At 73.2% G+C, this 57,167-nt stretch carries 47 protein-coding genes (2 of these 47 cut by a window edge); 19 read left to right on the forward strand and 28 right to left on the reverse strand.

Annotated elements, in window-relative coordinates:
- The 4 genes in view from ACGFZN_RS25735 to ACGFZN_RS25750 are tightly spaced (each overlapping or abutting the next) and all read left to right on the forward strand, a layout consistent with a single transcriptional unit that may run on beyond the window.
- Positions 1 to 677: the 3' portion of a polysaccharide deacetylase family protein gene (locus tag ACGFZN_RS25735; RefSeq protein ID WP_393861023.1), read on the forward strand. It extends 16 nt beyond the left edge of the window; the window shows 677 of its 693 coding nt (coding positions 17-693); its start codon lies off the left edge, out of view; it ends in the stop codon at positions 675 to 677.
- Positions 674 to 1,837: a glycosyltransferase gene (locus tag ACGFZN_RS25740; protein WP_393860843.1), complete on the forward strand. Its 1,164-nt coding sequence runs from the start codon at positions 674 to 676 to the stop codon at positions 1,835 to 1,837. The genes ACGFZN_RS25735 and ACGFZN_RS25740 overlap by 4 nt, the downstream gene beginning before the upstream one ends.
- Positions 1,834 to 2,475, forward strand: a complete 642-nt coding sequence (locus tag ACGFZN_RS25745) for a lipopolysaccharide biosynthesis protein (RefSeq protein WP_393860844.1) — start codon at positions 1,834 to 1,836, stop codon at positions 2,473 to 2,475. The genes ACGFZN_RS25740 and ACGFZN_RS25745 overlap by 4 nt, the downstream gene beginning before the upstream one ends.
- Positions 2,472 to 3,584, forward strand: a complete 1,113-nt coding sequence (locus tag ACGFZN_RS25750) for a GNAT family N-acetyltransferase (RefSeq protein ID WP_393860845.1) — start codon at positions 2,472 to 2,474, stop codon at positions 3,582 to 3,584. Before ACGFZN_RS25745 ends, ACGFZN_RS25750 begins: the two co-directional genes overlap by 4 nt.
- An 8-nt stretch (positions 3,585 to 3,592) precedes the next feature.
- On the opposite strand, the gene ACGFZN_RS25755 is transcribed toward ACGFZN_RS25750, so the two are convergent.
- The 3 genes from ACGFZN_RS25755 to ACGFZN_RS25765 form a co-directional block, all read right to left on the reverse strand.
- Entirely contained in the window at positions 3,593 to 4,978 is a 1,386-nt protein-coding gene (locus ACGFZN_RS25755) for a glycoside hydrolase family 26 protein (RefSeq protein ID WP_393860846.1), read from the reverse strand.
- 221 nt (positions 4,979 to 5,199) lie between these two features.
- Positions 5,200 to 5,427, reverse strand: a complete 228-nt coding sequence (locus ACGFZN_RS25760) for a chaplin (protein WP_393860847.1) — start codon at positions 5,425 to 5,427, stop codon at positions 5,200 to 5,202.
- Positions 5,428 to 5,728: 301 nt separating this feature from the next.
- Entirely contained in the window at positions 5,729 to 6,139 is a 411-nt protein-coding gene (locus ACGFZN_RS25765; RefSeq protein WP_393860848.1) for a rodlin, read from the reverse strand.
- Positions 6,140 to 6,343: 204 nt separating this feature from the next.
- Between ACGFZN_RS25765 and ACGFZN_RS25770 the strand changes: the two genes are divergently transcribed.
- Together ACGFZN_RS25770 and ACGFZN_RS25775 are read left to right on the forward strand one after the other, a co-directional pair.
- The gene (locus ACGFZN_RS25770) at positions 6,344 to 6,751 is read left to right on the forward strand and encodes a rodlin (RefSeq protein ID WP_393860849.1); all 408 of its coding nucleotides are present in this window, start codon (positions 6,344 to 6,346) and stop codon (positions 6,749 to 6,751) included.
- Positions 6,752 to 6,959: 208 nt separating this feature from the next.
- The gene (locus tag ACGFZN_RS25775) at positions 6,960 to 7,358 is read left to right on the forward strand and encodes a rodlin (protein ID WP_393860850.1); all 399 of its coding nucleotides are present in this window, start codon (positions 6,960 to 6,962) and stop codon (positions 7,356 to 7,358) included.
- Between the two features lie 62 nt (positions 7,359 to 7,420).
- Here the strand turns inward: ACGFZN_RS25775 and ACGFZN_RS25780 are convergent, their stop codons facing one another.
- The 4 genes from ACGFZN_RS25780 to ACGFZN_RS25795 all read right to left on the reverse strand — a co-directional run bounded on the left by ACGFZN_RS25780 (position 7,421) and on the right by ACGFZN_RS25795 (position 15,321).
- Positions 7,421 to 9,340, reverse strand: coding sequence for an AMP-dependent synthetase/ligase (locus ACGFZN_RS25780; RefSeq protein ID WP_393860851.1), 1,920 nt, complete (start codon positions 9,338 to 9,340; stop codon positions 7,421 to 7,423).
- A 98-nt stretch (positions 9,341 to 9,438) separates the two neighbouring features.
- Complete coding sequence (locus ACGFZN_RS25785; RefSeq protein ID WP_393861024.1) at positions 9,439 to 10,917, reverse strand: von Willebrand factor type A domain-containing protein; 1,479 nt, start codon at positions 10,915 to 10,917, stop codon at positions 9,439 to 9,441.
- Between the two features lie 904 nt (positions 10,918 to 11,821).
- Entirely contained in the window at positions 11,822 to 12,676 is an 855-nt protein-coding gene (locus ACGFZN_RS25790) for an ABC transporter permease (RefSeq protein WP_330339872.1), read from the reverse strand.
- Complete coding sequence (locus tag ACGFZN_RS25795) at positions 12,673 to 15,321, reverse strand: CocE/NonD family hydrolase (protein ID WP_393860852.1); 2,649 nt, start codon at positions 15,319 to 15,321, stop codon at positions 12,673 to 12,675. The genes ACGFZN_RS25790 and ACGFZN_RS25795 overlap by 4 nt, the downstream gene beginning before the upstream one ends.
- Positions 15,322 to 15,436: 115 nt before the next feature.
- Between ACGFZN_RS25795 and ACGFZN_RS25800 the strand changes: the two genes are divergently transcribed.
- Complete coding sequence (locus ACGFZN_RS25800) at positions 15,437 to 15,844, forward strand: GNAT family N-acetyltransferase (protein WP_393860853.1); 408 nt, start codon at positions 15,437 to 15,439, stop codon at positions 15,842 to 15,844.
- Between the two features lie 4 nt (positions 15,845 to 15,848).
- On the opposite strand, the gene ACGFZN_RS25805 is transcribed toward ACGFZN_RS25800, so the two are convergent.
- From ACGFZN_RS25805 to iolC, 6 genes are all read right to left on the reverse strand, one after another.
- Entirely contained in the window at positions 15,849 to 17,258 is a 1,410-nt protein-coding gene (locus ACGFZN_RS25805; RefSeq protein ID WP_393860854.1) for an APC family permease, read from the reverse strand.
- 377 nt (positions 17,259 to 17,635) lie between these two features.
- Positions 17,636 to 19,138, reverse strand: coding sequence for a CoA-acylating methylmalonate-semialdehyde dehydrogenase (mmsA, locus tag ACGFZN_RS25810; RefSeq protein WP_393860855.1), 1,503 nt, complete (start codon positions 19,136 to 19,138; stop codon positions 17,636 to 17,638).
- A gap of 17 nt (positions 19,139 to 19,155) precedes the next feature.
- Positions 19,156 to 21,036 (reverse strand): 3D-(3,5/4)-trihydroxycyclohexane-1,2-dione acylhydrolase (decyclizing), encoded by a 1,881-nt coding sequence (gene iolD / locus ACGFZN_RS25815; protein ID WP_393860856.1) that lies wholly within the window; start codon positions 21,034 to 21,036, stop codon positions 19,156 to 19,158.
- Positions 21,033 to 21,863: a 5-deoxy-glucuronate isomerase gene (iolB, locus tag ACGFZN_RS25820; protein ID WP_393860857.1), complete on the reverse strand. Its 831-nt coding sequence runs from the start codon at positions 21,861 to 21,863 to the stop codon at positions 21,033 to 21,035. Before iolB ends, iolD begins: the two co-directional genes overlap by 4 nt.
- Before the next feature lie 7 nt (positions 21,864 to 21,870).
- Positions 21,871 to 22,755 (reverse strand): deoxyribose-phosphate aldolase, encoded by an 885-nt coding sequence (locus ACGFZN_RS25825; protein WP_393861025.1) that lies wholly within the window; start codon positions 22,753 to 22,755, stop codon positions 21,871 to 21,873.
- A gap of 149 nt (positions 22,756 to 22,904) precedes the next feature.
- A complete protein-coding gene (iolC, locus tag ACGFZN_RS25830) occupies positions 22,905 to 23,855 on the reverse strand; it encodes a 5-dehydro-2-deoxygluconokinase (protein WP_393860858.1) in 951 nt (316 codons plus the stop codon).
- 306 nt (positions 23,856 to 24,161) lie between these two features.
- Between iolC and ACGFZN_RS25835 the strand changes: the two genes are divergently transcribed.
- Both ACGFZN_RS25835 and ACGFZN_RS25840 read left to right on the forward strand, forming a co-directional pair.
- On the forward strand, positions 24,162 to 24,362 hold the full coding sequence (locus ACGFZN_RS25835) for a MerR family DNA-binding transcriptional regulator (protein WP_360144956.1): 201 nt from the start codon (positions 24,162 to 24,164) through the stop codon (positions 24,360 to 24,362).
- A 55-nt stretch (positions 24,363 to 24,417) separates the two neighbouring features.
- Positions 24,418 to 25,041, forward strand: a complete 624-nt coding sequence (locus ACGFZN_RS25840) for a GNAT family N-acetyltransferase (protein WP_393860859.1) — start codon at positions 24,418 to 24,420, stop codon at positions 25,039 to 25,041.
- Here ACGFZN_RS25840 and ACGFZN_RS25845 read toward each other — a convergent pair.
- Together ACGFZN_RS25845 and ACGFZN_RS25850 are read right to left on the reverse strand one after the other, a co-directional pair.
- Positions 25,007 to 26,065, reverse strand: a complete 1,059-nt coding sequence (locus ACGFZN_RS25845) for a zinc-dependent alcohol dehydrogenase family protein (RefSeq protein ID WP_393860860.1) — start codon at positions 26,063 to 26,065, stop codon at positions 25,007 to 25,009. The genes ACGFZN_RS25840 and ACGFZN_RS25845 overlap by 35 nt on opposite strands.
- Before the next feature lie 73 nt (positions 26,066 to 26,138).
- Complete coding sequence (locus ACGFZN_RS25850; RefSeq protein WP_393860861.1) at positions 26,139 to 28,334, reverse strand: MMPL family transporter; 2,196 nt, start codon at positions 28,332 to 28,334, stop codon at positions 26,139 to 26,141.
- Between the two features lie 160 nt (positions 28,335 to 28,494).
- Between ACGFZN_RS25850 and ACGFZN_RS25855 the strand changes: the two genes are divergently transcribed.
- From ACGFZN_RS25855 to ACGFZN_RS25870, 4 genes are all read left to right on the forward strand, one after another.
- Positions 28,495 to 29,160: a TetR/AcrR family transcriptional regulator gene (locus ACGFZN_RS25855; protein ID WP_393860862.1), complete on the forward strand. Its 666-nt coding sequence runs from the start codon at positions 28,495 to 28,497 to the stop codon at positions 29,158 to 29,160.
- 148 nt (positions 29,161 to 29,308) lie between these two features.
- Positions 29,309 to 30,235 (forward strand): PrsW family glutamic-type intramembrane protease, encoded by a 927-nt coding sequence (locus ACGFZN_RS25860; protein ID WP_393860863.1) that lies wholly within the window; start codon positions 29,309 to 29,311, stop codon positions 30,233 to 30,235.
- Positions 30,236 to 30,321: 86 nt separating this feature from the next.
- Complete coding sequence (locus ACGFZN_RS25865; RefSeq protein ID WP_361976982.1) at positions 30,322 to 30,561, forward strand: heavy-metal-associated domain-containing protein; 240 nt, start codon at positions 30,322 to 30,324, stop codon at positions 30,559 to 30,561.
- A gap of 106 nt (positions 30,562 to 30,667) precedes the next feature.
- Complete coding sequence (locus ACGFZN_RS25870) at positions 30,668 to 32,932, forward strand: heavy metal translocating P-type ATPase (protein ID WP_393860864.1); 2,265 nt, start codon at positions 30,668 to 30,670, stop codon at positions 32,930 to 32,932.
- A gap of 741 nt (positions 32,933 to 33,673) precedes the next feature.
- On the opposite strand, the gene ACGFZN_RS25875 is transcribed toward ACGFZN_RS25870, so the two are convergent.
- Positions 33,674 to 34,963, reverse strand: a complete 1,290-nt coding sequence (locus tag ACGFZN_RS25875; protein WP_393860865.1) for a citrate synthase — start codon at positions 34,961 to 34,963, stop codon at positions 33,674 to 33,676.
- Positions 34,964 to 35,202: 239 nt separating this feature from the next.
- The gene (locus ACGFZN_RS25880; protein WP_393860866.1) at positions 35,203 to 37,461 is read right to left on the reverse strand and encodes an ATP-dependent RecD-like DNA helicase; all 2,259 of its coding nucleotides are present in this window, start codon (positions 37,459 to 37,461) and stop codon (positions 35,203 to 35,205) included.
- A gap of 137 nt (positions 37,462 to 37,598) precedes the next feature.
- Between ACGFZN_RS25880 and ACGFZN_RS25885 the strand changes: the two genes are divergently transcribed.
- Positions 37,599 to 38,096, forward strand: coding sequence for a YbaK/EbsC family protein (locus ACGFZN_RS25885; protein ID WP_393860867.1), 498 nt, complete (start codon positions 37,599 to 37,601; stop codon positions 38,094 to 38,096).
- A 154-nt stretch (positions 38,097 to 38,250) separates the two neighbouring features.
- Positions 38,251 to 39,153, forward strand: coding sequence for a ribokinase (locus ACGFZN_RS25890; RefSeq protein WP_393860868.1), 903 nt, complete (start codon positions 38,251 to 38,253; stop codon positions 39,151 to 39,153).
- 256 nt (positions 39,154 to 39,409) lie between these two features.
- On the opposite strand, the gene ACGFZN_RS25895 is transcribed toward ACGFZN_RS25890, so the two are convergent.
- From ACGFZN_RS25895 to ACGFZN_RS25910, 4 genes are all read right to left on the reverse strand, one after another.
- The gene (locus ACGFZN_RS25895; RefSeq protein WP_393861026.1) at positions 39,410 to 39,760 is read right to left on the reverse strand and encodes a hypothetical protein; all 351 of its coding nucleotides are present in this window, start codon (positions 39,758 to 39,760) and stop codon (positions 39,410 to 39,412) included.
- 169 nt (positions 39,761 to 39,929) lie between these two features.
- Complete coding sequence (locus ACGFZN_RS25900) at positions 39,930 to 40,727, reverse strand: sugar phosphate isomerase/epimerase family protein (RefSeq protein WP_393861027.1); 798 nt, start codon at positions 40,725 to 40,727, stop codon at positions 39,930 to 39,932.
- 29 nt (positions 40,728 to 40,756) lie between these two features.
- Positions 40,757 to 41,908, reverse strand: coding sequence for a dihydrodipicolinate synthase family protein (locus tag ACGFZN_RS25905; RefSeq protein ID WP_393860869.1), 1,152 nt, complete (start codon positions 41,906 to 41,908; stop codon positions 40,757 to 40,759).
- On the reverse strand, positions 41,905 to 43,056 hold the full coding sequence (locus ACGFZN_RS25910) for a Gfo/Idh/MocA family protein (protein WP_393860870.1): 1,152 nt from the start codon (positions 43,054 to 43,056) through the stop codon (positions 41,905 to 41,907). The genes ACGFZN_RS25905 and ACGFZN_RS25910 overlap by 4 nt, the downstream gene beginning before the upstream one ends.
- A gap of 244 nt (positions 43,057 to 43,300) precedes the next feature.
- On the opposite strand from ACGFZN_RS25910, the gene ACGFZN_RS25915 reads away from it, so the two are divergent.
- Positions 43,301 to 44,347, forward strand: a complete 1,047-nt coding sequence (locus ACGFZN_RS25915; protein WP_393860871.1) for a LacI family DNA-binding transcriptional regulator — start codon at positions 43,301 to 43,303, stop codon at positions 44,345 to 44,347.
- Between the two features lie 86 nt (positions 44,348 to 44,433).
- Here the strand turns inward: ACGFZN_RS25915 and ACGFZN_RS25920 are convergent, their stop codons facing one another.
- Complete coding sequence (locus tag ACGFZN_RS25920; protein WP_393860872.1) at positions 44,434 to 45,651, reverse strand: FAD-dependent monooxygenase; 1,218 nt, start codon at positions 45,649 to 45,651, stop codon at positions 44,434 to 44,436.
- A 122-nt stretch (positions 45,652 to 45,773) separates the two neighbouring features.
- The gene (locus tag ACGFZN_RS25925; protein ID WP_393860873.1) at positions 45,774 to 46,064 is read right to left on the reverse strand and encodes a hypothetical protein; all 291 of its coding nucleotides are present in this window, start codon (positions 46,062 to 46,064) and stop codon (positions 45,774 to 45,776) included.
- 386 nt (positions 46,065 to 46,450) lie between these two features.
- Here ACGFZN_RS25925 and ACGFZN_RS25930 point away from each other — a divergent pair, with 386 nt between their 5' ends.
- The 3 genes from ACGFZN_RS25930 to ACGFZN_RS25940 are packed head-to-tail and all read left to right on the forward strand — an operon-like array spanning position 46,451 to position 49,548.
- Complete coding sequence (locus ACGFZN_RS25930) at positions 46,451 to 47,395, forward strand: GNAT family N-acetyltransferase (RefSeq protein ID WP_393860874.1); 945 nt, start codon at positions 46,451 to 46,453, stop codon at positions 47,393 to 47,395.
- Positions 47,396 to 47,449: 54 nt separating this feature from the next.
- On the forward strand, positions 47,450 to 48,250 hold the full coding sequence (locus ACGFZN_RS25935) for a sugar phosphate isomerase/epimerase family protein (protein ID WP_393860875.1): 801 nt from the start codon (positions 47,450 to 47,452) through the stop codon (positions 48,248 to 48,250).
- Positions 48,251 to 48,300: 50 nt separating this feature from the next.
- Positions 48,301 to 49,548, forward strand: coding sequence for an MFS transporter (locus ACGFZN_RS25940; RefSeq protein WP_393860876.1), 1,248 nt, complete (start codon positions 48,301 to 48,303; stop codon positions 49,546 to 49,548).
- Between the two features lie 178 nt (positions 49,549 to 49,726).
- Here ACGFZN_RS25940 and ACGFZN_RS25945 read toward each other — a convergent pair whose 3' ends face one another.
- From ACGFZN_RS25945 to ACGFZN_RS25965, 5 genes are all read right to left on the reverse strand, one after another.
- Positions 49,727 to 50,353, reverse strand: coding sequence for a hypothetical protein (locus ACGFZN_RS25945; RefSeq protein WP_393860877.1), 627 nt, complete (start codon positions 50,351 to 50,353; stop codon positions 49,727 to 49,729).
- Positions 50,354 to 50,466: 113 nt separating this feature from the next.
- Positions 50,467 to 52,308, reverse strand: coding sequence for a glycoside hydrolase family 3 protein (locus ACGFZN_RS25950; protein ID WP_393860878.1), 1,842 nt, complete (start codon positions 52,306 to 52,308; stop codon positions 50,467 to 50,469).
- Between the two features lie 343 nt (positions 52,309 to 52,651).
- Positions 52,652 to 53,047, reverse strand: a complete 396-nt coding sequence (locus tag ACGFZN_RS25955; protein ID WP_393860879.1) for a hypothetical protein — start codon at positions 53,045 to 53,047, stop codon at positions 52,652 to 52,654.
- Between the two features lie 102 nt (positions 53,048 to 53,149).
- Positions 53,150 to 56,869, reverse strand: a complete 3,720-nt coding sequence (locus tag ACGFZN_RS25960) for an ABC transporter ATP-binding protein (protein ID WP_393860880.1) — start codon at positions 56,867 to 56,869, stop codon at positions 53,150 to 53,152.
- A 91-nt stretch (positions 56,870 to 56,960) separates the two neighbouring features.
- Positions 56,961 to 57,167 carry the 3' end of an esterase-like activity of phytase family protein gene (locus tag ACGFZN_RS25965; protein WP_393860881.1) on the reverse strand. It continues 861 nt past the right edge of the window, so only the last 207 of its 1,068 coding nucleotides appear in the window; its start codon lies beyond the right edge, outside the window; it ends in the stop codon at positions 56,961 to 56,963.

Consider the following 57,167-nt stretch of genomic DNA (forward strand, 5'->3'; position numbering starts at 1 on the left):
CCGACTGCTCCGACGACCCGTACCGGGTCACGGTCGCCCCCGCCCGGCTGGAGCGGCAGCTGGGCTGGCTGCGCCGGCGGGGGCTGCGCGGGGTGTCGGTGGCCGAGCTGCTCGCCGCCCGGGCGCGGGGCGAGGGCCGCAACCTGGTGGGCCTCACCTTCGACGACGGATACGCCGACTTCCTGGACAACGCCCTTCCGCTGCTGTCGCGCTGGGGCTGCTCGGCCACCCTGTTCGTGCTGCCGGGCCGGCTCGGCGCCGACAACGCCTGGGACCCCGAGGGCCCGCGCAAGCCGCTGCTGACCGCCGAGGGCGTACGGCGCGCCGCCGGGGCGGGCGTCGAGATCGGCTCGCACGGCCTCACCCACACCGACCTCACCCGCGCCGACGACGCCGCGCTCAAGGAGGAGACCGCCGAGAGCCGGGCCCTGCTGGAGGAGCTGACCGGCGTCCCGGTCACCGGTTTCTGCTATCCGTACGGCAGGGTCGACGAGCGTGCCGTGGAGGCCGTGCGCGCGGCCGGGTACGGCTACGCCTGCGCCATCGACCCCGGGGAGCTGAACGGCCCGCACGTCCTGCCGCGCGTGCACGTCGGGCAGAACGACACCGCCGTACGGCTGTTCCTGAAGTACCGGCTGCACCGGCTGCGCCGCCGTCCCGTGGCGGGGCTGCGGTGAGGGCGCTGCACATCATCACGGGCCTCGGCGTGGGCGGGGCCGAGCAGCAACTGCGGTTGCTGCTGCGGCACTTGCCCGTCGACTGCGACGTGGTGACGCTGACCGGCCCCGGCCCGGTGGCCGACGGGATGCGGGCCGACGGGGTGCGGGTGACGCACCTCGGCATGCGCGGCAACCGCGACCTGGCCGCACTGCCCCGGCTGGCCCGGATCGTCCGCCGCGGCCGCTACGACCTCGTGCACACCCACCTGTACCGGGCCTGCCTGTACGGCCGTATCGCCGCCCGGCTGGCCGGGGTCCGCGCGGTCGTCGCCACCGAGCACTCCCTCGGCGACACCCGGATGGAGGGCCGGCCGCTCACCGCCGGGGTGCGCGGGCTGTACCTGCTGGGCGAGCGGCTGGGCCGGTCCACGGTCGCCGTCTCCCCGACGGTCGCCGCCCGGCTCGCCCGCTGGGGCGTGCCCGAGCCGCGGATCACGGTCGTGCCCAACGGCATCGACCTGGCCCGGTTCGCCTTCGACCCGGCGGCCCGGCGGCACACCCGCGACCGGCTCGGGCTGCCCGCCGGTGCGTTCGTCGTCGGCGCCGTCGGCCGCCTCGTCCCCGGCAAACGCTTCGACGTCCTGCTCGACGCCCTGCGCCGGCTGCCCGACTGCTACCGGCTGCTGCTGGTGGGCGGCGGACCCGAGGAGGGCGCGCTGCGCCGGGCCGCGCGGGAGGCGGGCATCGACGGGCGGGTGCTGTTCGCGGGCGAGCGGCCGTATCTCGGCGACGGCGCGTGCGGTCCGGATCTGCCCGCGCTGACCTCGGCGATGGACGTGCTGGCCGCGCCGTCCCCCGAGGAGGCGTTCGGGCTGGCGGTGGTGGAGGCGCTCGCCGCCGGGCTGCCGGTGCGCTACACCTCCTGCCCGGCCCTCGAGGACCTGCCGCCCGGGGCCGCCCCGGACGCCGTACGCGTCCCGTGCGACGCCGACGCCTACGCGGGCGCCCTCGCCCGGGTCCGCGCCGCCGGCCCCCGCCCGCGCACCCCCTGCGAGGCGGCCCGCCACTACTGCATCACCCGCAGCGCCGCCCGGCTCATGGACGTCTACGCGGCGGTGCTCACGGCCCCCCACACCCCCTTCGAAGTCCCCGTCCAGCAGGGAGCGAACCCCCCATGACCGACAACCACTGCACTGTCCGCCTCTTCCGCCTCCGCAGGCTCCCGGCCTGGTCGCTGGTGGCGGCCGGGGTCGTCGCGGGCGGTCTGCTCGGCGTCGAGTACGGCGTCGTCAAGCCGCCGACGTACACGGCCACCAGCTATGTCATCGCCGTGCCCACCGCCAAGTCCGACGCCGCCGCCGCGCAGGGCTTCGCGCAGGCCTACGGCCGGGCCGCCACCCAGCTCGCGGTGCTCGGCGACGCCCAGATGTGGGCCGGGGTGCCGGTGGACACCCTGCGCGAGAGCGTGCGCACCGCGACCTCGCCGGACTCCCCGATCCTGTCCGTCTCCGCGACCGCCACCCGCCCGGTGCAGGCCGCCGACATGGCCAACGCCGTGGCCGACGCGCTCACCCGGCACGCGGCCGACAGCGCGGACCAGACCCACGTCAAGCTGCTGCGGTTCGCCCGGGCGCTGAAGCCGTCCGCCCCGTCCTCGCCGTCCGTGGAGGTGACCGGCCTGGTCGGGGCGAGCGCGGGCGGGCTGGTCGGCGGGCTCGCGCTGCTGGCCCGGCCGCGGCGCCGCCCGGAGGAGGCCGCCCGGCCGGCCTCGGTCCCCGGCCCGGCCGTGGCCGCCGACGCGCACGGCCGGCTGTGACGGCCACCGAGACGGCGCGCCGCGCCCGTACCGCCGAACTCGTCACCGACGAGGCCGAGTTCGCCGCCCTGGCGCCGGCCTGGGAGCGGCTGTACGGGCGGTGCGCCGCCGCGACCCCGTTCCAGAGCCACGCCTGGCTGCACTCGTGGTGGCTGACGTACGGCCGGCCCGGCCGGCTCCGGGTGCTGCTGGTGCGCTCCGGTGGCGACCTGGTGGCCGCCGCGCCGCTGATGCTGGTCCACCGGCCGCTGCCGGCGCTGGTGCCGCTCGGCGGGGCGATCTCCGACTACGCGGACGTGCTGCTGGACGACGCCGACGCCGGGCCCGCGGCCGACGCGCTCACCGAGGCGCTGGCGGACGCGGCCCGCACGGCGCTGATCGACTTCCGTGAGGTGCGGCCGGGCGGCGCGGCGGAGCGGGTCTACGAGCGCTGGCGCGGCCCGCGCCGCGCGGTGGCCGGCTCGCTGTGCCTGGAGCTGCCCGCCGTGCCCCTGGACGACCTGGTGGCCCGGCTGCCGTCCGCCAAGGCCCAGCAGCGGGTGCGGGCGAAGCTGCGCAAGCTCGCATCGCTGGGCGTCACGCGGCGCACGGTGGGCGCGGAGGAGGCGGACGCGGCGCTCGGCCGGCTGCTGGAGCTGCACCGGTTGCAGTGGCAGGACCGGAAGGTGACGGCCGAGCATCTCCAGCCCCGGTTCCGCGAGCATCTGGTACGCGCGGTGGGCCCGATGATCCGCGCGGGCAGCGCGGCGGTCACCGAGTTCCTGATCGACGGCGAGGTGGTGGCCGTCGACCTGACCCTGCTCTCCCCCGCGCTGGCCGGCGGCTATCTGTACGGCGTCCACCCGTCCCTGCGGGAGCGCAAGGCGGACGTGGCGGTGATGCTGCTCGACGCCTGCGCGGAGCGGGCGCGCGGACGCGGCACGCTGAGCCTGCTGCGCGGCGACGAGCCGTACAAGCGCCACTGGCGTCCCGAACCGGTCGTGAACCGCCGTCTGCTGATGGCCCGCGGGAGCACCGCCCCGCTGCTGACGGCCGCACGGTTCGAGGCGGCCGCCCGGCTGCGGGGCAAGGAGGTGCTGCGCCGCTGGAGCGAACACCGGCGCGGCTAGCGGGTCCGCTACCACCCGTCGAAGCGCAGGCACAACCTGCCACCGAGCCAGTACTTGACCAGGTCGCCGAGGCTCGCCGGGGAGCACTGCGCGGGCGGCTTGGACGCGGCGGGCGCGGCCGGCTTCGCCGGGGGCGGCGGCGGGGCGGTGGCGGCCGGTTCCTCGGCGCGGTCGAACAGGGCGGTCCGGTAGATCCAGGCCGACCTGGGGTTCTCCGGGCACTGCCACACGCCGTGCGGGCAGTAGTCGGTCAGCGTGTTGTACAGCGGCTTGTGCGCGTCGATCCAGGCGAGCATGCCCCGCATGTACTGGGGGTCGTCGCCGTTGCGGAAGAGCCCCCATTCCGGGTACGAGACCGGCTTGCCGTGGGCTTTCGCGAAGTCGACGTGCTGCTGCAGGCCGTAGGGCTCCTTCACCTGCTGGTCGAACGACAGTCCGGCCGGCTGGTCGTAGGAGTCCATGCCGATGATGTCGACCGTGGCGTCGCCCGGATAACAGGCGGTCCACGGCACGGCGTCCTGGCCGCGGCTCGGCGCGAAGTCGAACCGGAACTTCTGGCCCGGCACCGCCCGCATGGCGGTGACGATCCTGTTCCAGTACCTCTTCCAGTTCTCCGGGTCGGGTGCGCAGCGGTGGGTGTAGGTGATGCCGTTCATCTCCCAGCCGAGCACGATCACCGTGTCCGGCACCTTCAGCGCCACGAGCCGCTCGGCCAGCGCCCTGAAGTGCTGGTCGAACGCGCCGGCCGCGCCCTGTCTCAGCAGCCACCGCACCGAGTCGTCGGACACCCCGTCCTCGTTGTGCTCCTGCATCGGCACGTTGAGCACGAGCATGCGGTCGGCCTTGGCCCGCCGCCACTGGGCCCATGCGTCGAGGAAGCCGGGCGGCCCCTCGATGTCCCGCCAGCTGTCGCCGGGCAGATAGGTGTGGGCGACCTTCAGCTCCGTCCCGCCGAGCCAGTTGCTCAGCTCCGCCATGCGCGCGATCCCGAGCGGCCCGGAGTCCAGGAACGCGCCGAACGGCGGTACGGCGGGCTCGGCGGGCGTGGGCGGCGACACGGCCGGGGCCGGGCCGGTGGGCGTGGGGATGCCCGGGGCGGGCGGAACGGGCGGAACGGACGGGGTGACCGGGACGGGCGTCGGGCCCGGTACCGGCGTCGGCTGCACGGCGGGGGCGGGGGGCGTCGGCGCGGCGGGGGCCGGAGGTGTCGGCGCGACAGCGGCGGGGGGTGTCGGCGCGGCCGGGACGGGCGGAGCGGCTGCCCGTACCGCTCCGGTGCCGGCGTACGCGTTCGCGGCGAGACCGGGACCGGCCGCCAGGGCGACCGACGCGACGGCCGTCACCGTCACGACGGCCAGCCGCCGGGACCGGGCCCCGCTGTGCTGTGCAGCCATGCCCGCTCCTTTCTCGTCACTGACAGGCAGTCATGTCCGTATGACTTCCGCCAGTCGGCCGGGGCTTTCAGGTGGCCCTTGCCCCCCGCGCGGGGGAACCGACGAGAAAGGAGAGAAAGAGGTGGCCGGAACGGGAAAGGCCGGCCCCGGAACGACGAATCCATGGATTCCCGGTCCGGAGCCGGCCAGACGCAGCCGGTGGCTGGTGCGGTGCCCGATCGTCAGTCGTTCGCGCAGGTGTTGCCGAACGCCGGGTTCAGCAGCGCGATGACGTTGACGGTGTTGCCGCAGACGTTGATCGGCACGTGGACCGGGACCTGGACCACGTTGCCCGACAGAACGCCCGGGGAGTTGACCGCGGCGCCCTCGGCACCGGCCGAGGCGAACGCGGGGGCGGCACCGCCCAGGGCCAGGACCGCGCCGGCGACGACGGCAGCGCTCTTCTTCATGGGATTTCCCTTCTCTGCGGTCATGCCCCTATGACGGCCGAAACCGAGCGAGCACAGCTTGAACGGCTCGCACCATGACCGGCAGGCTGTAGAACGAGGGACGGAGGACGGAGGAAACTGTGGAATGCGCGCCGTCCCGGAATTCACTCGAACGCCCGCGGACGCCCCGTCGGAATCGGCAGGACGACGGATCCGGGAAGGACCGGCGACCGGCGCGCGGCACACGAGAAACCGCCCGGGGAATGCCGCGCGCGTCGGCGCGGGCTTTCCCCGGGCGGTCGGCCGGGAATCGGCGGGCGGGCTACTTGCCGGTGTTGCCGGACAGGGCGTTGACGTCCGACAGGATGTGCGAGAGCGGCTCGTCGCCCTTGGCCTGGGTCGAGTTCTCGGTGCACTGCTGGTTCTGCGGCGCGGACAGGACCGGCACGTCCTGCACGGCGCCGACGGCGGCGAGGATGCCGAGGATCCCCTGGGCGTTCACCTTGGCAGGCAGCCCGACGCAGAGCTTGTTGAGGGAGCCCTGCACCAGGGTGGCCTGCGGGCTCATCTTGCCCTTGGTCACCTGGTTGCCGAACGACTCGTGGGCACCTTCGCCGCTCCGCGACGTGGTGCCGTGGCCGTCGTCGAGGGCAAGCGCCTGGGGGGCCACCGCCGCGGACGCACCGACGAAGGACGCGGCGACCGCCGCCGCGGCCATTGCCTTCTTCAGCATTTCGCTTTCCTTTCCTGGCTCTTCGCCAAGACACACGTGCATGCCCCCGTATCAACCAAGGCCCAGCCGATCGGTTGCGGGGAATCACCCTGATCTCCGGTTGCGCGTGGGCCATCGGAGTGAATTCCGGCAACCGGCCGGTGCGAGGCGCCGTTGAACCAGGGCGCTCCGGTGGACGGGGTTTCTTCAGAAGGGAACACATACGTGATCAAGAAGGTTCTGGCCTCCGCCGCGGTCGCCGTCTCCGTCGTCGGTGCCTCCGCCGCCGTGGCGTCACCGGCCCTGGCCATCGACGACCACCACGGCACCACCTCGTTCAGCGGCAACGGTGCCTCGCAGGCGTTCGGCAACTCCGCGACGTACGGCAACATGAGCCCGCAGCTCGCGCTGATCCAGGGTTCGTTCAACAAGCCCTGCATCGCCCTGCCGGCCAAGCTGAACGCGCAGGGGCTGGCCGGCCTCGGCGCCGTGGGCGTGCTGCAGGACGTGCCGGTCCTGTCGGCGCCGCAGAACCAGCAGTGCACCGAGAACTCGACCCAGGCCAAGGGCGACGAGCCGCTCTCGCACATCCTGGACGACCTCAACGTGCTGGCCGGCAACACCTCCAAGTGAGCCCGGGGCCGCACGGGCCCCGCATCCGGCGGGCCGCCGCGCCTGGGCGGCCCGCCTTCTCACGCCCCGCCCGACCGGCGAGGGGCGTTTATGAACTCATCACATTGCACTGCTCCAATCGGGGCAAAACCCGCAACTCCGGCGCATCTCCGGCCGTTGATGATCATGCAACTCCTCCCCGGAGTCCGCCTTTCGAAAGGGAACGAACATGAAGAAGCTGTGGGCAACCGCGGCTGTCGCCGCCTCCGTCGCCGGTCTCGCCGGGGTGGCGGCCCCCCAGGCCCTCGCCCTCGACGACGGCCACGGCACCACGTCGGTCAGCGGTGACAAGGCCAGCTCCGAGTTCGGCAACTCCGCCACGTTCGGCGACCAGAGCCCGCAGCTCTCGCTGGTCCAGGGCTCGCTCAACAAACCGTGCGTCGGCCTGCCGGCCAAGGCCAACCTGCAGGGGCTGGTCGGCGCCGTCGCCGTCGGTGTCGCCCAGGACGTGCCGATCCTGTCCGCGCCGCAGAACCAGCAGTGCACCGAGAACTCGACCCAGGCCAAGGGCGACGAGCCGCTCTCGCACATCCTGTCGGACATCAACGCCCTGTCCGGCAACAGCTGACCGGCCCCCTTCCCGCGCACGGCGGGTCACCGGTTCTCCCGGTGGCCCGCCGTCCGTGTGCGTCACCCCTTGTAGAGCCGCTCGATCTCCTCGGCGTAGGCCGCCGTCACCGCGTGCCGCTTGACCTTGAGCGACGGCGTCAGCAGTCCGTTCTCCTCGGTGAACTCGCCCTCGACGAGCGCGAAGGCGCGGATCGACTCCGCGCGCGAGACGGCCGCGTTGGCGTGGTCGACCGCCTTCTGCACCTCCGCGCGCAGCCGCTCGTCGCGCACCAGCTCGGCGGCCGGGGTGTCCGGCGGAAGCTTCCGCACCGCCAGCCAGTGGGCGACCGCCTCCGGGTCGAGGGTGATCAGCGCGGCGACGAAGGGGCGGTTGTCCCCGACGACCACGCACTGCCCCACCGGCGCGCGGCTGCGCAGCCGGTCCTCCAGCACGGCCGGGGAAACGTTCTTGCCGCCGGAGGTGACGAGGATGTCCTTCTTGCGGCCGGTGATGGTGAGATAGCCGTCCTCGTCCAGGGAGCCCAGGTCGCCGGTGGCGAACCAGTCGTCCGCCAGGACCGCGTCCGTGGCCTGGCGGTTGTTCCAGTACGACGCGAAGACCACCCCGCCCTTGACCAGCACCTCCCCGTCGTCGGCGAGACGTACGGCGACACCGGGCACCGGCAGGCCCACCGTGCCGGGGCGGGGGGCGAGCGGCGGCACGATGGTGGCGGCGGCCGTGGTCTCGGTCAGGCCGTAGCCCTCGTAGACGACGATGCCGGCCGAGTGGAAGAACAGGTTGAGGTCGCGGTCCAGCGGGGAGCCGCCGCTGATGGCGTACCGCATCCGGCCGCCCAGCTCCTTGCGGATGCGGCGGTAGACCAGCAGGTCGTACAGCGCCCAGGCGGCGTACAGGCGGGGTCCGGGGCCCTTGCCGGTGCCGAGGAACTTCCGCAGGGAGGCCTCGCCGAAGCGGACGGCGATGCGCTCGGCGCGGTCGAAGGAGGCGGCGCGGCCGATCTTCTCGGCGGTGGCGCGCCCGGTGTCGTGGATCTTCTCGAAGAGGTACGGCACGCCCACCAGGAAGGCGGGCCGGAACTCCTTGAGGGCGGGCCGCAGTTCGTCCGGTCTGACGCTGGGGAAGTGACCGGTCTCGATGCGGGCCAGCAGGCAGGCCAGCTGGAGGGTGCGGCCGAGGATGTGGGCGAGCGGCAGGAAGAGCAGGGTGGAGGCGGCCTCGCCGGTGACGGCCTGGAAGACCGGGTGCAGCAGTTCGACCGTGTTGGCGGCCTCGGCGTGCAGATTGGCGTGGGTGAGGACGCAGCCCTTGGGCCGGCCGGTGGTGCCGGACGTGTAGCAGACGGTCGCGATGGCGCCGGGGGTGAGCGCGGCGCGGCGGGCGGCGAGTTCCTCGTCGGGGACGTCGCGGCCGAGGGTGGTCAGGTCGGCGAGGGCTCCGGCGTCGAGCTCCCACAGGCGCGGCGGGCGGGCGTGACCCGCGGTGCCGGTGGTGACCGTGGCCGCGTTCCGGGCGGTCTCGGTGACGACGTACCGGGCGCCGGAGTCGCGGACGATCCACTCCAGTTGCTCGGCGGAGGAGGTGGGGTAGACGGGCACGGACTGGCCGCCGGCCGCCCAGACGGCGAAGTCCAGGACGGTCCACTCGTAGCGGGTCCGGGACATGAGCGCGACCCGGCCACCCGGTTCGAGGCCGGCCGCGATCAGCCCCTTGGCGACGGCGGCGACCGCGGCGGCGAACGCGGCCGCCGTCACCGGCCGCCAGGCCCCCTGGACGCGGCGCCGGAACAGCACCGCGTCCGGGGTCTCGGCCGCGTGCGCGAAGGGCAGGTCGGCCATGGAGCCGGTGGTCAGCGGGGGCGCGAGCGGGGCGGCACGGACCTCGCGGACCGTGCCGCCGGCGTCCCTGACGATCTCCACCGAGCCGCGCGCCGCCAGGTCGGTGCGCTGCCGTGCCCGCTTCAGATCCCTGCGTACGCCCATGGCGGCTCCCGGCTCGTGCCCTGCGAAGGTCCTTGCCGGGCCGCCAACTTACTCGTAAGTAAGGAAAGGTCAATGGGGTGCGCGCGACCTTGTACGGCTCACCCCTCCGGTTCGACGCGGCTCGCCTGGCGGATGGCGTCGGCGAGAGCCCGTACGTCCTGGTCCTCCGTCGTCGTCGCCAGCGCGGCGGCCCTGGTGGCGAGGCGGGACAGGCCCGGGGCGCCGGGGAGGGCGGGGCCGGCCCGCAGGCCGTCGGCGCGCAGGGCGTCGGCGAAATAGGCGGCGACCGCGGTGATCTGGAAGCGGGGGCTCGCCTCCCAGACGGAGCCGGCCAGGGCACCGGTCCCCAGCGCGCCGGAGGCCTCGTGGGGGGCGCGGGTGCGCGGGTCGAGCCAGCGGACGGTCGCGGTGGCGAGCCGGCCGTGGGCTCCGGGCCGGGTGTGCACGGCGTACAGCGCGGTCACGGTGTGGCCGGGGCCCACCTCGCCGCCGTCGACGTGGTCGTTGCGGAAGTCCTTGTCGGCGACCTTGCGGTCGTCGTAGCCGACGAGCCGGAAGGCGGTGACGGTGTGCGGGTCGAAGGCGACCTGGGCCTTGGCGTCGCGCGCGGTCAGCTCGATGTTCTGCGGGAGCTGCTCGCAGAACACCGTGCGGGCCTGCTCGGCGTCGGAGACGTAGACGGTGTGGCCGTCGCCCTTGTCGGCCAGGCGCTCCATGAGGGCGTCGCCGTAGTCGCTGCCGACGCCCACGCCGAAGAGGGTGATGCCGTGTTCGCGACGGGCGGCGTCGATGCGGCGCAGGATGGCGTCCGCGCTGGTGTCGCCTTCGTTGGCGAGGGCGTCGGAGACGAGGACGACCCGGTTGACGGCGCCCTTGCGCAGGCCCTCCACGGCGGTGGCGTATCCCCTCTCGACGCCCGCGCCGAGATCGGTGGAGGATTCGGGTTCCAGGCCGTCCACCGCCTCGTGGACCGCGCCGCGGTGGCCGCCGAGCCGGGTCATCGGCAGCACGGTCTCGGCGCTGTCGCTGAAGGTGACGACGGCCACCGAGTCGTCGTCGCGGAGCCGGTCCGTCATGGTGTTCAGGGACCGCTTGGCGAGGTCGAGGCGGCCGGGTTCGCCCATGGAGCCGGAGACGTCGACGACGAAGGTGAGGGCGGCGGGCGGGCGTTTCCCGGCGGGTTCGGCGGAGCGGGTGGCGAGCCCCACCCGGACCAGGGACCAGCCGGGCCGGCCGGTGCGGGCGCCGTCGACGGTCACCGTGAAGCCGTTGCCGTCCGGCCGCCGGTAGTCCTGGCGGAAGCTGTTGACGAACTCCTCGGGCCGGATGGTCGACGGGTCGGGCCTGCCGCCGTCGGCGAGAGTGCGGCGGGCGTAGCCGTAGGAGGCGGTGTCGACGTCGAGCGCGAAGGTGGACAGCTGCTCCGAGGACCGCTCGGGCCCCGTCCCGGTGACGCTCCGGCCCGGCCCGGCCGCCGGCTGCCCCGCGCTGTCGGCCCTGCCCACCGCGCCGTGCTGCCCCTCACCCGCGGAACACGCCGTCAGCACCAGCCCGGCGGCCAGCGCGACGGCGACCACGGACAACGGGCGAGACCTTCGAAACCGGGCCCACTTCCCGGACACGGACGCCGGCCACTGCGGGTTATGCGGCCCCGGCAGCGACGCGCGGGCACCGGGCTCAGGTACCGGCCCCGCGCCACCGCCCGACCGCGCGCCGTCCCCCGGTGCCGGCCAGGTCCCGGCCCCCGCGTCCGGTGCCGGCCCGGCGCCACCGCCCGACCGCGCGCCGTCCCCCGGTGCCGGCCAGGTCCCGGCCCCCGCGTCCGGTGTCGGCCTGGTGCCACCATCCGGCCGCGCGCCGCCCTCCGGTGCCGACCCGGTCCCGGACTCCAGCCGCGCCCCGAACCCCGGTGCCGGCCAGGCCCCGGACCCCGCGTCCGGTGCTGGCCCGGCGCCCTCCGATGCCGGCCAGCCCCCGGACTCCGGCCGCGCGCCACCCTCCGGCTCCGGCCAGACCCTGGCCCCCGACTCCAGTACCGACCCGGCGCCACCGCCCCGCCGCGCGCCACCCTCCGGCTCCGGCCAGGCCCCGGACCCCGACTCCAGTGCCGGCGCGGTATCACCATCCGGCCGCGCCCCGCGCCCCCGTGCCGGCCAGCCCCCGCGCCCCCGTGCCGGCCAGCCCCCGCACCCCGGTGCCGGCCAGGCCCCGGACCCCGCCTCCCGTCCGGGCGCGGAGCCCCCGGGTGTGGCCCGCTGTCCCCTGGGGGGCTCTGCCGATCGGTTCGGTGTGCGCCTTGCCGAGCTTTTCTCTGTCATCTCGCCAACCCCCTGAGCCAGTTGAGAACGAACCGCCGTCGCGCGACTCGTCTCGACTGTGACGGCGCTGGCGGGCGGAACGTGCGGGCCGGGGTGTTGCGGATGGGTCTCGAAGCGGGCACGGCGGCGGGCCGCCGAGACCGGTGGGTGACCCTCCGGTGACCTAGGACACGATGTCCTTGCGGGCGAAACCCCGGAAGGCCAGGGCGAACAGCACCAGGGCGTACGTTATGGAGATCGCGGTGCCCTGGATCATGCCGGACCACTCCGGCCGGGGCTGGACGGCGTCGGCCCAGGCGAACTGCCAGTGCGCGGGCAGGAAGTCGCGCCAGTGGCCCAGCGCGGTGACCGCGTCCAGGACGTTGCCGACGATGGTCAGGCCGACCGCGCCGCCCACCGCGCCGAGCGGTGCGTCGGTCTTCGTCGACAGCCAGAACGCCAGCCCCGCGGTGACCAGTTGGGACACGAAGATGTACGCCACGGTCACCGCGAGCCGCTGCACCGCCGTCCCGGTGTCCAGCGCGCCGCCCGTCGGTATCTGCAGCGGACCCCAGCCGTAGGCCGCGGTGCCGACCGCGAGGGCGACGACCGGGAGCAGGATCATCGCGGCGAGGCTCAGCCCGAGCGCCACGACCAGCTTGGACCACAGCAGCCGGACACGCGGCACGGGCGCGGCGAGCAGATAGCGCAGGGAGGACCAGCCGGCCTCGGAGGCGACAGTGTCCCCGCAGAACAGGGCGACCGGGATCACCAGCAGGAAGCCGGCCGAGACGAACAGGTTGACCGCGGCGAAGTTGGCGCCGGACGCGGTGGCCGTGTCCATCAGGGTGATCTCGCCGTTGCGGCCGGACGGGTCGCCGCCGATCGCGAAGGCGATCACCAGCACGAACGGCAGCAGGGCGAGGACGGCCCCCATGACCAGGGTGCGTCGCCGCTTGAGCTGCCGGACCAGCTCGACCCGCACGGGGAGCGTGCGGCCCGCCCGGTAACCGGAGGCGGTCTCGGTGAGCGTGCTCATGCTGAACCTCCGATCAGGGTGAGGAAGGCGTCTTCCAGTCGGCGGTGCGGGCCGACCGAGGCGACCGGCACCTCGAGCCGCACCAGCTCCGCGACCAGCCGCTCGGCCGTGCCGCCGGTCTCCAGCCGGATCAGCAGCCCGTCGTCGGTGCGCACGGCGGAGGCGACGCCGGGCAGCGCGGCCACCTTCTCCACGACCGGCTCCTCCACGGGCGTGGCGGTGCCGACGAGCAGCGTGTCGCCGGAGCCGACGATCTCCCCGACCGGGCCGGCCTGGACGAGCCGGCCGCGGTCCATCACCACCAGGTGGGTGCAGGTCTGCTCGACCTCGGCGAGGAGATGACTGGAGACGATCACCGTGCGTCCGGCGGCGGCGTAGCGGATCATCACCTCGCGCATCTCGCGGATCTGGGGCGGGTCGAGGCCGTTGGTGGGCTCGTCGAGGATGAGCAGGTCGGGCAGGCCGAGCATGGCCTGGGCGATGGCGAGACGCTGGCGCATGCCCTGCGAGTAGGTGCGCACCGCGCGGGCGAGCGCGTCGCCGAGCCCGGCGATCTCCAGCGCCTCGTCCAGGTGGGCGTCCTCGGGCGGGCGGCCGGTGGCCCGCCAGTACAGCTGGAGGTTCTCCCGGCCGGACAGGTGCGGCAGGAAGCCCGCGCCCTCCACGAAGGCGCCGACCCGGGAGAGCACGGGCGCGCCGGGGCGGACGGCGTGGCCGAAGACGCGGATCTCGCCGTCGTCCGGGGTGATCAGACCCATCAGCATGCGCAGGGTGGTGGTCTTGCCCGCGCCGTTGGGGCCGAGCAGGCCGAGGACCTGACCCTGCTCGACGCGGAAGGACAGCTCGCGCACCGCGTACCGGTCGGCGGACTTCGCGTACCGCTTGCTCAGGCCGCTGATCACCAGCGGGACGCCGGCCGTCGCGGAGTCGGGTGCGGGGGCGGCCGTGCGGCGGCGGGCGGTGAGCAGCAGGGCGAGGGCGAGCGCCGCGCCGGCCGCGGGGAGCCACCAGACCCAGGCGGGCAGGGGGGCCGTGGCCGTGGTGACGGAGGGGGCCGTAGGCACGCTCAGGGCGCCCTTGAGGGAGACGGTGTAGGTGGCGGGAGCGGCCGGTGAGGCGTAGCCGAGGTCGGTGGAGGCGAGGACCAGGCGGAGCCGGTGGCCCTTCTGCACCTGGTGGTCGATCGCCGGGAGGGTGACCGTGACGTCCTTGCCGGCCTTGGCACCGGTCACCCGGAAGGGGGCGACGAGCTGGGAGGGCAGCACCGGCCGGGCGCCGCCGGGGCCGACGTCGTAGACCTTGCCGAACAGGACGGCGTCGTCGCTGGTGGAGGCGATGTGGACGGTGGCGGTCGGGGTGCCGGTGACCTGCAGGTCGCGGGTGAGCGGCGCCGAGTCGAACTTCGCGTACTGCCCGGGGAAGTCGAGGGAGACACCGAGGCCGAGCGCGGACAGCTGGGTGAGACCGTCGGAGCCGCCGAGGCCGGGCAGCGCGGAGACGCCGGGCGGGCTGGCGCCGGCCGGGTTGGTGACGTGCTGGGCGCCGCCGGTGAGCGGGATGTCGCGCGGGTGGCCGCGCAGGCCGGGGTAGGCGCCGGCGCTCGCGCCGCGCAGCTGGGCGGTGCCGTCGGTGGAGTTCACGCCGCCGGTGCGGGTGATCCGGAAGGCCGGGCCGGTGGCGGCGCTCCGGTCGCCCTTCAGATACCGGTCGAACCAGGCACGCACGCGTGTCTGCACCCGGCCGGTCTCCATGTCGCCGCCGTCGTGGCCGCCCGCGATCCAGTCGACGTCCACGGGGGCGCCGTTCGCCCGGATCGCCTTCTCGGCGGCGTCGGACTGGGCCAGGGTGAACAGGGAGTCCGTCTGGCCCTGGAGCAGCAGGGTGGGCACCTTGATGCGGGCGCCGACGGCGGACGGCGAGCGTTCCTGGAGGAGCCGGCGGGCAGCCGCGTCCGGGGTGCCGGACTCCGCGACCCTGTCGTACATCCGGCACAGGTCCGGCTCGAAGCGGGCGCAGCCGCCGCCGGTGTTGAAGAAGACACCGGCCCACAGCTTCTTGAACACGCCGTCCGGGAACAGGGCGTCCGCAAGGTTCCAGTAGGTGATGGCCGGGGCGATGGCGTCGACCCGGTGGTCGTATCCGGCGGTGAGCAGGGAGACCGCGCCGCCGTAGGAGCCGCCGGCCATGCCGACGCGCGGGTCGCCCGGCTTGTCGAGCTGAACCTCGGGGCGCTTCGCCAGCCAGTCCAGGAGCCGGGAGACGTCGGCGACCTCGGCCTTCGGGTCGTTGAGCCCGATCTTCCCGGTCGACCTGCCGAAGCCGCGCGCGGACCAGGTCAGGACCGCGTACCCGTCGCGGGCGAGGTTTTCGGCCTGGGCGCGCATGTCGTCCTTGCTGCCGCCGAAGCCGTGCGCCAGCAGGACGGCCGGGTGCCGGCCGGGGCCGGCGGGGGTGAAGAACGAGGTGTCCAGACGGACGCCGTCGACCGCCATGACCTGGTCGGTGCGGTGCACCGGCGGCGTGTCGCCGGACGCGGCGGCCGTCCAGGTGCCGGCCCCGGCGAGCACCACGACGGCGGCCGCGCCGGCGAGCAGCCGGCGCGGCCCCTTGAGCAGTCCCCGCCATGAGGGCACCCGAAGATCCATGCCTCAACGGTACGGGCCGCCACCGACAACCGGGGGAGCCGCTGGGCCGAACCCCCGCCCCTTCCCGAGGAGTACGCGGCCTGTGCGGCGTACACCAGCCGTGGTACGAAGAGCCATGGAGATCCGGAAGGCCGGCACGGTCGCCGACGTCACCGCCGCCGCGCATCTGTTCGACCATCCGGTGCGCCCCGAGTGGGCGGAGCGTTTCCTCGGCACCGCCGGGCACCATCTGCTGCTGGCGTACGAGGAGGGCGCGGTGGCCGGCTTCGTCAGCGGTGTGGAGACCTGGCACCCCGACAAGGGCGCCGAGATGTTCCTGTACGAGCTGGCCGTCGGCGAGCCGTACCGGCGCCGGGGCATCGGGCGGGCGCTCGTCCTGCGCCTGGCCGCGCTGGCCCGGGAGCGGGGCTGCTACGGCATGTGGGTCGGCGTCGACGCCGGGAACGACGTCGCCCTTGCCGCGTATCGCAGTGCGGGCGGCAAGGGCGACGGGACGTGCACCGTGGTGACGTGGGACTTCTGAGGCGCTAGGCGGCCGCGTCCTCGGCCTGGACGTCCTCCGGCAGGGAGACCAGCCAGCGGGTCTCGCTGCGCGGGCGGAGGTAGAAGGCCCAGTAGAGGGTGGCGACGGCGGTGATGCCGCCGGTCCAGATCAGGTACGAGACGTCCTGCTCGACCAGGACGTAGACCAGTACGGCGATCAGCAGGACCGGCACCGCGGGCCACAGGGGCATGCGCCAGGCCGTGCGGCCGCGGTGCGCGCCGCGCCGGCAGAGCAGGGAGGCGATGGCGACCAGCAGGTACAGGCCGGTGACGGCGACGCCGGTGACGCCGTAGAGGGTGTCGAGGTTGACGAAGCAGAGGAAGGCGCCGGGGACGCCGACGACGAGGGTGGCGACCCAGGGGGAGCCGAACCGGCCGAGCTTGGCGAGGGCGTCGTTGACCGGCTGCGGCCAGGCCTTGTCGCGGGCGGAGGCGAACAGGACGCGGGAGTTCTGGATGACCATGACGATGCCCGCGTTGATGATCGCCAGGGCGACGCACAGGCTGACGAAGGTGCCGACGGCCGAGTTGCTCCAGGCGATGACCATGCTGGAGATGTCGCCGCCGGTCAGGGTCTTCAGGTCGCCGGCGCCCAGCGTGATCGCCACGACCGGGACGAGGATGACGACGCTGGAGATGGCGAGCGTGGCGAGGACGGTGCGGGCGACGCTGCGGCGCGGGTTCTCCAGCTCCTCGGAGAGGTAGATGGCGGTGGAGAAGCCCTGGGTGGCGAACAGGGCGATGGCGAGCCCGGACAGGACCATCATCGCCGTCACCGGGTTGACGTGGGCGTGCTCGCCGGCCACCTGCAGCGAACCGACGAGGCTGCCCGCGCCGCGGTGGGTGTGGGTGAAGCCGAGCAGGGCGACCACGCCGGCGGCGACGACCTCCAGGACCAGGAAGATGCCGGTGATCCAGGCGTTGGCGCGCAGGTCGAGCAGGCCGGCGAGGGTGGCCGCGATCATCACGCCGGCGCCCGTCATGGACGGGTCGAGGTGGACGATCGGGGCGAGGTAGTCGGCGGTGCCCATCGCGATGACCGGAGGGACGATCATCACCACGAGCAGCGACATCACGAAGGCCAGCCAGCCGGCGAGCCGTCCGGCGAGGGTGGAGACGATCGCGTACTCGCCGCCCGCGCTGGGGATGAGGGTGCCCAGCTCGGAGTAGCAGAAGGCCACGGGGATGCACAGGAGTGCGCCGATGGCGATGCAGAGCGCCGTCGCCGTGCCCAGGCTGGAGAACAGGTCGGGCACGATCACGAAGAGCGTGGAGGCGGGCGTGACGCAGGACAGCGTCAGCAGCGTGCCGCCGACGACACCGATGGAACGCTTCAGGCCCGGGGACGGGGCCGTCGCGGTGTCGGTCACGGACTTCTGGACGGTGTCGGTCATACGGCGATTCCGATCGACTGGTGAGACTGAGGGTGGGGTCGGGAGCGCTATCGCCTCCGGCGGATCGTCGTACGTGTCTGTCGCCCGCTCCCGGCGCCCATAGGGAACCCCGACGAAAACCGCCTCGTCAATGGGGGTTTGCCTACGGAATCCGCAGTTGCGGAGGGGTGTACGCCACATCGCTTTCCCAGGCCACGACGCCCTATTGGCGCATCCATCAAGCCCTTCACGACTGTGACCTTGCTTTCCAAGGTCATCTGCGCGTAACCCCTTCGTCATCCCTTTCATCCCGCGTGAACGGGAACCGCAGCTAAGGTGTCAAAAAAATGTCAGGCCGTCCGGAATCCGGACGGCCTGACGGGGCGGTCTTACGGGCGTCAGTGGTTGCGCGGGAAGCCCAGGTCCACGCCCGCCGGGGCGTCGGCCGGGTCGGGCCAGCGGGTGGTGACGACCTTGCCGCGGGTGTAGAAGTGCGTGCCGTCGTTGCCGTAGATGTGGTGGTCGCCGAAGAGCGAGTCCTTCCAGCCGCCGAAGGAGTGGTAGCCCACCGGCACCGGGATCGGGACGTTCACGCCGACCATGCCGGCCTCGATCTCCAGCTGGAAGCGGCGGGCCGCGCCGCCGTCCCGGGTGAAGATCGCGGTGCCGTTGCCGAACGGCGAGGCGTTGATGAGGGCGACACCCTCCTCGTACGTCTCCGCTCGCAGCACGCACAGCACCGGGCCGAAGATCTCGTCCTGGTAGGCCTTGGCGGTCGTGGGCACCTTGTCCAGCAGCGAGATGCCGATCCAGTGGCCGTCCTCGTAGCCCTCGACGGTGTAGCCGGTGCCGTCGAGCACCACCTCGCAGCCCTCGGCCGCGGCGCCCGCCACATAGGAGGCGACCTTGTCGCGGTGCGCCTTGGTGATCAGCGGGCCCATCTCGGACGCCGGGTCGGCGCCCGGACCGATCTTGATCTTCTCGGCGCGCTCGCGGATCTTCTCCACCAGCGTGTCGCCGATCGAGCCGACCGCGACGACGGCGGAGATGGCCATGCAGCGCTCGCCCGCCGAGCCGTAGGCGGCGCTCACGGCCGCGTCGGCCGCCGCGTCCAGGTCGGCGTCCGGCAGGACCAGCATGTGGTTCTTGGCGCCGCCCAGGGCCTGCACCCGCTTGCCGTTCGCGGCGGCGGTGGTGTGGATGTAGCGGGCGATCGGGGTCGAGCCGACGAAGGAGACCGCCTTGACGTCCGGGTGCTCCAGCAGGCGGTCCACGGCCACCTTGTCGCCGTGGACGACGTTGAAGACACCGTCCGGCAGACCCGCCTCGGCCAGCAGCTCGGCGAGCCGGACGGAGGCCGACGGGTCCTTCTCGCTCGGCTTCAGCACGAACGTGTTGCCGCACGCGATGGCGATCGGGAACATCCACATCGGGACCATCGCCGGGAAGTTGAACGGCGTGATGCCGGCGACGACCCCGAGCGGCTGCCGGATCGAGGAGACGTCGACGCGGGTGGCGACCTGCGTGGACAGCTCGCCCTTCAGCTGGACGGTGATGCCGCAGGCCAGGTCCACGATCTCCAGGCCGCGCGCGACCTCGCCGAGGGCGTCGGAGTGCACCTTGCCGTGCTCGGCGGTGATCAGCTCGGCGATCTCGTCGCGGTGGGCGTCCAGCAGCGCCCGGAACTTGAACAGGATCGAGGTGCGCTGGGCCAGCGAGGACTGGCCCCAGGTGGTGAAGGCGTCCTTGGCGGCGGCGACCGCCGCGTCCACCTCCTCCACCGACGCGAACGCGACCTTCGTGGTGACCGCGCCGGTCGCCGGGTCGGTGACCGGCCCGTACGTGCCCGACGCGCCCTCGGCGGTCTTCCCGCCGATCCAGTGGTTGACGATCTTCGTCATGCCCCAATACTCCTTGCTCACAGATGGCGGCGTCGGGTCGAGACGTGCCGTTCGTACAGCTCACGTGCCTTGACCGCGGACGGTCGGGTCGCGGTCTCGGCCACAGGAACATCCCACCAGGCCTGCGCCGGAGGCGCGCCCGACACAGTGTCGGACGTTTCGGTCTCCACGTAGACACATGTGGGAGTGTCGGCGGCGCGCGCCTCGGCGAGCGCCGCGCGCAGCTCCCGTACGGTCTTCGCGCGCAGCACCCGCATCCCCAGGCTGGCGGCGTTGGCGGCGAGGTCGACGGGCAGCGGGGCGCCCGTGTACGTCCCCTCGGCCGTCGGAAAGCGGTAGGCGGTGCCGAACCGCTCGCCGCCCACCGACTCCGAGAGCCCGCCGATGGACGCGTACCCGTGGTTCTGCACCAGCAGGACCTTGATCGCGACGCCCTCCTGCACGGCCGTCACGATCTCCGTCGGCATCATCAGATACGTGCCGTCGCCGACCAGCGCCCACACGTTCCGCTCCGGCGCGGCGAGCTTCACCCCGATGGCGGCCGGGATCTCGTAGCCCATGCAGGAGTAGCCGTACTCCAGGTGGTACTGGTCCACCGCCCGTGCCCGCCACAGCTTGTGCAGATCGCCGGGGAGCGAGCCGGCCGCGTTGATGATGATGTCCGACTCGTCCACCAGGGCGTCCAGGGCGCCGACGACCTGCGGCTGGGTGGGCCGTACGTCCGGCTCCTCGGCCTCGAAGCACGCGTCGACGCGCTGCTCCCAGCGCTCCTTGTCCTCGGTGTACTCCGTGACATAGGAGACGGCGACCCTGTGCCCGTGCATCACCAGCGCCTCGGTCAGCTCGCCCAGGCCGCTGCGGGCGTCGGCGACCAGCGCGAGCCCGGCCAGCTTGTGGCCGTCGAAGGCCGCGATGTTGAGGTTGAGGAAGCGGACGTCCGGGTTCTCGAAGAGGGTGCCGGAGGCGGTGGTGAAGTCCGTGTAGCGGGTGCCGACGCCGATCACCAGGTCCGCGGTGCGGGCCAGCTCGTCGGCGGTCGCGGTGCCGGTGTGGCCGATGCCGCCGACGTCCTGCGGATGGTCGTACCGCAGGGCGCCCTTGCCGGCCTGGGTGGAGGCGACCGGGATGCCGGTGGCCTCCGCGAACTCGGCGAGGGCCGTCTCGGCGCGGCTGTGGTGCACGCCGCCGCCCGCGATGATCAGGGGCCTGCGCGCGGCGCGGACCGCCCGGACCGCCTCCGCCAGCTCGGTCGGGTCCGCGCCCGGCCGCCGTACGGTCCACACCCGCTCGGCGAAGAACTCCTCCGGCCAGTCGAAGGCCTCCGCCTGCACGTCCTGCGGCAGGGCGAGGGTGACCGCGCCGGTCTCCACGGGGTCGGCGAGGACCCGCATGGCCTGCAGCGCGCTCGGGATCAGGGCCTCCGGGCGGGTGACGCGGTCGAAGTACCGCGACACCGGGCGCAGGGTGTCGTTGACCGACACGTCGCCCGCGTACGGCACCTCCAGCTGCTGCAGCACCGGATCGGCGGGGTGGGCGGCGAAGACGTCGCCCGGCAGCAGCAGCACCGGGAGGTGGTTGATGGTGGCGAGCGCGGCTCCGGTGACCAGGTTGGTGGCGCCGGGGCCGATCGACGTCGTCACCGCGTGCGTGGACAGGCGGTTCGACTGACGGGCGTAGCCGACGGCCGCGTGCACCATGGACTGCTCGTTGCGGCCCTGGTGGTACGGCATGACGTCCGCGTACTCGACCAGCGCCTGGCCGAGCCCCGCGACGTTGCCGTGGCCGAAGATGCCCCAGGTGGCGCCGATCAGCCGGCGCCGCTCGCCGTCGCGTTCGGTGTACTGGGCCGCCAGGAACCGGACCAGCGCCTGGGCGACGGTCAGCCGGGTCGTCGTCATCGGTACCCCTCCGTGTGGTCCGGGTGGAAGCAGATCCGCCACTCGCGGGTCTGCCCGGGGCCCGCCATGACGTTCAGGTAGTACATGTCGTGCCCGGGCTGGGCGATGGACGGGCCGTGCCAGCCGTCGGGGACGAGGACAGCGTCGCCGGAGCGGACCTCGGCGAGGACGTCCGCGCCGCCCGGACGGGAGGGGAAGACCCGCTGGTAGCCGAGGCCGTTCGGGCCGTCGATCTCGAAGTAGTAGATCTCCTCCAGCTCGGATTCCTCGCCCGGGCGGTGCTCGTCGTGCTTGTGCGGCGGGTACGACGACCAGTTGCCGCCCGGGGTGATGACCTCGACGGCGATCAGCCGGTCGCAGTCGAAGGAGTCCGCGGAGGCGAAGTTGCGCACCGTGCGGGCGCAGGTGCCGCTGCCCCGCTGTTCGACGGGGACCTCCGGCGCGGGGCCGTAGCGGGCGGGGAGTCGTCGCTCGCACTTCGCTCCTGCCAGGGCGAAGCGGCCTCCCGCGCCGGAGGCGATCTGGACCCGGGCGTCCCGGGGAACGTACGCGAAGTCGGAGACGTCCGCGAACACGCTCTTCCGGCCCAGGAGTTGGAACTCGTCGTGCTCCCCTGTCGCGGTCTCGATTTGTACGGTACATCCGCCTTCCAGCGGAAGCACGATCCACTCGCTGTCCCCGGTGGTGAACGTATGGCTGCCGCCGGGCGCCGGCTCGACCACGCGCAGGCTGCTGTATGTCCAGCCGGCCGACTCCGGGTCGATGTCGACGGCGTACCGGGCGTTCGCGCCGGCGCCCCTGGGCAGATGCAGATCGGTGCTGGTCATGCGGCCCTCACAGCAGTCCTACGGCGGTGTCCACGGCGGCGGCCACATCGCCGTCCGCCGGGTACAGCAGCGAGCGGCCGACCACCAGGCCGCGCACGGTGGGCAGTTGCAGCGCGCCGCGCCACTTCTCGTACGCGGCGACCTGGCTCTCGGGCGAGTCGCCGATGTCCCCGCCGAGCAGCACGGCCGGCAGCGTGGAGGTCTCCATGACCCGGGCCATGTCGTCGGGGTCGTCGGTGACCGGCACCTTCAGCCAGGTGTAGGCGGAGGAGCCGCCCAGGCCGGAGGCGATGGCGATGGAACGGGTCACCGCCTCGGCGGACAGGTCGTTGCGCACCCTGCCCTCCGGGGTGCGGCGGCTGATGAACGGTTCGACGAACACCGGCAGCCGGCGCGCGGCCATCTCGTCGATGGCGCGGGCGGTGGACTCCAGGGTGGTCAGGGAGCCGGGGTCGTCGTAGTCGATGCGCAGCAGCAGCTTGCCCGCGTCGAAGCCGAGCCGCTGGATGTCCTCGGGGCGGTGGCCGGTGAACCGGTCGTCCAGTTCGAAGCTGGCGCCCTGCAGTCCGCCCCGGTTCATGGAGCCCATGACCACCTTGTGGTCGAGAGCGCCGAGCAGGAGCAGGTCGTCCAGGATGTCGGCGGTGGCGAGGACGCCGTCGACGCCGGGCCGGGACAGCGCCAGACAGAGGCGCCCGAGCAGGTCGGCACGGTTGGCCATGGCGAGCTTGCGGTCGCCGACGCCGAGGGCGCCCCGGGCGGGGTGGTCGGCGGCGACGATCATCAGCCTGCCGTTCTCGCTCAGCAGGGGCCTGCGGGCACGACGGGCAGCCGCCTCGGCGATCGCCTCGGGGTGGCGGGTGCGGATGCGGACGAGCTCGGTGACGTCGATCCGGGGAGGAGTGACGGTGCTTTCGCCGGGCGCGGTGCCTTGGCGGGGCGCGGTGCCTTCGCCGGGCGCGGTGCCTTGGCGGGGCGCGGGGCTTTCCGGGCCGGTGCCTGCGCCGTCGCCCGTGTGGGTGCCCGTGACCCGGCCGGCCCTCACTGGACCGCTCCGGCGTCGAGCGCGGCGGCCACCTCGTCCGGGGTGGGCATCGCCGAGGAGCATTCCAGCCGGGAGGCGACGATGGCGCCGGCCGCGTTGGCGTGCCGCATGACCCTCTCCAGGTCCCAGCCTTCGAGGAGTCCGTGGCACAGGGATCCGCCGAAGGCGTCTCCGGCGCCGAGGCCGTTCAGGACGGTGACGGGCAGCGGCGGGACCTCCGCCGAGTCGCCCGAGGCACTGACCGCGAGGACACCCTTGGGTCCCTGCTTGACCACGGCGATCTCCACCCCGGCGGCGAGCAGCGCGCGGGCGGCGGCATGGGGCTCGCGCACTCCGGTCGCCACCTCGACCTCGTCCAGGTTGCCGACGGCGACCGTGGCGTGGCGCAGCGCCTCGGCGTAGAAGGGGCGCGCCGCGTCGGGGTCCCGCCAGAACATCGGGCGCCAGTCGAGGTCGAAGACCGTGATGCCGGACCTGGCCCGGTGGGCCAGGGCCGCGAGGGTCGCCGTACGGCTGGGCTCCTCGCTCAGGCCGGTGCCGGTCATCCAGAAGATGCGGGCGGCGCGGATCGCGTCCAGATCCAGCTCATGGGCGTCGATCTCCAGGTCGGGCGCCTTGGGCTGCCGGTAGAAGTAGAGGGGGAAGTCGTCCGGCGGGAAGACCTCGCAGAAGGTGACCGGGGTCGGCAGCCCCGGCACCGGGGTGACCCAGCGGTCGTCGACGCCGAAGCCGCGCAGCGCCTCGTGCAGATAGGCGCCGAACGGATCGTCGCCCGTACGGGTGATCACGGCGGTGCGCCGGCCGAGTCGGGCCGCGGCGACCGCGACGTTCGTCGCCGACCCGCCGAGGAACTTGCCGAACGACGACACCTGGGCGAGCGGGACACCGGTCTGCAGCGGGTAGAGGTCCACTCCGATCCGCCCCATGGTGATCAGGTCGTAGGCCATCGGCTTCCCTTCGTCATGGCTCTCCCCGGCTTTCTAGTCCCGCGCGCCGAGCCCTGTCAATGTTTTGTCCGGACATTCGGACCAGCTCTTGCGCGCGTCTTTGCGGCGGCTGTGTCACAAACACCTCTTTTGTGTCACGCGTGTCCCGGATGCGCGGGCTCCCCGTCACACCGCGTCGACAGCCCCTGTCCGCCGGCGGCCGGCGTCGTTCACCGGTCGCAGACTCGCTGATCGCCAGCGCAGCGCCCGGCTCCCCCGACGGCCGCCCCCGGCCGCCGCCGCGGCGCACGCAGGGAGGTGCACCACATGACCGACCAAAGGCTCTGGTCCTACAAGGAGATCGCGGCGCACATCAGGGTGCAGCCCGACACCGTACGGTCCTATCGCAAGCACGGGCTGCTGCCCCCGCCCGACCGCGTGGAGGGCGGCAAGCCGTACTGGTACGCCGAGACCGTCCACGCCTGGGTCGCCTCGCGGCCGGGCAACCGGGGCCGGCGCACCGACTGACCCGCCGCCGGGAAATCCGCTGTGCCCCACCGCCCGCGTGGGGCACAGTGCGGCCATGGACTTCTCCGTCAAACCCACGCTGACCGGCCGCACGACCGTCCTGCGGCCCTTCACGGAGGCCGACGCCGGGACCATGGGAGAGATCATCGCCGACCCCGAGGTCATCCGCTTCACGTTCGAGCCGTCCACCGAACTCACCCCGGAACGGCTCCGGTCCTGGTACGGCTCCCGGTCCGCCGCGCCCGACCGGCTCGACCTGGCCGTCACGGACCCCGGCACCGGGGAGGTCCTGGGCGAGGTCGTCCTGTATGCGTACGACCCGCACGCCCGCAGCTGCACGTTCCGCACCCTCATCGGCCCCCGGGGCCGCGGCCGGGGCGTCGGCACCGAGGCGACCCGGCTGATCGTCGGCCACGGCTTCGAGCGACTCGGCCTGCACCGGATCCAGTTGGAGGTGTACGCCGACAACGCGCGGGCGCGGCGGGTCTACGAGAAGGCCGGCTTCGTGGTCGAGGGCGTACGGCGCGAGGTGCAGCGGCGCGACGGCGCCTGGGCCGACGAGGTGATCATGTCGATCCTCGACCGGGAGTGGGCCGCGCTCAGCCCCACCGCCCCCGGTTCCGAGGCCCTCGGCTCCGGCTCCGTCAGCTCCGGCTCTCCCGGCTCCACGGCTCGATGACCGTGACCCCCGCGCCGGGTGCCGTGCCCATCGCCGCCAGGGCGGCAGGTGCCGCGCCCAGCGGGATGGCGGCCGTCACCAGGAGGTCGGGGCGCAGCACGCCGGAGCGGACCAGGCGGAGCATGTCGGGGTAGGCGTGGGCGGCCATGCCGTGGCTGCCGAGGAGTTCCAGCTCCAGGGCGATGGCGCGGGCCAGCGGGACGGGGGTGGTGCCGTCGGCCGAGGGCAGCAGCCCGACCTGGACGTGCCGGCCGCGACGGCGCAGGCCGTTCACGGAGTTCGCGCAGGTGGCGGGCGAGCCGAGGGCGTCGAGGGAGAGATGGGCGCCGCCGCCGGTCAGCTCGCGGACGGCGGCGGCCGGGTCGAGCACCCCGGTCGCGTCCAGGCACTCGGCGGCGCCGAACTTCCGCGCCAGGGCGAGGGCCTGGGCCGACACGTCGACGGCGACCACCCGGGCCCCGGCCGCCGCCGCGATCATCACCGCCGACAGCCCGACCCCGCCGCAGCCGTGCACCGCGACCCACTCCCCCGGCGCCACCCGGCCCTGCCGCACCACCGCGCGGAAGGCGGTGGCGAAGCGGCAGCCGAGGGCGGCGGCGGTGGCGTAGGCCATGTCGTCCGGGAGGGCGACCAGGTTGACGTCGGCGTGGCCGAGGGCGACGTACTCGGCGAAGGAGCCCCAGTGGTGGAATCCCGGCTGGGTCTGGCGTTCGCACACCTGCTGGTCGCCGGCGGCGCAGGCCGGGCAGGTGCCGCAGGCGCAGACGAACGGCACGGTGACCCGGTCGCCGGGCCGCCATCCGGTGACCCGGGAGCCCACCGACTCGACGACACCGGCGAGTTCATGTCCGGGCACGTGCGGCAGCGTGATGTCGGGGTCGTGGCCCATCCAGCCGTGCCAGTCGCTGCGGCACAGTCCGGTGGCCTCCACGCGGACGACGACGCCGTGCTCCTCGGGCTCCGGGTCGGGCACGTCCCGGACCTCGGCCGGCTCGCCGTACCGCTCGAACACCACCGCGCGCATCCGCACTCCTTTCGGGAACCTCCGCGAAGAGTAGAGGTCCCGGGACGGCCCACGCACCGCGGCCGGGCACCTCTCACCGGCGGTGGCCGTCGCCCTCGCCGAGTCCGAACCGGGCGTGGAAGCGCCGCAGCGGCGCCGGCGCCCACCAGGTCGCCCTCCCCGTCAGCCTCATGATCGCCGGGACCAGCAGGCTCCGGACCACCATCGCGTCCATCAGCACGGCCAGGGCGATGCCCAGGCCGAGCATCTTGGTGTCGGTGACCCGGGAGGTGCCGATGGCGACCATCACCACCGCGAGGATGACCGCCGCCGCGGTGATCAGACCGCCGGTGCGCTGGAGTCCGTGCCGGACGGCCGCATCGTGGTCGCCCGTGCGGTCGTACTCCTCCTTGATGCGGGACAGCAGGAACACGCCGTAGTCCATGGAGAGTCCGAAGGCCACGCAGAACATCAGCACGGGCAGGGTGGTCTCGATGGATCCGGAACCGGTGAAGCCGAGGGGGCCGGAGAGATGGCCGTCCTGGAAGACCCAGACCACCGCTCCGAACATCGCCGTCAGGCTCAGCGCGTTCAGGATCACCGCCTGGACCGGTATCAGCACACTGCCCGTCAGCAGGAAGACCAGCAGGAGGGTGACGACGGCGATGATCGCGGCCGCCCACGGCAGGCGCTTGGCTATCGCGTGCTTGGTGTCGACGAGGACGGCGGCCGTGCCGGTCACCTTGGTGCCGAACGGCGCCTTCAGTGCGCGTATGTCGCTCGCCAGGTGCTGGGCGGGTTCGTCGACGGCCTCGCCCCTGGGCTGCACCGTGAAGTAGGCGGCATCCCCCTCGACCAGCGGGCCGTCGACCCGGACCGCCTCGGGCAGGGCCGCGATCCGCTGCTTGTAGGCGGCGTACTGGGCGGCGGTGGCCCTGCCCTCGGCGAGAACCTCCAGGCCGCCGCCGGGGCTGCCCGGGAAGCCCTCGCGGATGTGCTGCTGCACGACGTGGGACTCGGCGGTCGCGGGCAGCTGGCGGTCGTCGGCGGTGCCGAACTTCACGCCCAGGAAGGGCAGTCCCAGGGTGACCAGCAGGACGGTGGTGCCCAGGGCGAAGAGGGGGGCGCGGCGCATGACCAGCCCTGCGGCACGGGCCCAGGCGGCCGCCTCGGCCGGCTTCCGATCTCGGCGCCGGCGGAACAGGCGGCGCAGGTCAAGGGAGTTGACCCGGTGGCCGAGCAGGACCAGCGCGGCCGGGAGCAGGATCAGGGCGGCGGCCGCGGCGAGCAGGACCACGGCGATGCCCGCGTAGGCGAAGGACCGCAGGAAGTACTGCGGGAAGACCATCATGGCGGCCAGGGACACCGCCACCGTCAGGGCGGAGAACAGGACCGTGCGGCCCGCTGTGCGCAGCGTCGTGCCGACCGCGGTCAGCGGGGCGGCGCCCGTGGACAGTTCCTCGCGGTAGCGGCGGACGATGAACAGGGCGTAGTCGATGGCGAGGCCCAGGCCGAGGGCCGTGGTCAGATTGAGCGCGAAGACCGAGACGTCGGTGAAGGCGGTCAGTCCGCGCAGGACGGCGCTGGTGCCGACGATGGCGACGATGCCGATGCCGAGCGGCAGCAGGGCGGCGATCGCGCTGCCGAAGACCATGACCAGCAGCACCAGCGTGATCGGCAGGGCGATCGTCTCGGCCCGGGTCAGGTCCTGCTTGATGATCGTCTGCATCTCGTGCCGCACCGCGACGATGCCGCCGATCCTCACCCGGACCGGGCCGTGCGCACCCCGGTAGCGGGGAGCGATGCGGTCGAGGGTTCTGCCGGTCGCGTTGTCGCCCCCGGTGATGCGGGCGGCGATCAGCGCCTCGTGGCCGTCCTCGGCGCGCAGGGCCGGTGATCTGCTCTGCCAGTAGGAGCCGACGCCGGTCACGCCCTTCTCCCGCGCCAGCCGGCCGGCCAGGTCTCGGGCCTCGGCGGCGACCGCCGGATCGTCGACCGAGGCGCGGCCCGCGTCGACCAGGAGCAGCAGGTTCGGCTGGGAGGACGGGAACTCGCGCTCCAACGCCTTGGTGGCGTAGGTCGACTCGGCCGCCGGGTCCTCCCAGCCGCCGCTGCCGAGGAGGTCCGCGACTCCGCTGCCGGCCAGCACGGCGAGCGCGGTGAGCACGAGGGCCAGCAGGAGGGTCAGGCGCGGGCGGGCGGTCACGATGGAGGTCCAGCGGCCGGGGCGGGCCGGCGCCTCGTCCGGCGCCCGCTGTGCCGTCCGCGGTGGCGTGTTGACTTCGGTCATGCTGCGGTGTCCCCTTCACCACGAGCCGTGCCTGCGCGGGAAGGCAGCACGGAGGAGTCGTTGCCATAAACTGGCAAACACGAGTCGTTGCTCGCGTTTCTCAAGAATGCGAGCGACCTCTCGCGTTTGTCAATCGCCTTGGGAGAGCTGGGGATAACGCGTGCCCGACACCTCGGAGACCACGGAGACCTCACAGGCCTCGAAGAAGGAGCAGCCGCGCCGCCGGCAGGCCCGCGGGGAGCGCCGTATCGTCCAGCTGCTCGAAGCGGCCGCCCGGGTCTTCTGCACCACCGGCTACACCGCCGCCAGCACCAACGCCATCGCCCGCGAGGCCGGCGTCTCGCCGGGCACGCTGTACCAGTTCTTCCCGAACAAGGAGGCGATCGCGATCGAGCTGGGCGACCGGCTCGTCCACGAGATGCGGGAGACCTACGGCCAGGCGCTGGCCCCGGTCGACCCCGCCACCCCGCTGGAGGTGGCCGTCGGCTCCGCCGTCGACCGGTTCATCGCCTTCAACACCGAGCGCCCGGTGTTCTTCGCGCTGCTGCACGGCCCCGACATCCCGGGCCGGATGGCCGAGGCGCACGACCAGCTGCACGCCACGATCGCCGGCCGCATCGAGGATCTGCTCGCCTCCCTCATGCCCGGTGCGTCCCCGGCCGACGTCACCCGCACGGCGCACGTGTGCCTCGCCGTCTACAAGTCGGGCCTGGAGCTGATCCTCGCCCACGAGGGCGCCGAGCGCGCGGCCTACGTCCAGGAGATCAAGGACGTGCTGATCCGCTATCTCCAGCCGCTGGTGGGCGACCGCCCGGGCCAGGGCTGACGCCGGGGTCAGCGGGAGTCGTCCCCCGGGGTGTTCCCATGCCCCCACCAGGCCACCCGGCCTGCGCCCCGCGGCGCGGCTGCCTAGAGTGCGGATGACCGCTCACATCGACTCCACTCCGCCCAGCCGTCGTCCGAGGGGACCCCTCGTGAGCCACTCCCCGCCTCCCGGCGCTCCCAGGGCCCGCATCCCCGGACCCCAGCAGCCGCCACCGCCGTACCCCCGGATCGCCGCGGGCCTTTGGCGGCGGTGTCTGGGCGCGGGGCTCGCGCTGTGGGTGTCGGCCGGGTGGCTCACGTACCAGACGCGGAACGGCACCCTGCTGCCGACGCTGATCCTGCTCGGCGGCTTTCTCGTGCCGGTCGTCTTCGTGCTGTGGGCGTACGAGCGGCACGTCCGCGACCTGGGCGTCAGCGCGATCCTCGGCTGCTTCCTGGCCGGCGGGACCCTCGGCGTGCTCGGCGCCTCACCGCCGGTGCCGTACCCGCCGCACCCCTCCCTCGGCGGGTTACTGGGCGTCGGCCTGCTCGAGGAAACGGCCAAGCTCGGCGCCCTGGTGTTCGTGCTGCGCCGGCAGCCGGGCATCCGGGGGATGCGCGCCGGACTGGTGCTCGGCGCGGCCGTCGGCTTCGGCTTCGCCGCCCCGGAGAGCGTGGCGCACGCCTTCGACGCGGCCGCCTCCCCCGACGGCGCCGGTCTGCGCGCGCTGCTTCAGACGGAGATCCCGCGCGAACTGCTCGCGCCGGCGGGGCACGGGCTGTGGACGGCGATCGCGGGCGGCGTGCTGCTGTCCCGGCGCCGGCTGACCGGGCGCTTCCGCATCACCGCGCCGGTCGTGGGCACCTGTCTCGGCGTCTGCCTGCTGCACGCGCTGGGGGACGCCACGCACGGCCTCGCCCTGTGGGGGGTGGCCCGGCTGACCGGCGGCGGCCCGTTCGCCCCGGAGCATCTCGTCCGGCCGGACGGCGTGCGGGAGCACCTGTTCACGCTGTTCTCGGTCGGCGGGCTCGCGCTGGTCGCGCTGGCCGGGGCCGCCTGGGTGCGGTCGCTGGCGCACCGGGACACCGCTTGGTGAGGTACCCCCTAGGGGTATAGTGTGGGGAGCGTGGGGTTCCCTCCGGGACCCCATCGGCCCCACATGCCTCGACGAGGAGTAACGACATGACCGCCCACACCGACACACCCGGCTCCGTGACCACCGTCTACAAGGTGACCGGCATGAGCTGTGGCCACTGCGAGGGCTCCGTCTCCGGTGAGATCTCCCAGATCCCCGGCGTCAGCTCGGTGAAGGCCGTCGCGTCCACCGGCGAGGTGACCGTGGTTTCCGAGGCCCCGCTCGACGACGAGGCCGTGCGCGCCGCCGTCGACGAGGCCGGCTTCGAGCTGGCCGGCAAGGCCTGAGCCTCGCTTCCAAGGGCTGACCGCCCCACCCCTCGTTCCCGACCGGGCCGTACCGACCAGCTGATACTGGCTCCGTGCGGCCCGGTCCGATGTCTGGAGTCCGGACATGACCAGCACCACCGCCACACCCCGGCACAACGGCGCCGGGACGGCCGGCGCCTCCGAGATCGAGCTGCTCATCGGCGGCATGACCTGCGCCTCCTGCGCCGCCCGGGTGGAGAAGAAGCTCAACCGGATGGAGGGCGTCAGCGCCACCGTCAACTTCGCCACCGAGAAGGCGCGGATCGCCTTCGGCGAGGGCGTACGGGTCGCCGACCTGATCGCCACCGTGGAGCGGACCGGCTACACCGCCGAGGAACCCGCGCCGCCCGAGCCCGAATCCGCGACGGCCGGCCCGCAGCCCCCCGAGCAGGACCCCGAACTGGGCGCCCTGCGCCACCGCCTGCTCGTCTCCGCGCTGCTCGCCGCGCCCGTGGTGCTGCTCGCGATGATCCCGGCGCTGCAGTTCGACAACTGGCAGTGGCTCTCCCTGACCCTCGCCGCACCGGTCGTCGTCTGGGGCGGTGCGCCGTTCCACCGGGCCGCCTGGACCAACCTCCGGCACGGCGCGGCCACCATGGACACGCTGGTCTCGGTCGGCACGCTGGCCGCGTTCGGCTGGTCGCTGTGGGCGCTGTTCCTCGGCGACGCGGGCAGGCCCGGCCTGCACGACGCGTTCCGGTTCACCGTCTCCCGGATGGACGGCGCCTCCACCGTCTACCTGGAGGTCGCCGCCGGAGTCGTCGCGCTGATCCTGCTCGGCCGCTATCTGGAGGCCCGCTCCAAGCGGCGCGCCGGCGCGGCCCTGAAGGCGCTGATGGAACTGGGCGCCAAGGACGTGGCCGTGCTGCGCGAGGGGCGCGAGGTGCGGGTGCCGGTGGCGGAGCTGGCCGTGGGCGACCGGTTCGTCGTACGGCCCGGCGAGAAGATCGCCACCGACGGCACCGTGGTCGAGGGCGTCTCCGCCGTGGACGCGTCCATGCTGACCGGCGAGTCGGTGCCGGTGGACGTCGGACCGGGCGACAAGGTCACCGGCGCCACCGTCAACGCGGGCGGCCGGCTGGTCGTGGAGGCCGGCCGGGTCGGCGCCGACACCCAGCTCGCCCGGATGGCGAAGCTGGTGGAGGACGCGCAGAACGGCAAGGCCGAGGTGCAGCGGCTCGCCGACCGGATCTCCGCGGTGTTCGTCCCGGTGGTCGTCCTGATCGCGCTCGGCACCTTCGGCGTCTGGCTGGGCGTCACCGGGGACACGGTCGCCGCGTTCACCGCCGCCGTCGCCGTCCTGATCATCGCCTGCCCCTGCGCGCTGGGCCTTGCCACGCCGACCGCGCTGATGGTGGGCACCGGGCGCGGCGCCCAGCTCGGCATCCTCATCAAGGGACCCGAGGTGCTGGAGTCCACGCGCCGTGTCGACACCGTCGTCCTCGACAAGACGGGCACCGTCACCACCGGCCGGATGACCCTGCAGGTGGTGTACGCCGCCGACGGCGAGGACGAGAAGGAGCTGCTGCGGCTCGCCGGCGCCCTGGAGCACGCCTCCGAGCACCCCGTCGCCCGCGCGATCGCCGCCGGCGCCGGGGAACGCCTCGGCGCGCTCCCGTCGGTCGAGCACTTCGAGAACGTGCCCGGGCGGGGCGCGCGCGGGCGCGTGGACGGGCGGGAGGTGGCCGTGGGGCGCCTGTACGACGAGCTGCCGCCGGACGTGGCACGCGCCGCGCACGAGGCCGAGCAGGAGGGCCGTACGGCCGTGGTGGCCGGCTGGGACGGGCGGGCCCGCGGGGTGCTCGCCGTCGCCGACGCGATCAAGGACAGCAGCGCCGAGGCGGTGCGCGGGCTGCGCGCCCTGGGGCTCAGGCCGGTCCTGCTCACCGGGGACAACCGCACGGTCGCCGAGGCGGTCGCGCAGGCCGTCGGCATCGACTCCGCCGACGTGTTCGCCGAGGTGCTCCCCGAGGACAAGGTCGAGGTCGTACGGCGGCTGCGGAGCGAGGGGCGGACCGTGGCGATGGTCGGCGACGGGGTGAACGACGCGGCCGCGCTCGCCACCGCCGACCTGGGCCTGGCGATGGGCACCGGGACGGACGCGGCGATCGAGGCCGGCGATCTGACCCTGGTGCGCGGGGATCTGCGGGTCGCGGCCGACGCGATCCGGCTGTCCCGGCGGACGCTGGCCACGATCAAGGGCAACCTGGTGTGGGCTTTCGGCTACAACGTGGCCGCGCTGCCGCTGGCCGCCGCCGGGCTGCTCAACCCGATGATCGCCGGGGCGGCGATGGCCTTCTCCTCGGTGTTCGTGGTGACCAACAGTCTGCGGCTGCGCCGCTTCCGCTGAAGTCCCCGGAAGTTACCGGCGGTTAGGGATGGCCGAAGTAAGAGACCCTCTAGAGTCCGGGACGAGCCTCACATAAGCTCTTCACAAGGCTCGCGCATCATCCTTACGCTTGAGCTCCGATCGGCGTATCGGGGCTCTTGCGCACCTAAGGGACATATGCAAGAGACGCAGATCACAGTGATGCGAACGTAACCATCGAAGGGGTTCGAAGGTCTAAGTTGGCGATGTCGGTTCGGCGTCTTGGGGGGCGTCAGCCGGCATCTGGGGATGTCTTGGGGGACTTCCTCAGAGATGCGTTGCCGGGGCACGTGCGCCGGGAAGCTTTGAGCGGCCCTCCCTGCGTGCGCTGTCCCGGCAGATCGCACCGCATCACTGGAGCAGGACGAGTTTTGCTCATTCTGCTCACGACAGCGATTCAGGCGCTGTCCTCTCCGAGCGCCCGGCCGGATCCCGTGGGGGGAATCCGCACCGGGACATGGGAAGGCGCCCTGGTCGTCGGCCCGTGGGGGGACCGGCGTCTCAGGGCGCCTTCCGCTTTGAGCACACAAGGCGGGTGAGCGCGCCCCCTAAGGGCGCGGGACCGCATGGCACATGCAGTCCCGCCGCGTGGGCGCGACAAGCCAGAGACCAGCCGCCAGCCTCCCACGCACCTTCAGGGGGCAGACTCCTGGGCGATCACCGACCAGGAGCACCTGCTCCAGCGAGGGGCACCCGAAAAACCTGCCCCCCCACCGGCAGGTGTCAGCGCTCCTCGACCGGCACGAAGTCGCGCTCGACCACGCCCGTGTAGATCTGGCGCGGGCGGCCGATGCGGGAGCCCGGCTCCTTGATCATCTCGGTCCACTGGGCGATCCAGCCCGGCAGGCGGCCGAGGGCGAACAGGACCGTGAACATCTCGGTCGGGAAGCCCATGGCCCGGTAGATCAGACCGGTGTAGAAGTCCACGTTCGGGTACAGCTTGCGCTCGACGAAGTAGTCGTCGGAGAGCGCGTGCTCCTCCAGCTTCAGGGCGATGTCGAGGAGCTCGTCCTCCTTGCCCAGCGCGGAGAGCACATCGTGCGCCGCCGCCTTGATGATCTTGGCGCGGGGGTCGAAGTTCTTGTAGACCCGGTGGCCGAAGCCCATCAGGCGGACGCCGTCCTCCTTGTTCTTCACCTTGCGGATGAAGGTGTCGACGTCGGAGCCGGAGTCCCGGATGCCCTCCAGCATCTCCAGCACGGACTGGTTGGCGCCGCCGTGCAGCGGGCCCCACAGCGCGCTGATGCCGGCCGAGATCGACGCGAACATGTTGGCCTGCGAGGAGCCGACCAGGCGGACCGTGGAGGTCGAGCAGTTCTGCTCGTGGTCGGCGTGCAGGATCAGCAGCTTGTCCAGCGCGGAGACGACGACCGGGTCGAGCTCGAACTCCTGCGCCGGGACCGAGAAGGTCATGCGCAGGAAGTTCTCGACGTAGCCGAGGTCGTTGCGCGGGTAGACGAACGGGTGGCCGATCGACTTCTTGTACGCGTAGGCCGCGATCGTCGGGAGCTTGGCGAGCAGCCGGATCGTGGAGAGGTTGCGCTGCGTCTCGTCGAACGGGTTGTGGCTGTCCTGGTAGAAGGTGGACAGCGCCGAGACGACCGAGGACAGCATGGCCATCGGGTGGGCGTCGCGCGGGAAGCCCTTGTAGAAGTTCTTGACGTCCTCGTGCAGCAGGGTGTGCCGTGTGATGTCGTTCTTGAACGTCGTCAGCTCGTCGACGGTGGGCAGCTCGCCGTTGATCAGCAGGTACGCCACCTCCAGGAAGGTGGAGCGCTCGGCCAGCTGCTCGATGGGGTAGCCGCGGTAGCGGAGGATGCCCGCCTCACCGTCGAGGTAGGTGACCGCGGATTTATAGGCGGCCGTGTTGCCGTACCCGCTGTCCAGAGTCACCAGACCGGTCTGGGCGCGGAGCTTCCCGATGTCGAAGCCCTTGTCGCCGACGGTGCTGTCGATCACCGGGTAGGTGTACTCGCCGTCGCCGTACCGCAGTACTACAGAGTTGTCGCTCACGTCTTCCCTCACCGACGTAGTGCCTCATCTTCGAGGTGCCCTGACTGTCTCTACCATCCCCCATTTGGCTCAGGAGAGTGCACTCGGGGTCGACCATTGGGCCCATTGGCGGCACTCAGTGCCGCCAACTTGCACATCCTGCCCCCTTGGGAGGGCATCTGGAAGTGCTCTGTGACCTTCACGACTCGTTTGATCGATCATTTTTTGCGATGCGGGCCGACGCCCCTGGTCAGGAGCGGTCAGCCGCCGCGCAGCCGGAAGTCCAGTGCCGTGCAGCGCCGCCCCGCCGACACCGTGCGCACCGCCTGTCCGATCGCCTTGCGTGAACCGACCAGGACGACCAGCTTCTTCGCCCGTGTCACCGCGGTGTACAGCAGGTTCCGCTGCAGCATCATCCATGCCCCGGTGGTGACGGGGATCACCACGGCAGGATATTCACTTCCCTGCGAACGGTGGATGGTCACCGCGTACGCATGGGCCAGTTCGTCCAGTTCGTCGAATTCGTACGGCACCTCCTCGTCCTCGTCCGTCAGCACCGTGAGCCGCTGGTCGACCGGGTCGAGCGAGGTGACGACGCCCACGGTGCCGTTGAAGACGCCGTTCTTCCCTTTCTCGTAATTGTTGCGAATCTGGGTGACCTTGTCGCCGACGCGGAAGACCCGGCCGCCGAACCGCTTCTCGGGCTGATCGGGCCGGCCGGGGGTGATGGCCTGCTGGAGCAGGCCGTTGAGCGCCCCGGCACCGGCCGGTCCCCGGTGCATGGGGGCGAGGACCTGGACGTCCCGCCTCGGGTCGAGCCCGAACCTGGCCGGAATCCGCCGCGCGGCCACGTCCACGGTGAGCCGCCCGGCGGCCTCGGTGTCGTCCTCGACGAAGAGGAAGAAGTCCTTCATGCCGTCGGTGAGCGGGTGCTGCCCGGCGTTGATCCGGTGCGCGTTGGTGACGACGCCGGACTGCTGGGCCTGCCGGAAGACCCGGGTGAGCCGGACCGCGGGCACGGGGCTGCCCTCGGCGAGCAGATCCCGCAGCACCTCCCCCGCGCCGACGCTGGGCAGCTGGTCGACGTCGCCGACGAAGAGCAGATGGGCGCCGGGCGGCACGGCCTTCACCAGCTTGTTCGCCAGCAGCAGGTCCAGCATGGAGGCCTCGTCGACCACGACCAGGTCGGCGTCGAGCGGGCGGTCCCGGTCGTACGCCGCGTCCCCGCCCGGCCTGAGCTCCAGCAGCCGGTGGACGGTGGAGGCCTCGGCGCCGGTCAGCTCGGCCAGCCGTTTCGCGGCGCGCCCGGTGGGGGCGGCGAGCAGCACCTTGGCGCGCTTGGCGCGGGCCAGCTCCACGATCGAGCGCACGGTGAAGGACTTGCCGCAGCCGGGCCCGCCGGTGAGGACGGCGACCTTCTCGGTGAGCGCGAGCCGGACGGCCGCCTCCTGCTCCGGGGCGAGATCGGCGCCGGTACGGCCCTTCAGCCAGCCGAGGGCCCTGGCCCAGTCCACGTCCCGGAAGGCCGGCATCCTGTCCTCGTCCGTCCGCAGCAGGCGCAGCAGCTGGGCGGAGAGGGACTGCTCGGCGCGGTGGAACGGCACGAGGTAGACGGCGGTCACCGGTTCGGCGCCGTCGCCGTCCGGTCCGGGGACCTTCTCCCGTACGACACCCGGGTCGCCGCCGTCGTCCGGGACCGCGGCCAGCTCGGCGAGGCACTCGATGACCAGGCCGGTGTCCACGGCGAGCAGCTTCACCGCGTCGGAGATCAGCCGCTCCTCGGGCAGGAAGCAGTGCCCCTGGTCGGCGGACTGGGACAGGGCGTACTGCAGGCCGGCCTTGACCCTTTCGGGGCTGTCGTGCGGGATGCCGACGGACTGGGCGATCTTGTCGGCGGTGAGGAAGCCGATGCCCCACACGTCGGCGGCGAGGCGGTACGGCTGCTCCTTGACGATGCCGATGGACGCGTCGCCGTATTTCTTGTAGATCCGCACGGCGATGGAGGTGGACACCTCGACGGTCTGCAGGAAGAGCATGACCTCCTTGATCGCCTTCTGCTCCTCCCAGGCGTCGGTGATCTTCCTGGTCCGCTTGGGCCCCAGGCCGGGGACCTCGATGAGCCGCTTCGGCTCCTCCTCGATGACGCGGAGGGTGTCGAGTCCGAAGTGCTGGGTGATGCGGTCGGCGAAGACGGGCCCGATCCCCTTCACCAGACCCGAGCCGAGGTAACGCCGGATGCCCTGGACGGTGGCGGGCAGGACCGTCGTGTAGTTCTCGACGTGGAACTGCTTGCCGTACTGCGGGTGGGAGCCCCAGCGCCCCTCCATGCGCAGCGACTCCCCGACCTGGGCGCCGAGCAGCGCGCCGACGACGGTGAGCAGGTCGCCGCCGCCTCTGCCCGTGTCGACCCGGGCGACGGTGTAGCCGTTCTCCTCGTTGGCGTACGTGATCCGCTCCAGCACACCCTCGAGCACGGCGAGCCGCCGCTCACCGCTCTGGGTCCCCGCCTCTCCTGCCATGATCCGACGGTACCGGTGGGGTCCGACAGACGGGACGGGTGAGCGGCGGTGCCGGTCACGTCAGGTGGCCGCAGTTCCGCTCCGGGGCCGGGGCCGGGACGGGTCAACTCCCCCGGTCCGCCGGTAGTCTCGCCCGGGTGAGCGATCCCGCACCCCTGGAGCCGCCGGACGTGCTCGCCGGGCTCGGCCTGGCCTTCCGGCTGTACGGGCATCCCGGTGTCGCCGACCCTGTGGAGGTGTGCGCCGCGCTGGGCGTTGCGCTGGAGCGGACCGTGAAGACGCCGGCCTTCGTCACCGCGAAGGACCGGCTGGTGCCGGCCGCGCTGCCCGGTCATGCGCGGCTGCGGTACGGGCCGCCGGCCCGGGCCGCCGGGCTGCGGCGCGGCGAGCTGTCCCCCGCCGGCGCCGAGCGGCCGGCACGGGCCGGTATGCGGCCCGGCGGGGTGTGCCCGGTCTCCGCCGACCCGGACGCCGTCGTGGTGTTCGACGACACCGTCAGCGGTCTCGGGCGTGTGCACCGCGGCAGCGGACGGCCCGAGCGCAGCATCGAGATCGAGGCGGGCGCGCTCGTCGCGGCCGTACCGGCGGCCGTCACGGCGGCCATCGGGGCACTGCCCGCCGGCGAGCCCGCGTGACCGTGCGCGCCGTCCGCGAGGAGGGGCGCGACCGGAGCCGGCGGGGGGTCGTGTGCACGGGGGTCGTCCAGCGGGGGTCACCCGGCATCGGGCACCATGGGGGGCGGCCGCTCGACCGGGGCCAGCTCTCAGGGGGAGTCAGGAGAGTCAACTGATGTTCGACTACGACCTGTTGGTCGTGGGTTCGGCCAACGCCGACCTGGTGATCGACGTCGAGAGGCGGCCCGCCGCCGGTGAGACGGTGCTCGGCGGCGACCTGGCCGTCCACCCGGGCGGCAAGGGCGCGAACCAGGCGGTCGCCGCGGCCCGGCTCGGCGCGGACACGGCCCTGCTGGCCCGGGTCGGCGACGACGCGCACGGCCGGCTGCTCCTGGACTCGCTGCGCGCGGCCGGCGTGGACACGGTGGGCGTGCTGGTGGGCGAGGCGCCGACCGGCGTCGCGCTGATCACCGTGGACCCCTCCGGGGACAACAGCATCGTGGTGTCGCCCGGTGCCAACGCCAGGCTCGCCCCGGCGGACGTGCGGACGGCCGTGAGCCTGTTCCTCGCCTCCCGCGTGGTGTCGACGCAGTTGGAGATCCCGCTGGAGACGGTCGTGGAGGTCGTGCGGAACCTGGCCCCCGGCAGCCGGCTCGTGCTGAACCCGTCCCCGCCGCGCCCCCTGCCGACCGAGGTCCTCGCGGCCTGCGACCCGCTGATCGTCAACGAGCACGAGGCCCGGGTCATCCTCGGCGACGCGTGCGTCAGCGAGGACCCCGAGGACTGGGCCCGGCTGCTGCTGGCCAAGGGGCCGCGCTCGGTGGTGGTGACGCTCGGCGCGGACGGGGCGCTGGTGTGCGACTCCTCGGGAGTGGCGCGGGTGGCGTCGGTCAAGGTGGACGCGGTCGACACCACGGGCGCCGGAGATGCCTTCACGGCCGCGCTCGCCTGGCGGCTGGCGACGGGCGCGGACCTGGCCGACGCGGCGGCGTACGCGGCCCGGGTGGGCGCGGCGGCCGTGACCAGGCGGGGCGCGCAGGACTCGTATCCGACACCGGAGGACGTCGAGGCGCTGTGACGGCGGGCGCCCGGCGTCCGGCGCCGATGGGTGTCCGTACGACTTCGAGGGGGCGGCGCAGGTCCGTCGACCGGCGCCGCCCCTTCGGCTTTCCCCTCCGTACCGGAACCCCGTGAATCCCCCCCGGGTCCCCTCCCGGGTTCCGATGACAGATACGACCCACGGGGCCAGGGGAGGGTTGTACGGAAGCTCGGGATTTTTTCCGGGGCGGGGCTGCTGCGGCCCGGCGGCCGGGCAGCCCCGCTTCACCGGTTCGTCAGCGGACGGAAATCGTCACCGGCTTCGAGACCGTCCTGCCGTCCCTGGCGCGCAGCGTCTGGGCGCCCTTGGTCTTCGGCTGCTCGGTGAGGCGGTAGGTGCCGTGCTTGACGGTGGTGGTCAGCGGCAGGGTGACCCAGTGGGAGCCGTGCTTCTCCTGGACGGTGACCTTGCTGCCCTCCTTCAGGCCGGTGGCGCGGCCGGAGAGGAGGACCTTGTCGCCGGGCCTCACGTGGGTGCTGCTCGCCGACAGGGTGAGGGCCGGCCGGGGAGCGGGGGCGGCGGTGGCGGCGGTGGCGCCGCCCACGACGACCGCGGCGGTGACCAGGGAAACAGCGGCGGTACGCATCTTCTTCACGACAAACTCCTTGTGCTGAATGATTTCCGTTCGCCGTCGTGGCGAACTCAGCCCAACAGACACGACCTGCGGTTTCACCGGTTCCGGAATTCCGGGAAAAAGGAAAAAGAGACAGGCATTCCACAGGAATTCCTGTCTCTTTCACAGAATATGGTCGCGGTTATGAGAAAGCCCTGTGGAAACGCTCCGCCGTCTCCGCCAGCACCTCCCGGCCGTCCCGGGCCCACAGCCCCTCGTTGAAGAGTTCGACCTCGATCGGGCCCGTGTAGCCGGCCGCCGCCACGTGGTCCCGCCACTCGCGCATGTCGATCGCGCCGTCGCCGAGCTGGCCGCGGCCGTTGAGGACGCCCTCGGGCAGCGGCGTGGTCCAGTCGGCGAGCTGGAACGTGTGGATACGGCCCCCCGCGCCCGCGCGGGCGATCTGCGCCGGCGCCTGGTCGTCCCACCAGATGTGGTACGTGTCCACGGTGACCCCGACCTGGTGCGCGGGGAAGCGCTCGGCCAGGTCCAGGGCCTGGGCCAGTGTGGAGACCACGCAGCGGTCGGCGGCGTACATGGGGTGCAGGGCTTCGATGGCGAGGCGGACGCCGTATCGCCCGGCGTGGGGCGCGAGTTCGGCCAGGGCGTCGGCGATGCGTTCCCGGGCCGCCCCGAGGTCCTTGCTGCCGGGCGGGAGGCCGCCGGAGACCAGGACCAGGGTGTCGGTGCCGAGGGCGGCCGCCTCCTCGATCGCGCGGCGGTTGTCGGCCAGGGCCGCCGCCCGCTCCCGCGGGTCGATCGCCGTGAGGAAGCCGCCCCGGCACAGGGTCGTCACCGTCAGGCCCGCCTCGCGGACGAGTTTCGCCGTCGCCTCGACGCCGTACTCCTGGACCGGCTCACGCCACAGACCCACCCGGCCGATGCCCAGTCCCGTGCACGCGTCGGCGAGTTCGGGCAGCGACAGCTGCCTTACCGTCATCTGGTTGACCGAGAAGCGTTCGAGACCGGTCACTGGGCGACTCCGTACAGGGCGAGCAGGGTCTTCATCCGTTCCTCCGCCAGCTTCGGGTCCGGGAACAGGCCGAGGCGGTCGGCGAGTTCGTAGGCGCGGGCCAGGTGCGGCAGGGAGCGGGCCGACTGCAGGCCGCCGACCATCGTGAAGTGCGACTGGTGGCCGGCGAGCCAGGCGAGGAGGACCACGCCGGTCTTGTAGAAGCGGGTCGGCGGCTGGAAGAGATGGCGGGACAGCTCGACCGTGGGGTCCAGCAGGCGCCGGAAGCCGGCCGTGTCGCCGGTGTCCAGGACCCGTACGGCCTCGGCGGCCAGCGGGCCCAGCGGGTCGAAGACGCCGAGCAGGGCGTGGCTGAAGCCCTGTTCGTCGCCCGCGATCAGCTCGGGGTAGTGGAAGTCGTCGCCGGTGTAGCAGCGCACGCCCCGGGGCAGCCGGCGGCGCAGGGCGACCTCGCGTCCGGCGTCCAGCAGGGACACCTTGATGCCGTCGACCTTGTCCGGGTGCGCGGCGATGACCTCGAGGAACGTCTCCGCGGCCGCGTCCAGATCGGACGAGCCCCAGTAGCCCTCCAGCGCCGGGTCGAACATGGGGCCCAGCCAGTGCAGGATCACCGGTTCGGCGGACTGGCGCAGCAGATGGCCGTAGACGTCCAGGTAGTCCTCGGGGCCCCGGGCGGCGGCGGCCAGGGCGCGCGACGCCATCAGGATCGGCTGGGCGCCCGCCTCCTCCACCACCGCGAGCTGTTCCTCGTAGGCCGCGCGGATCTCCGCCACGCTGCCGCCGGTGATCTGGTCGGTTCCGACGCCGCAGGCGATCCGGCCGCCGACCGCCTTCGCCTCCGCCGCGCTGCGGCGGATCAGCTCGGCGGCGCCCGCCCAGTCCAGGCCCATGCCGCGCTGGGCGGTGTCCATCGCCTCGGCGACGCCGAGCCCGTGGGACCACAGGTGGCGGCGGAAGGCGAGGGTGGCGTCCCAGTCGACGGCGGCGGGCGAGTCGGGGGTCGTGTCGGCGTACGGATCGGCGACGACGTGGGCCGCGGAGAAGACCGTGCGGGAGGTGAAGGAGGCGCCGGGCGACACGGCCAGGGGGTCGGTGCGGGGCTCGTAGGGGCGCAACGAGCCGTCGGCCGCGGGGAGTCGGACGGTCACAGCGCGATCTCCGGCACGTCGATGCGGCGGCCCTCGGCGGAGGACTTCAGGCCCAGCTCGGCGAGCTGGACGCCACGGGCGCCGGCCAGCAGGTCCCAGTGGTACGGAGCGTCCACGTGGACGTGCTTGAGGAACAGCTCCCACTGGGCCTTGAAGCCGTTGTCGAACTCCCCGTTGTCCGGGACCTCCTGCCACTGCTCCCGGAAGGCCTCGGTCGCGGGGATGTCCGGGTTCCAGACCGGTTTGGGAGTCGCGGAGCGGTGCTGGACGCGGCAGTTGCGCGGGCCGGCCACCGCCGAGCCCTCGGTGCCGTCGACCTGGAACTCGACCAGTTCGTCGCGGTGCACGCGCACCGCCCAGGAGGAGTTGATCTGGGCGATGGCGCCGCCCTGGAGTTCGAAGATGCCGTACGCGGCGTCGTCGGCGGTGGCGTCGTAGGGCTTGCCCTGTTCGTCCCAGCGCTGCGGGATGTGGGTGGTGGCGAGGGCCTGGACGGACGTGACGCGGCCGAACAGCTCGTGCAGGACGTACTCCCAGTGCGGGAACATGTCGACGACGATGCCGCCGCCGTCCTCGGCGCGGTAGTTCCAGGAGGGGCGCTGGGCCTCCTGCCAGTCGCCCTCGAACACCCAGTAGCCGAACTCGCCCCGCACGGACAGGATCCGGCCGAAGAAGCCGCCGTCGATCAGCCGCTTCAGCTTCAGCAGGCCCGGCAGGAAGATCTTGTCCTGGACCACGCCGTGCTTGACGCCCCTGGCGTTCGCGAGGCGGGCGAGTTCGAGGGCGCCGTCCAGCCCGGTCGCGGTCGGCTTCTCGGTGTAGACGTGCTTTCCGGCGGCGATCGCCTTCGTGAGCGACTCCTCGCGGGCGGAGGTGACCTGGGAGTCGAAGTAGATGTCGACGCTGTCGTCCGCGAGGACCGCGTCGAGGTCGGTAGAGACGTGCTCCAGGCCGTGCCGTTCGGCGATCTCCCGCAGGGCGTGCTCGCGGCGGCCGACCAGGATCGGTTCCGGCCACAGCACGGTGCCGTCGCCGAGGTCGAGGCCGCCCTGCTCGCGCAGGGCGAGGATCGACCGGACGAGGTGCTGGCGGTAGCCCATGCGCCCGGTGACGCCGTTCATGGCGATACGCACCGTCTTGCGTGTCACGTGAGTCCCCTCTGTGCAGCTTCTGTGCCACTCCGCGCCCTCAGACAGCAAGCGCTTTCTATCAGTGAGAAGCTAGCCTCTGCACGGTGGTCTGTACAAGACCGTGTCCGGTTCGAGTTGTTCGAGGGGGCGAACAACGGGGGGCCTTGGCCTTAAGGTCTGCTCGACGGATTCCCGGAACCAGCGGCGGAACCTGGCTGTCTACGAGGGCGTACGACACGATGCGCGACCGGAGGACGACGACATGACGGTGACCCTGGCGGATGTGGCGGCCCGCGCCCAGGTCTCACCCGCGACGGTGTCGCGCGTGCTGAACGGCAACTACCCGGTGGCCGCCTCCACGCGCGAGCGGGTGCTGCGGGCGGTGGACGAGCTGGACTACGTCCTCAACGGCCCGGCGAGCGCGCTCGCGGCGGCCACCTCCGACCTGGTCGGCATCCTCGTCAACGACATCGCCGACCCGTTCTTCGGGATCATGGCGAGCGCGATCCAGGCCGAGATCGGCGGCGTCGGCGGGGGCCGGGCGGGCGGTGAGCGGCTGGCGGTGGTCTGCAACACCGGCGGGTCCCCCGAGCGGGAGCTGACGTACCTGACCCTGCTGCAACGGCAGCGGGCGGCGGCCGTGGTGCTGACCGGCGGGGCCGTGGAGGACGCACCGCACGCGACGGCGGTCGCGGCGAAGCTGCGCAAGCTGACGGACGCCGGGACGCGGGTGGTGCTGTGCGGTCGGCCGCCGGCGGCCGACACCGGGGCGGTCGCGCTCACCTTCGACAACCGGGGCGGGGCGCGCCGGCTCACCGAGCATCTGCTCGGCCTCGGCCACCGCCGGCTCGGCTACATCGCGGGCCCTCAGGAGCGTACGACCACCCGGCACCGGCTGGAGGGGCACCGGGAGGCGCTGGCGGCGGCCGGGGTCGAGGACGATCCCCGCTGGACGGTGCACGGGCGGTACGACCGCCAGTCCGGGTACGAGGCGACGCTGGAGCTTCTTCGCCGGGACGCCTCGCTGACGGCCGTCGTCGCCGCGAACGACTCCGTCGCGCTCGGGGCGTGTGCGGCGCTGCGGGAGTCGGGGCGGCGGATTCCCGAGGACGTGTCGGTCGCCGGGTTCGACGATCTGCCGTTCAGCGTGGACGCGGTGCCGTCGCTGACGACCGTGCGGTTGCCGCTGGCGGAGGCGGGGGCACGGGCGGGGCGGATCGCGATGGGGCGCGAGGAGCCGCCGGGCGCTATCGCGGTGATTCGGGGGGAGTTGATGGTGCGGGGGTCTTCGGGGGTGCCGCGGGGTTGAGGCACCGGGGGGTTCGCCCACCCGCTCACCGTCGGCCACGGCGTCCTACCCCCCGTCACCGAGCCCCGCAAAGCCCCGGGCGCCGTTCACTTCCGCGCCGGAAGTGAGCGGCCCAGCAACGGCAGTGGTGCTTCGCCTCTTCTGCGGTCGTGGTACCAGCGCCTGCCCGTGTCGTAGGCGCGACGGGCGCGGCGTACGGCGGGGATCTGGGTGGCGAGGTGGACCTGGTAGCGCCAGGGGCTCTGGTGGCCCTGGCGTACCGACATGGCGTAGGCGAAGGACACCGGGTCGCGGTCCAGGTAGTGGTCCAGCTGCTCGAACCAGGCCATGCTGGAGCGCGCTCCGGCCTGGGTGCCGTGGAGTTCGGCGCGGCGGTGCTGGTCGTATTCGCGCAGGGCCGCCTGCGGGTCGGGGTACTGCGTGAGGGCGTGGGCCAGCACCATCGCGTCGATCATGGCGAGCCGGGTGCCGGAGCCGAGCGTGAAGTGCGTGGTGTGCGCGGCGTCCCCGGCCAGGACGACGTTGCCGTCGACCCAGGTGCGGTTGCTGACGTGCTGGAAGCGTTGCCACTTCGCCGGTTCGCCGCGTGACCGGCTGATCAGGGAGTGGCCGTCGAGCGCCCGGTGGAAGATCTTCTCCAGCAGCGGGACGGCGTCGTCGGAGTCGAGCGTGTCGAGGCCGAGGCCCTGCCAGGTCTGGGGGGAGCACTCCACGATGCAGGTGCTGATCCCCTGGAACGACGGATAGGCGTGGAACCAGACCCAGCCGGCCGGGGTCTCCTCGAAGTCGAACACGAAGCTGTCGAACTGCCGGTCCGTGCCGAGCCAGATGTAGGGGTTGCGGCCGGTCTCGATGCTGGTGCCGAAGTGCTCGGCGCGGCTCTGCCGGATCCGGCTGCCCGCGCCGTCGGAGGCCACGATCAGGTCGGCGTCCGGCAGGTCGGCGGGGTCGGCGAGACTCTCGTGCCGGACGTCCACGCCGAGGGACCGGGCGCGGCGGGTCAGGATGTCCAGCAGGGCGGCGCGGCCCAGGCTGTAGCCGTAGCCGCCGAAGTACGCGGTGCCGTCGTGCCGGCTGCCGTGCACGCGGATCTCCTGGTCCTGCCACAGCACGGAGTGGGCGCTCACCGCCCGCGCGCTCTCGGGGTCGTTGCGGTGCAGGATGTCGAGCAGGTCGTTCCAGTACACGACGCCCCAGCCGTACGTCGCCTCGGGCGGGTCGCGTTCGATCACGACGATCTCGTGGCCCGCGTCCCGCAGCTTCGCGGAGATCGAGAAGTACAGCCCGGCCGGGCCTCCGCCCACGCACACGATCCTCATCCGGTCACCGCCTTAAAGGGTGCAGTCGCATGGATCCGGGTGCCCGTGGGGCCGGGCACCCGGATCCGCCTTTCGCTTGTCAGGTGGGGTCGATCACTGGTGTGAGGTCAGCAGCCCCAGCCGCCGCCCCAACCCCAGCCGTCGTCTCCCCAGCCCCAGCCGCCGCCGCCGTGGCCTCCCCAGCCCCAGCCCCAGCCCCAGCCGCCGCCGCCCCAGCCCCAGCCGTCGTCGCCCCAGCCCCAGCCGCCGCCGCCGTTGTGGGCCGACGAGACGACGTGGTCGGGGGCAGCGGTGGTCGTGGCAGCCTGGGCCGCTCCGGCTCCGGCGGCGATGGCGAGGATCGGCGCCGAGCAGACGGCGATGGCGACCTTCTTGATACGAGACGTGTGAGCGCGCATGACGATCCCCTCTCCGAGGGTGTATTGGATGGTCCGGGGGCTCTCGACGGGGCCTCCGCGGTGTGCGCTGCGGAGCCTGCGCGTCGCTCCGCACGCTGCCCGCCACCCGCTGTGTTCCGCGTTCCGGCGGCGGACTGTCACGTCCATCAATTCGGACATACGTGACTCTTCACTCTCAACTTACGTTCGGATCGCGGTGGAGTCAAAAGCAGGAGCCGCCCCCCACCTAAAGAACAGGTAAAAGCGGGACCCCGGTCCGGACGGCTCAACCCCCTTGCTGCACAGGGGGGTTAGCCCCGGACACGCTCCGTGTGGACGCGGGCGGACGGCGAGCCTACGCTCTGAGGGACGGCATCTCTGACTCAGTCAAACATCCGGGGGCGATCATGACCGTCCAGGACGTCCGCGCCTTCAACCGCTTCTACACGGGCGTCATCGGCGCCCTCGACTACGGCCGCCACCTGTACGCGCCGTACACCCTCACCGAAACCCGCGTGCTGTACGAACTCGCCCAGGCGCCGCACCTGGACGCGGCCGAGCTGCGCACCGGGCTCGGCCTCGACGCCGGGTATCTGAGCCGGATCCTGAACAGGTTCGAGGACGCCGGGCTGATCGAGCGCGGGCCCTCGCAGAGCGATCCGCGCCGGCGGCGGGTCCGGCTCACCGCGCGCGGACGCGAGACCGCCGCGCTGCTCGACGAGCGGGCCCGGGACACCGTCGGGGCCCTGCTCGACACGGTGGCCCCCGCGGACCGGCCGCGGCTGGCGGAGGCCATGCGGACCATCCGGGACGTCCTCGGCGCCTCGGACACCGCCGGGCGGGCCCGGTCCGGCGAGGTTGCGCTGCGCGAGCCGGGCCCGGGCGACCTCGGCTGGATCGTGCAGCGCAACGCCGCCCTGTACGCCGCCGAGTACGGCTGGGACGCCGGTTACGAGGCGCTGGTGGCCCGGATCGTCGCCGACTTCGCCGAGGACCACGACCCGCGTCTGGAGCGGGTGTGGATCGCCGAGCAGGACCGGCGCCCGGCGGGCTGTGTGATGTGCGTACGGGACGACGCGCCCGGCACCGCGCGGCTGCGGCTGCTGCTCGTCGAACCGGAGGCGCGCGGGCACGGCGTCGGCGACCGGCTGGTGCGGGCCGTGATCGACTTCGCGCGCGGGGCCGGATACCGGGACCTGGTGCTGTGGACCAACGACGTGCTCGCCGGCGCCCGCCGCCTCTACCAGCGGCACGGCTTCACCCTCGTGTCCGAGAAACCCCACCACTCCTTCGGCAGGGACCTGGTGGGACAGGACTGGCGGCTGCCTTTGGACGAGGACGCCGGGACGTGACCGGATCTGCGCGGATCTGCCCGGGTCGGGCCGGTGACGAGTAGGGTCCGGGACATGAAGCTGGCGTTCTCCACTCTCGGTGTCCCCGGCCTGCCCGTCCCTGAGGTCCTGGCGCTCGCGACCGCGCACGGCTACCACGGCGTCGAACTGCGCGCCCACCCGGAGGAGCCGGTCCACCCCGGCCTCTCCCCCGCCGAACGCGCCGAGACCGCGGCCCTGTTCAAGGAGGCCGGCGTCGAGGTGCTGGGCGTGGCCGGATACGCGCGCGTCGCCGCGTCCGGCGACGACGCCCCCGTACTGGCTGAGGTCCGGGACCTCCTGCAGCTCGCCCACGACCTGGGCGCGCCGTACGTCAGGGTCTTCCCCGGCGCCGACCCCGGCCTGCCCCGCGAGGAGTCCGACGCCCTCGCCGCCCGGCGGCTCGGCACCGCCGCGGAGGACGCCGCCGCGCTGGGCGTGCGGATCCTGCTGGAGACGCACGACTCGCATCGCACCGGTGCGGACCTGATCCGGGTGCTGGGTCCGGTCGGGCACCGGCAGGTGGGCGCGCTGTGGGACGTCATGCACACCTGGCTGGGCGGTGAACAGCCGGCCGACACCTACGCCGCACTCGCCCCGCACCTGGGGTACGTGCAGGTCAAGGACATCGCGTCGGCGCAGGACACGACCCCGCTGCCGCTGGGCTCCGGGGTGCTTCCGCTCACCGAGTGCGTGGACGTGCTGCTGCGGCGCGGCTGGGACGGGTGGCTGTGCTGGGAGTACGAGAAGCGGTGGTACGAGTCGGTGGCGCCGCTGCCGGAGCTGCTGGGGGCGGGGCGGGAGCATGTGCTGCGCTTGCTGGGCGAGGCCGCGTAGGCGGGGGTAATTCGGTGGCCGGAGCGGAGGTGCCCGGTTAGCCTCCCCCGGTGATCCTGCCGCTCATCGACGTACGACCCCTGCGCGCCTCGCCCGTCTTCCGGCGGCTGCTGATCGGGCGGACCGTGTCCGTGCTGGGCGGGTTCATGACGATGGTGACGGTCATGTACCAGGTGTGGGACATGACCCGCAGCACGGCGTGGACCGGTGCGGTGGGGCTCGCGCAGGCGCTGCCGCTGGTGGGGTTCGGGCTGTTCGCGGGGGCCCGGGTGGACCGGGCGGACCGGCGGCGGATCTTCCTGACGGCGACCGTGGGCCAGGCGGCCTGTTCCGCGCTGCTGGCCGTGCAGGGGTTCACCGGGCACGTCCCGGCGGCGGCCGTGCTCGCGCTGGTCGCCGCGCAGTCGGCGTTCGGCGCGCTCGGCGCCCCGGCGGCCGGGGTCTTCGTGCCGCGGCTGCTGCCGAAGGAGCAGGTCGCCGCCGGGCTGGCGCTGAACCAGATCACCGGTCAGGCGATGATGCTGCTCGGACCCGCGCTGGCCGGGGTGCTGCTGGGCCGGCTGGGCATCGGCGCCTGCTATCTGCTGGACGCCCTCAGCTTCGGCGTCGCCTTCTACGGCGCCTTCGGGCTGCCCGCGCTGCCCCCGCAGGGCGAGCCGTCGCGTGCGGGGGTGCACGGGGTGCTGGACGGGCTGCGGTTCCTGGCCGGGCACCGGGTGGTGCGGGGCGCGCTGATCACCGACCTGGCGGCGACCGTGCTGTCCTTCCCGGTCAGCCTGTTCCCGCTGGTCAACGCCGAGCGGTTCGGCGGCGACCCGGACACGCTCGGGCTGTTCCTGTCGGCGCTGGCCGTGGGCGGCGTCACGGCCACCGCGCTGTCGGGCGCCGTGACGCGGCTCGGCCGGCCGGGGCCGGTCATGCTGGGCGCGGCGGCCGTCTGGGGCGCCGCGCTGGTCCTGTTCGGGCTGACCACCGACCCCTGGGCGGGTCTGGCGCTGCTCGCCGTCGCGGGCGCCGGGGACGCCACCTCGGTGGTCTGCCGGTCCACGATCGTGCAGACCCGCACCCCGGACGCGCTGCTCGGCCGGGTCACCGCGGCCGAGCAGATCGTCGGCCAGGCGGGCCCCAGCCTCGGCAACGTGCGCGGCGGCCTGGTCGCCGGCTGGTCCTCCGGCGCGGTCTCGCTGATCACCGGGGGGCTGATGTGCCTGCTGGCCGTGGGGGCGGTCGCGGCGACGACACCCGAACTGCGGGGGCGGGCACCGGGAGCGCCCGAGGGAGCCGCCGCCTCGGCCTGACGGGGTCATCGGGTGATCCCGGGACCGGCACGGCACCCCGGCCGCCGGGGTACGCACCGGTACCGCGACGGCGGTCCTTCCCCCGCCCGGCCGCCCCGGCTCTCCGGCGCCGCGGCCCGCTTCCCGGCGAGCGGCCGAGCTGCCGAGCTGCCGGTCCGCGACGCCGCGGCACCGGGCCCTACAGCCGCCGGGCGCACCCCACCGGCCTGTCCCCGCCGAGCTGGACGTACAGGGCCGTCGATGCCGGGCAGTCCTCCCGGGCCGCCGTCGCCCTGGTGATCCGGTACTGCGGGCGGTGCCGGCCGGAGCCGTCGCACGGGGTCTCGCGGACCTGGCCCCTGCCGGAGGAGTACACGCAGTCGCCGGGGATGGCGCGGGGGCCGCCTCCGCCGCCGGGGTCGCCGGGGTGCGGGGGCTCGAGGTCGCGCATGCAGGCGTAGCCCTGCGGGATCGCGCCGTCGCCGTCCTCGTCGGCCGCCGCGGCCTGGGCGCTGATGTGCAGCACGAAGTCGGTGGTGGCCGGGCACAGGGGTCCGTCGGTGACCGCGCCGTCGTACCGGGCGACGACCCTGGCCGCGGCCCGCTCGCTCGCGCAGGGCACCTCGGTGAAGCTGGTCGTGCCGAAGGAGCTGCACTCGCCGACGGCGAGGAACTCGGCGCCGTAGCCGACGGTCGTGGCCGGGGTGGGGCGGGCGTCGCCGACGGGGGCGCCCGCCGGGCCCCGGCAGCCGGTCAGCAGCACGGCCGGCAGCAGGAAGGCCAGGCATGCCAGGCACGCGGCTCTCGCGGCGCCTCTTCCACGCATGGCCATCCCCCTGACACCCCCGGTCCAGCGTGGCCCCCGGTGGTGCGGCCACGCCAGACATGAGGGAGCGTTTCCGCCCGTTGGGGGGATTGCGCCCGGTGTGTGGCGTACGGCTAGTACGTCAGCCCGTACCCGATCGGGTACAGCACCTGCGCCGGGTCGTCGGCCCGCTGCACCGGCACCGGCAGTTTGCCGCGCGGGGGCACGTCTCCGGCGATCACCCGGGCGGCGGCGCGCACCTCGACGTCGGTCCAGCCGTAGGAGGCCAGGCAGGCCTTGACGGCGGGGTACTGCGCCACGTCGTAGGGGTTGCGCACGGCCAGGGCCGCGACGGGCCTGCCGGTGGCCAGCAGTTGCCGCACGAGCGTGGTCTGGGCGCTGCCCGCCGTCACGTTGTAGGTGGCCACCACCACCGCGTCCGCGTTCTGTGCGGCGGCGACGGCCTTGGCGATGGTCGCGGCCGACGGCGCGGTCCCGGTGGACAGGGCGGTGGCGGTGAAGCCCAGCTCGGTGAGGGCGGCGGCCAGGACGGCGGTGGGCGGGCCGTCGGTGGCGGAGGGCGAGGCGGGGTCGGCGCCGACGACCAGGACGCGGGGCTGGGCGCTCGGGGAGAAGGGGAGGGTGCGGTCCTCGTTGACCAGCAGGGTCGTGGTGCGCGCGGCGATCCGGTCGGCCGCCGCCAGGTGCGCCGGGGTGCCGACCCGGTCGAGGTCCGTCCGGCCGGCCCGCGGGTCGTCGAAGAGGCCGAGCCGGGCCTTCAGGCGCAGGATGCGCAGGATCGATTCGTCGAGGCGGGACTCGGTCAGCTCGCCGTTCTGGACGGCCTTCAGTACGGCGTTCCAGGCCACGTCCAGGTCGGGCGGGTTGAGGAGCTGGTCGACGCCGGCCTTCAGGGCGAGCACCGGCACCCGGTCGTCGCCGTACTTGACGCGGACGCCCTCCATGCCGAGGGAGTCGGTGATCACCACGCCGTCGTAGCCGAGTTCGCCGCGCAGGATGCCGGTGAGGATCGGGTGGGAGAGGGTGGCCGGGTCGCCGGAGTCGTCCAGGGCCGGGAACTGGATGTGCGCGGTCATGATGGAGTCGATGCCGGCGGCGATCGCGGCCCGGAAGGGCACGGCGTCCAGCTTCTCCCACAGCTCGCGGCTGTGGGTGATGACCGGCAGGCCGGTGTGGCTGTCGGTGGCGGTGTCCCCGTGGCCGGGGAAGTGCTTGGCGGTGGCCGCGACCCGGGCGGCCTGATAGCCCCTCACCTCGGCGGCGACCAGCGCGGCGACCGCGTCCGGGTCGGCGCCGAACGACCGCACGCCGATGACCGGGTTGGCCGGGTTGACGTTGACGTCGGAGTCCGGGGAGTAGTCCTGGTTGATGCCCATCGCGCGCAGCTCGGTGCCGGAGACGCGGCCGAGGGTGTGCGCGTCGGCGCGGGAGCCTCCGGCGCCGATCGCCATGGCGCCGGGGAAGAGGGTGGCGGGCTTGCCGACCCGGCAGACCGCGCCGTGCTCCTGGTCGGTGGCGATGAGCACCGGCAGGCCGCGCGGCTGGGCGAGGGAGGCCCGCTGGATGCCGTCGGAGAGGCCGGCGATCTGGCGCGGGTCATGGGTGTTGTGGGCCCAGGCGAAGTAGATGATGCCGCCGACGCGGTACCTGCCGATCAGCTCGGCGGCCGTGCGGACGCCGATCTCCTTGAGGTTGGCGTCGATGTCGGCCTGGTCGGGGTCGGTGGCGGAGGCGCCGTAGACCCGCATCACGAAGAGCTGGCCGACCTTCTCCTCGAGCGTCATCCGGGAGATCAGGGCGCGCAGCCGGCGGTCGTCGCCGGGCGTGGCGGCGCGGGCGGCCGTCGGTACGGCCAGCGCGGCGGTGAGGCCCGCGGTCGCGGCGAGGACGGCGCGTCTGGAGGGTCGTGCGGTGTTTCCCTTGTTGCTGTCGCTTCCCGTGCTGGCGTCGTGCACGTGCGCTCCTTCCGGAGGAGAACCGCTGAAGGAAACTTCCGAGGAGTCACCAATATCCGGGAAGTTTCTTTCCGTCAAGGGAATGCACAGTAGCCACGAAAGGGGCCGTCACCGGCGCATGGGAGGGGGGCGCGCCGGTGACGGCGGGTGCCGGCCGTGCCGCGGCGAAGAGGGTGGGTCGGCATTCGCGGCCAGTCGCGAGGGGCCGACACCACGGCACGGAAGACTCGTCCGGCAACCTGCCCCTTGGACGAACGGCCCGCCCGCCCGGTTCCCGGGGGCGGCCGACGTGCGTCCCCGGGCGCCGGAAGGGAATTGACGTTTCTTCAGATCTGCCGGGACGTCAGCACAGGATCCACCCGCTGCTGATGCCCGGCCGTCCCACCGAGCCCTTGATCCACACGCAGCGGTGGCCGGCGTGGACGGTGACCGGGCCCGCGTGGTGGCGGTACCAGCCCGTGTCGACGACCGGCCGGCTGCCGCGGGCCTGGACGCTGACGGACATCGGCCGGGCCGAGCCCGGGTTCCGGGCGACGGTGACGGCGCAGACGTAACCGTCGCGCTTGTAGACGTGGGTGACGCCGGTGCTGAACGGCAGGGCCCGCACCTCGTGTCCGGAGCAGCCGCCCGCCGGGGCCGCCTGGGCGGCGCCGGCCGTGCCGAGACCGAGCGCCCCGGTCACGGCCAGCACGGCCGCGCCGAGCGCCAGCCGCCGTCGTGTCCCACCACTGCTGTCCACTGCCGTACTCCCCCTCACCGTGGTCCTGTACCCGCGATATCCGTACTGCTGTACGGACGCACGACGTATGTCGGATGGTTGCACGGCCGTCAGCGACAGGGGTCAGCGGGAGGCGGTGACCGGCTCCTCCGGCTCGGGGCGGCCGACGAAGGTGCGCCACAGCTCGGCGTACCGGCCGCCGCGGGCGAGGAGTTCGGCGTGGGTACCGTCCTCCGCGACCCGCCCGTGGTCCATCACCACCACCCGGTCCGCGCGCGCCGCCGTGGTCAGCCGGTGCGCCACGACCAGGGTCGTACGGCGGCCCGCCAGGCGGTCCGTGGCCTGGTTGACCTGGGCCTCCGTGGCCAGGTCGAGGGCGGCCGTGGCCTCGTCGAGGAGCAGGACGTCGGGGTCGACCAGCTCGGCGCGGGCGAGCGCGATCAGCTGGCGCTGGCCCGCCGAGAGGTTGCGGCCGCGCTCGGCGACCTCGTGCAGATAGCCGCCCTCCAGCCGGGCGATCATCTCGTGCGCGCCGACCGCCCGCGCCGCCGCCTCCACCTCGGCGTCGGTGGCGTCGGGACGGCCGTAGGCGATGGCGTCCCGGACGGTGCCGGGGAACAGGTACGCCTCCTGGGGGACCACGCCGAGGCGGTGCCGGTACGAGGTCAGGTCCAGCACGCGCAGGTCGACGCCGTCGACCGTGACCCGCCCGGCGGTCGGGTCGTAGAACCGCGCCACCAGCTTGACCAGGGTCGACTTGCCGGCGCCCGTCTCGCCGACGAAGGCCACGGTCTGCCCGGCCGGGATCGTCAGGTCGATGCCGGTCAGGGCCTCCTCGTCGGCGCCGTAGGCGAAGTGCACGCCCTCGAAGGCGATCTCGCCGCGCAGGGAGAGGACTTCGCGCGGCTCGTGCGCCGACTTCGTGGACGTCGGCTCGCGCAGCAGCTCCTGGATGCGGCCCAGGGAGACCGTGGCCTGCTGGTAGCCGTCGAAGACCTGGGACAGCTGCTGGACCGGCGCGAAGAACAGGTCGATGTAGAGCAGGTAGGCGACCAGGGCGCCGGTGGTCAGGGTCGCCGCCTCCACCCGGCCCGCGCCCGCGATCAGCACGCACGCCGAGGCGACCGACGACAGCAGCTGCACGAACGGGAAGTAGACGGAGATCAGCCACTGGCCCCGGATGCGGGCGCGCCGGTAGCTGTCGCTGCGCTCGGCGAACCGCCGCCCGCCGTCCCGCTCGCGCCGGAAGGCCTGCACGATCCGCAGCCCGGCCACCGACTCCTGCAGATCGGCGTTGACCGCCGACACCCGCTCGCGGGCGAGTTCGTACGCCTTGACGCTCGCCCGGCGGAAGAAGAAGGTCGCGACGATCAGCGGCGGCAGCGTGGCGAACACCACGAGCGCGAGCCGGAGGTCGATCACCAGCAGGACGCCCATGATGCCGAAGAAGGTGACGGCCGAGACGAACGCCGTGACCAGGCCGGTCTGCAGGAAGGTGGACAGGGCGTCGACGTCCGTCGTCATCCGCGTCATGATCCGGCCGGTCAGCTCGCGCTCGTAGTAGTCGAGGCCGAGCCGCTGCAGCTGGGCGAAGATCTTCAGCCGCAGCGCGTACAGCACCCGCTCGCCGGTGCGGCCGGTCATCCGGGTCTCGCCGATCTGCGCGGCCCACTGCACGAGCACGGTCAGCAGGCCGAGCAGCGAGGCCGCCCACACCGCGCCGAGCGCCGTCTTCGTCACACCGGCGTCGATGCCGTGCCGGATCAGCACCGGCAGCAGCAGGCCGGCGCCGGCGTCCACGGCGACCAGCAGCAGGCTGACCAGCAGGGGCGGGCCGAAGCCGCGCAGCAGGCGGCGCAGGCCGTAGGAGTCCTCCGGCAGCACCGCGCGGGCCTCGTCGATGCCGGGGGTGTCGGTGGCCGGCGGCAGCGCCTCCACCTGGGCGAGGAGTTCCGGGGTGGCGGGGGTGCCGGAGAGCGCCTGGTCCTTCGGCTGCCGGTCGCCGGTCCACAGCCGGGGGGTGACGCCCCGCTCGGCGTCGAACTCGGCGTCCAGTTCCTCGCGGACCGAGGTGTCCTCGGCCGGTACGGCGGGCTCGGCGTGGCCCGGGGAGACCCCGCCCAGCTCGTCCGGGTCGGTCAGCAGCCGGCGGTAGAGCGCGCACCGCTCCTCGAGCTCCTCGTGGGTGCCGAGGTCGGCGAGCCGGCCGCCGTCGAGGACGGCGATGCGGTCGGCGAGGTTGAGGGTGGAGCGGCGGTGCGCGATGAGCAGGGTCGTACGGCCCTCCATGACGTGCTTGAGGGCCTCGTGGATCTCGTGTTCCACGCGGGCGTCGACGGCGGAGGTGGCGTCGTCGAGGACGAGGAGGCGCGGGTCGGCCAGCAGGGCGCGGGCGAGCGCGATGCGCTGGCGCTGGCCGCCGGAGAGGGTCAGGCCGTGCTCGCCGACCGTGGTGTCGTAGCCCTCGGGCAGCTCGGCGATGAAACGGTCCGCCTGGGCGGCGCGGGCGGCCCGCTCGATCTCCTCCTGGGTCGCGTCGGGCCGGCCGTAGGCGATGTTGCTGCGCACCGTGTCGGAGAAGAGGAAGGAGTCCTCGGGCACGAGCCCGATCGCGGCCCGCAGGCTCTCCAGGGTCAGCTCGCGCACGTCGTGCCCGCCGACCAGGACCGCGCCGTGGGTGACGTCGTAGAAGCGCGGCAGCAGCAGGGAGAGGGTGGACTTGCCGGAGCCGGAGGAACCGACGACGGCGAGGGTCTCCCCCGGGCGGATCTCGAAGCTCAGCCCGTCCAGCACGGGACGCTCGTGGTCGTACCCGAAGGACACGTCGTCGAACTCGACCCCGGCCGGCGCGTCGGCGGGCAGCTCCTTGGTGCCGTCCTTCATCGTCGGCTCGGTGTCGATCAGCTCCAGGACGCGTTCGGTGCCGGCCCGGGCCTGCTGGCCGACCGTGAGGACCACCGCGAGCATGCGGACGGGGCCGACCAGCTGGGCGAGGTAGCTGGAGAAGGCGACGAAGGTGCCGAGCGTGATGTGCCCGCGCACGGCCAGCCAGCCGCCGAGGGCCAGCATGGCGACCTGGCCGAGGGCGGGGACGGCCTGCAGCGCGGGGGTGTACGTGCTGTTCAGGCGGATCGTGCGCAGCCGCGCGGCGAACAGCCTGCGGCCGACCTCCCCGAGCTTGCCGGTCTCCTGCTCCTCCTGCCCGAAGCCCTTCACCACGCGGACGCCGCTCACCGCGCCGTCGACCACGCCCGCGACGGCCGCGGCCTGGGCCTGGGCGTACCAGGTCGCGGGGTGCAGCTTCCTGCGGCTGCGCTTGGCGATGACGTACAGGGCCGGGGCGACGGCGAGCGCGACCAGGGTCAGCGGCAGCGACAGCCAGGCCATGATCCCCAGGGAGATCAGGAAGAGCAGGACGTTCCCGATGGTCATCGGGAGCATGAAGAGCAGGCCCTGGATCAGCTGCAGGTCGCTGGTGGCGCGGCCGACGACCTGGCCCGTGGACAGCTCGTCCTGGCGGCGGCCGTCCAGGCGGGTGATCGTGCCGTACATCTCGGTCCGCAGGTCGTGCTGGACGTCGAGGGCGAGCCGTCCGCCGTAGTAGCGGCGGACGTAGGCGGACGCGTACACGAGGAGGGCCGCGCCGATCAGGGCGCCGGCCCAGGGGGCCATGGAGCGGGTGTGGCTCCCGATCACGTCGTCGATGATCACCTTGGTGATCAGCGGCAGGACGGCCATGACGGCCATGCCGGCGAGGGAGGAGCCGAGGGCGAGAACGACGTCCTTCGGATACCGCCAGGCGTATGCCGCCAGGCGCCGTGCCCATCCCCGTTGCGCTGCCACGCCGGTGCCTTCCTGTCGTCCTGCCCTACCGGAAGGCACCAACGCGCAGGTGAGCGGATTTCATCCCTCCGCAACAAAGCGAGGCGGAGCGTCAGGCCCGTACCCGCAAGTAGTAGAAGCGGGTCGTCTGGGCCGGGTTCTGGTTGTCGTCGCTGACCAGGAGGACCTTCAGGCGGCCGGTGCGGTCACGCCCGGTGATCGTCATGCCTTCGATGTTGTCGAGCAGGGGGTTGGGCTGGGGCTGCTTCGCCGTGGCGCCGAGGCTCGGGCAGTCGGCGATGTCGGCCAGCAGGGTCTT

It is taken from the genome of Streptomyces sp. NPDC048192, assembly GCF_043202415.1.
Lineage (GTDB): Bacteria > Actinomycetota > Actinomycetes > Streptomycetales > Streptomycetaceae > Streptomyces.

Excerpts from the sequence above, each read along its gene's own strand:
- ACGFZN_RS25840 (WP_393860859.1), top strand. The coding sequence starts at position 24,418 with ATGGACTTCTCCGTCAAACCCACGCTGACCGGCCGCACGACCGTCCTG.
- ACGFZN_RS25790 (WP_330339872.1), bottom strand. The coding sequence starts at position 12,676 with ATGAGCACGCTCACCGAGACCGCCTCCGGTTACCGGGCGGGCCGCACG.
- mmsA (WP_393860855.1), bottom strand. The coding sequence starts at position 19,138 with ATGACGAAGATCGTCAACCACTGGATCGGCGGGAAGACCGCCGAGGGC.
- ACGFZN_RS25775 (WP_393860850.1), top strand. The coding sequence starts at position 6,960 with ATGAAGAAGCTGTGGGCAACCGCGGCTGTCGCCGCCTCCGTCGCCGGT.
- ACGFZN_RS25805 (WP_393860854.1), bottom strand. The coding sequence starts at position 17,258 with ATGACCGACACCGTCCAGAAGTCCGTGACCGACACCGCGACGGCCCCG.
- ACGFZN_RS25890 (WP_393860868.1), top strand. The coding sequence starts at position 38,251 with ATGTTCGACTACGACCTGTTGGTCGTGGGTTCGGCCAACGCCGACCTG.
- ACGFZN_RS25865 (WP_361976982.1), top strand. The coding sequence starts at position 30,322 with ATGACCGCCCACACCGACACACCCGGCTCCGTGACCACCGTCTACAAG.
- ACGFZN_RS25845 (WP_393860860.1), bottom strand. The coding sequence starts at position 26,065 with ATGCGCGCGGTGGTGTTCGAGCGGTACGGCGAGCCGGCCGAGGTCCGG.
- ACGFZN_RS25760 (WP_393860847.1), bottom strand. The coding sequence starts at position 5,427 with ATGAAGAAGAGCGCTGCCGTCGTCGCCGGCGCGGTCCTGGCCCTGGGC.
- ACGFZN_RS25870 (WP_393860864.1), top strand. The coding sequence starts at position 30,668 with ATGACCAGCACCACCGCCACACCCCGGCACAACGGCGCCGGGACGGCC.
- ACGFZN_RS25925 (WP_393860873.1), bottom strand. The coding sequence starts at position 46,064 with ATGCGCGCTCACACGTCTCGTATCAAGAAGGTCGCCATCGCCGTCTGC.
- ACGFZN_RS25930 (WP_393860874.1), top strand. The coding sequence starts at position 46,451 with ATGACCGTCCAGGACGTCCGCGCCTTCAACCGCTTCTACACGGGCGTC.
- iolC (WP_393860858.1), bottom strand. The coding sequence starts at position 23,855 with ATGGCCTACGACCTGATCACCATGGGGCGGATCGGAGTGGACCTCTAC.
- ACGFZN_RS25895 (WP_393861026.1), bottom strand. The coding sequence starts at position 39,760 with ATGCGTACCGCCGCTGTTTCCCTGGTCACCGCCGCGGTCGTCGTGGGC.
- ACGFZN_RS25935 (WP_393860875.1), top strand. The coding sequence starts at position 47,450 with ATGAAGCTGGCGTTCTCCACTCTCGGTGTCCCCGGCCTGCCCGTCCCT.
- ACGFZN_RS25850 (WP_393860861.1), bottom strand. The coding sequence starts at position 28,334 with ATGACCGAAGTCAACACGCCACCGCGGACGGCACAGCGGGCGCCGGAC.
- iolB (WP_393860857.1), bottom strand. The coding sequence starts at position 21,863 with ATGACCAGCACCGATCTGCATCTGCCCAGGGGCGCCGGCGCGAACGCC.
- ACGFZN_RS25915 (WP_393860871.1), top strand. The coding sequence starts at position 43,301 with ATGACGGTGACCCTGGCGGATGTGGCGGCCCGCGCCCAGGTCTCACCC.
- iolD (WP_393860856.1), bottom strand. The coding sequence starts at position 21,036 with ATGACGACGACCCGGCTGACCGTCGCCCAGGCGCTGGTCCGGTTCCTG.
- ACGFZN_RS25945 (WP_393860877.1), bottom strand. The coding sequence starts at position 50,353 with ATGCGTGGAAGAGGCGCCGCGAGAGCCGCGTGCCTGGCATGCCTGGCC.
- ACGFZN_RS25795 (WP_393860852.1), bottom strand. The coding sequence starts at position 15,321 with ATGGATCTTCGGGTGCCCTCATGGCGGGGACTGCTCAAGGGGCCGCGC.
- ACGFZN_RS25765 (WP_393860848.1), bottom strand. The coding sequence starts at position 6,139 with ATGCTGAAGAAGGCAATGGCCGCGGCGGCGGTCGCCGCGTCCTTCGTC.
- ACGFZN_RS25755 (WP_393860846.1), bottom strand. The coding sequence starts at position 4,978 with ATGGCTGCACAGCACAGCGGGGCCCGGTCCCGGCGGCTGGCCGTCGTG.
- ACGFZN_RS25745 (WP_393860844.1), top strand. The coding sequence starts at position 1,834 with ATGACCGACAACCACTGCACTGTCCGCCTCTTCCGCCTCCGCAGGCTC.
- ACGFZN_RS25835 (WP_360144956.1), top strand. The coding sequence starts at position 24,162 with ATGACCGACCAAAGGCTCTGGTCCTACAAGGAGATCGCGGCGCACATC.
- ACGFZN_RS25800 (WP_393860853.1), top strand. The coding sequence starts at position 15,437 with ATGGAGATCCGGAAGGCCGGCACGGTCGCCGACGTCACCGCCGCCGCG.
- ACGFZN_RS25880 (WP_393860866.1), bottom strand. The coding sequence starts at position 37,461 with ATGGCAGGAGAGGCGGGGACCCAGAGCGGTGAGCGGCGGCTCGCCGTG.
- ACGFZN_RS25900 (WP_393861027.1), bottom strand. The coding sequence starts at position 40,727 with ATGACGGTAAGGCAGCTGTCGCTGCCCGAACTCGCCGACGCGTGCACG.
- ACGFZN_RS25780 (WP_393860851.1), bottom strand. The coding sequence starts at position 9,340 with ATGGGCGTACGCAGGGATCTGAAGCGGGCACGGCAGCGCACCGACCTG.